Source organism: Propionibacterium cyclohexanicum, from assembly GCF_900111365.1.
Lineage (GTDB): Bacteria > Actinomycetota > Actinomycetes > Propionibacteriales > Propionibacteriaceae > Propionibacterium > Propionibacterium cyclohexanicum.
Window position 1 is genome coordinate 1 of record NZ_FOGZ01000016.1, and the last position, 56,875, is coordinate 56,875.

Below are 56,875 nucleotides of genomic sequence, written 5' to 3' on the forward strand. Positions count from 1 at the left end.
CCCTCGGCTTCCGCAACCTCACCAACTACATCGCCCGCAGCCTGCTCGAGACCGGCGGCTTCAGACCCCACCTACACCCTCATCTGTGAAGAGCCCGATTCGGCGGCGAGATGGGCGATCTTCACAGCGAGCCGGATGTGCTCGTAGGGCAACTCGGCCATGAGGGCGGCAACCCGCTCGGTGTCCTCGTTCTGCGGGAGGAAACGTCGCGAGACCCGCGCGGGATCGATCTCGTCCCCAGCGTGGGCCTGGAAACCCAGTCCGCGGCCCAGCGCCACCACATCGCGGCCGTCCTCGTCGCGGGCGAGCAAGACATTGTTGTTGAATACCTGGATTATGCGCATGGGCCTGGTTCTCGGCTGGTGGGCCTCCATCATCGTCCATGACCTGTGAGTGGTGTGCATCGCGGGTCGACGACAACTGCCGCCGACCCGCGATGCGGGCACCGTAACCCCGGGCCAGTTGATGGGTTCAGCCGACCATCATTGCCGGTGTGGAGGTGTCCGCCGACTCACTCGCCACGACCTGGACGGTGGGCAGCTTCTTCGCGTTCGTCACGACGACCATGGTGGTCGTGTCATAGCCGGCCTGCGCGATCGCCGCGAGATCGGCCTCCACAAGCACATCGCCTCGGTGCACCGCCTGGCCCATCTCCACGCGACGGGTGAAGTGGCGTCCGTTGAGCTCAACGGTGCCCAGGCCGATGTGGATGAGTAGCTCGATGCCGTTGTTGGACCGCAGGCCGATGGCGTGGGAGCTGGCCGGCGCGACGATGACAGTGGCATCGAAGGGTGCCCGGAAGACGCCCTCGCTCGGCTGGATGGCGAATCCCGGACCGAGCGCCCCAGAGCTGAACACCTTGTCGGGCACCTCTTCGAGTGGCACCCGGCGCCCTGGTGCCGGGCTCGTGATATCGAAACCGTCGAAGCCCGGGCCCGCTGCCGGTGCGGACGAGGTGGCGGTGGCGCCAGCGGTGGCCTGCCCTGCCGGTGTGTTCGCCGGTTCATTGGCCGGCGAGGTGGCTGCGGTTTCGCCGGGGGCCGTGGTTTCGCCGGGGATCGCATCCTTGAAACCGAGCGTGAGGGTGAGCACCAGGGCCAGCGCGAAGCCCACCGCTGTGCCGATCATCTCTACAGGGAAACTGCCGACGCCCACATAGGTGGGGATCGTCAATCCGCCGGGCAGGGCGAAGGTGGTGGTGCCGCCGTGGCCGGCGGCCGCGATGGCACCACCCACGCTGCCTCCAATGACGCCGTAGATGAAGGGCTTCTTGAGAGGCAGGGTGACACCGTAGATCGCAGGCTCGGTGATCCCGGCGAGCAGGCCGGTGATCGTGGCGGGGCCGGCCAGTTCCTTGGTGCGCTTGTTCTTCGTGCGCCAGAAGACACCGAGCGTTGCGCCGCACATCGCGAAGACAGCGGGCAGCAGGGGAGCCGACAGGTGGCTGAAGCCGTGCACGGCCATGTCGTTGATGATGACCGGCCACACCCCCCAGTGGATCCCGAAGACCACGAGCGGCTGCCACGCCGCCCCGAGGATCAGGCCGCCGACCACCGGCGCCTTGCCCCACAGCCACTCCAGGCCGCCGGCGAGGCCATTGGCCAGCCAGTTCGAGACCGGCCCGATGGTGAGCAGGACGAGCGGAACCATGATGAGCACGACGAGCAGTGGCGTGGTGAAGTTGCGGATATTGCTCGGCAGGTATTTGTTGAGCAAATGCTCCAGCTTGCTCGCCACATAGATTGCCAGGATCACCGGCAGCACCGAGTAGGTGTAGTTCGTGGCCGCCATCGGAATTCCGAAGAAGTGCACGGACTTCGCGCTGGCCAGGGCGACGATGCTCGGGTACACGAGGGCGCAGCCAATGGCTATCGCCAGGTACTGGTTCATCTTGAAGCGCTTGGCGCTGGTCGCTGCCAGGAAGACCGGCAGGAAGTACAAGACGCAATCGGAGGCGGCGTGCAGGATCGAGTAGGTCTGCCCGTTCTTGTCGAGCAGGCCGAGGCTGGTGAAGATGAGCAGGATCGCTGCGAGCAGCCCGGTGCCGGACAGCACCCAGATCACCGGCAGGAAGATCGACGAGATCATCTCGATGAAGCGGGCAACCGGCCCCTTCTTCCCGGTGCCCTCGTCCGATGCGGTCTCGCCGTCCGATCCGATGGGCTGCTCGCGTCCGTCGGCGGATCCTTGACCGCCCGAGAGCCTCGGCGCGATGGCCTCATAGGCGAAGGCGACATCATTGCCGATCACCACCTGGTACTGGCCGCCCGAGTTCACCGTGGTGATGACCTTGGGAACCGTCCGTAGGGCCTCCTGGTTGACGGCCGAGTCGTCCTTCAGCTGGAAGCGCAAGCGGGTAGCGCAGTGCGTGAGCCGCGCGACGTTTTCCGGGCCGCCGACGTCGTCGAGTATTTCAGAGCCGATGCTCTGCCAATTGTCTGCCATCTGTCCTCCCTGACATTCGTCGGCCAGAGGGCACAAAAAAAGACCCGGGCAGCGTACTGGACAGTACGTGCACCGAGTCTTGCTCCCTGCTGCTCCAGCGGCGGCGCTGCAGGGATGACAACCTCATGACCGATGGCCTTGCGGGCCTCGGTGCAGACCATAGCACGATCTGAGCGGGCCACTGCCTTCGCGCTCCACGAGATCTGGGGTGAGCGAAATCTGCGGCGATCATGGGTCACCTAAGCTGAGATCGTGATCACCCCAGGTCAGGATGCGGTTTCCCGCGCAGGGGCGCGGCCCCTTACTGTCGCGATCGTGGGCTCGGGGCCCGCCGGGATGCACTGCGCCGTGCAGTTGCTGGGGGAGTTCGCGCAGATTCACATCGATGTCTTCGAGCAGCGTTCGGTGCCCTATGGGCTGGTGCGGCACGGCACCGCGCCCGATCATGTCGAGGGCGAGATGCTGGCGCAGCGATTCGAGGAGATCACCGGAGATCCGCGACTTCGTCTGCTGGCCGGAGTGAAGGTCGGGAGCGACATCACCAGGGCCGAGCTGACGGCGCACTATGACGCGGTGGTCTGGGCAGTAGGGGCATCCGAGCCGAGGCATCTGGGAATCCCGGGGGAGCAGCTGCCAGGCGTGTGCACCGCCGATGACTTCTTCGGCTGGTACACCGGCCTGGCAGGTGCCCCGCAGTTCTCGCTGGCCGGGGTACGTGAGGTGGTCGTGGTCGGTTTCGGCGACGTGGGGCAGGACGTGGCGCGGATCCTCCTCAAGCCGGCGCAGTCCTTCACCGCCACGCACATGCCCCCGCAGGTGCTCGCCGAGCTCGCGGCTCACCGGGTGCGTCGCGTGAGCGTGCTCAACCGCTCGGGTGCGGCGCGGCTGAAGCTCAAGCCCAGAGTGCTGCGCGAGCTCGTCTCGCTGCCCAATGTGGCCGTCGAACTGGAGCCGCCCCAGCTGGGCCCGCTTCCCGATGACGTGGACCGCAAGACTCGCGACTCGGTGCTGGCACTCGAGGAAGCCGCTCGGCATCCCACTGCAGATCCGAGCGGCCATCTGCACATCGCGCTGTCCCGGCGCCCAGTGGCAATCCTGGGGAACGAGCGGGCTGAGGCGGTGCGAGTCGAGTCGACGGACGCGCGCGGCGACGGCTCGGGAGTGCGCGAGTATGCTGCCCAGCTCGTGGTGACGGCGGTGGGCGACGACGTGGCGCACGTGCCCGACCTGCCCTGGGATCCGGCCACCAGAACGATCCCCAGCCGAGAGACCCGACTCATCGACGACAACGGCGTGGTGCAGGTGGGTGAATACGTCACCGGCTGGGCCGCGCGCGGCAATGTCGCCGGCTTTGGGTCCACCAGGCGCGATGCCGCACAGGTGAGTGCCGCGCTGGACGGCGACCATCGGGGCGGGCTGCTCGGTGCGCCGCAACCGGGCCCCGAGCACGTCGATGCACTGCTGGCTCGCCGCGGCGTCTCGCCCATCGGCTGGGAGGGCTGGCATCGGCTGACCGCTCTCGAGGCGGTGCGGGGCACCGAGATCGGGCGTCCCAGCGCCAGGATCGTCGACCCCGAGGAGCAGGACGCCGTCGTCCGCGGAAGCTGAGGAGGCCTTGGCACGGCGGCGCGGGGGTGGACAACTGCGTTCCCTGCCTCGAAATCTTGGGGCCTCGAAATAGTGGCTCGCGGTCGCGGCTGGTGACTGTCGGTCCTATAGTGGCTCGCGGTCGCGGCCCTCAATCGATCGCCGCTGGTCGGGTGCGGCTGGTGACTGTCGGCCTTTGATATGAGAAATGAGGCACTATGAGGATGCGGCTCTGGCATGGGAGCTCCAGAAATGGCTCGGTGAACGCCGTTGAGCGTGCGGTGGCGAGGTTGCGTACGGCGGGCTTCATCGCAGCGCTGGGCAATGGCCTCACCGGTGTGGTGCTGTCGGTGACGCTTTCTCAGGCGCTGCCTGCGTCTGCTGTGGCGGGGTCACTCGGTGCGCTGAGCGTGGGAATGTTGATCTCATTTGCGGCGGGTGGCAAGCATGCCGACATGAGTGATCGCGTGTCATCGATGGTGCACAGCGATTGGGTGCGTGCCGGGATGAACCTCCTCATCGTCGCCGGGGTCCTCGTGGCAGGACCAGCCGGTATCGCTCTCGCGGTGGCGGGATGTCTGGGTAACGGGCTCATGGCTGGGTTCTTTCGTCCCGCGCAATCGTCTTTGTGGGCATCGATTGTCCCCCGCAATCGGCTCAGCGCAACACTCGCCACGAACTCATTCGTGAATCGGCTCGGGCTTGCTGCCGGAGGTGCTCTCGGAGGGGTTCTGCTCGCAGTTCGGCAGAACGTGCTCGGCTTGGCGATCGACGCGGGAACGTTTATCGCGACTGCCGTCATTGTGCATGCTCTTCGAGATCCCCGCAAAGCGGCAGCGAATCGCTCGGAAGAACCTCAGGCAGAAGCCGTTGCGAGGACATGGTCACGAGTTGTCGAAAGGCTACGCGTGGACCGCGACTGGGCCGACATCCTGGCTCTTACGCGGAAGTCCACGTGGATGCGGCTGTGGTTCATATGCAACCTCAATATGTCGTGGGCGGCGGGGCTGACATCGGTCGTCGTGCCGGTGGTCCTTGTGCGCCAATACTCGGATGGGGAAATAGGATTATTTCAGTCCATCTCGGTGATCGCGCTGCTCGCCGGGTCTCTCATCGCCCTGCTTGTACGGCGAATCCCGGGGGCGGGCGTCTTTGACGCATGGAGCAGTGTGGGCAGTGCGCTCTCGTATCTGGCTGTGGGCTTGGGGGCCAGGGCTGGTCTTGCCTCTGCTGTGCGCTTCACGAGCTATTTCTCCCAGTCGGTTGCCTCGCCGCGGCTGGGGGCCTATGTGGCGGAGCAGTTCCCAGAGCGCGAACGCGGCCGGATCTATGCCGCCCAGCAAGGTGTGAGCGGAGTGCTCGCGCCCGTGGGAATGCTCGCCGGCGGTGTGCTCCTCACGTGGAGCGATCCGCAAGGGGTTCTCGTCATATCTTCAGGCCTGTGCGTGCTGTTCGGTCTCATTCCCCTCGTGAATCCCGCTTACTGGGATCTCAAGGTCACCCAGGCCGCCACGCTTACCGAACGACACAGTGTGCCGCAGATGAATGAGCCGAAGAGCTCGGCCTGATCCTCCACGGTCCGGGCCGGGATGGACCCGCGCGGCTCCTGGTGGGAGGAGCGGGCCGGGCCCGGCCCGAACACCCGGATCAGCGCTCCACTTCACCTGCGATGAAGGCCTGCACCGAAGCCAGTGCCTCGTCGTCCGGGCGCTGCTCCAGCGGCGACTTCATGAAATAGCTCGATGCGCTGAGCAAGGGGCCGGCGATCTTGCGATCCAGTCCGATCTTGGCCGCACGGATCGCGTCGATGACCACGCCGGCCGAGTTGGGGGAGTCCCAGACCTCGAGCTTGTACTCGATGCTCACCGGCACGTCGCCGAAATTGCGTCCCTCGAGGCGCACGAAGGCGAACTTGCGGTCGTCGAGCCATGGCACGTAGTCGCTCGGACCAACGTGGATGTCGTGGGGGTCGATCTGCTGGTGGATATTGCTCGTGACTGCCTGGGTCTTGGAGATCTTCTTCGACTCGAGCCGGTCGCGTTGCAGCATGTTCTTGAAGTCCATGTTGCCGCCCACATTGAGCTGATAGGTGCGGTCCATCGGAATACCACGATCCTCGAACAGCTTCGCCAGCACGCGATGGGTGATGGTCGCCCCGATCTGGCTCTTGATGTCGTCGCCGACGATCGGCACGCCCGCCTTCGTGAACTTCTCGGCCCACTGGGGATTCGAGGCGATGAACACCGGCATGCAGTTCACCATGGCCACTCCAGCATCCAGCGCGCACTGGGCGTAGAACTTGGCGGCCTTCTCCGAGCCCACCGGAAGATAGCTGACAAGCACGTCGACCTTGTTGTCGCGCAGGACCTGCACGACATCGACCGGTGTCTGGGCGGACTCGGTGATTGTGTCGCGGTAGTAGTCGCCCAGCCCGTCGAGGGTGTGCCCGCGCTGCACGGTGACACCCGTGGGGGCGACCTCGCTGAACTTGATCGTATTGTTCTGGCCGGCCCAGATGGCGTCGGCGAGATCGAGCCCGACCTTGTCCTGGTCGACATCGAAGGCCGCAACGAACTCCACGTCACTGATGTGGTAGTCCCCGAACTGAACGTGCATGAGGCCAGGGACGGTGTCGCCCGGCTTGGCGTCGTGATAATAGGTGATGCCCTGCACCAGTGAGCAGGCGCAGTTCCCGACGCCGACAATGGCAACGCGGATCGGTTTCATGAGGTTTCTCCATCTCTCATATCCGGCGGTGGCTTTCTGATTCGATGAGGTGCTCGAGCCAGTTGAGTTCGCGCTCGACGTTGTCCAGACCGTGCTTCACCAGTTCGCGCGTGTAGTCGTCGAGATCGGTGCCGGTCTCGTCGAGCTGATGGCGCAGTTTCACCAGGGCCTCCGCAGTATGGGTGCGGCGGTTTTCCAGGATCCGCAGCCGGGTATCCGCATCGGTCGACCCGAACAGGGCGAAACGGACATCGAAATCCGTTTCGTTCCAGGCCTCGGTGTCCTCGGTGCGCAGCCATTCGTGCAGGTAGTCCCGTCCTGCGTGGGTGAGAGCGTAGACCGTCCTCTTCCGCGCCCCGGTGGCCGGCCGCTCCGGTGCCTGGGCGTGGATGAGACCGCGCAGGGTGAGAGCCTTCAGCGCTGGGTAGAGCGAGCCATAGGACAGCGATCGGAAGGGTCCGAGCATGACTGCGAGGTGCTTGCCCAACTCGTATCCGTGCACGGGACCGGCCTCGAGCCGGCCGAGGATGGCCAGCTCAAGGGTCCGCTTGCGGACCGACATGGTGTGACCTCGCGAGGGTGACGTGATGGACTCTCCTGACATCGCGGCGGTTGTCATCGATTGCTCGTGCCCGCAGTGTCCCGATCGGGCGCACGGCACACGAGGGTGCTGGCCCAGGCCGCCGAACTCACCTGAGCCGAGATCAATATATCGAGCCGATATATTTCGTCAAGACATCGTCCAGATAGTTCGGGGTCTCGCGCCGGTGATCCGCGCGGCGGGCGTGGCACCATGGCTGCACGGCCCGCCTGCGGGTACCGGCACCGGTCATCCGCCCACTGAACATCTGGAGAATGATGCCCAAGCTGCGCCTCGCCGCGCTCGTCTGCATCGCCGCCCTGGTCGGCCCGCTGGTCACCGGGTGCGGCGCCTCGTCGGGGACTCCCGCCCAACCCGCCGCGTCCAGCTCGGCGGTGCCCTCGGCTCTCGGCTCGGCTCACAGCTCGGCCAGCCAGACGCCCGCCATCTCTGCCTCGCAGTTGCTCGCGGGGGTGCAGAAGGCTGCTGCCGCCGCCGGCTCGGTGCACATGAGCGGCACCCGCACCGACACGAAGTCTCGCACCGTGAGCATTGAGGAGACCGGCACCCTCGACGGCACGAACATGCACGCCAGCTCCCGCTACGCCGACGTGGTCTATGAGGTGCTCGTCGTCGACGGGGCTGGATATGTCAAGGGGAACAAGGCCTACTGGGTCCAGGAGGGCAAGCTCAGCGACGAGCAGGCCACCCAGATCGGCGACAGATGGGTCACGGTCGATGCGGCACTGCGCGACGAGATCGTGCGGATGTCCCCTCGCCAGGTGATCCAGAACCTCTTCTCCACCCTGTCGGCCGCCGACTTCGAGGCGACGGTGAGCCGCGAGGATGCCGCCGGCATCCCGGCGTACACCGTGAGCAATGGTGGGAAGAAGACCGTCGTGGCGGCCGTGGACAGCTTGCTACCGATCCATCTCAGTACCGAGGGGATCTCGCTGAACTTCGACCGGTGGAATGCGGTGGCGCCGGTCGGGGCGCCCGCCGCTGACCAGGTGATCGACACCTCGCCCTCCCCGGCGGGGTCTCCCAGCGCCGCGTCCAGCTCAGCGCGATGATCTGGATGCGCAGGCTCGCCACGCGCATCCGGGGTGTGCACAGCGGCGCGTGTCCAATGCATAGCGCTCGTCGGGTCGAATGTGGGTACGGCGTGAGCACATGTGATTGTGAGTGAGTTTCTCCGCCAGAGGACTGCTGGAAAGCAACATAATCGGGTATGATCGATGTAAGGATCCCGGATGTCCACGACGGACAGGCACGCGGAACGGCATACGCACCCAGCGCACTGCCCCAGGCAGCCACCCTCGCAACATCGCAGTTCGCCAGGATCCCCGAGAACCCGCTCCGCGGCTGCCGCGGGGCACGACGACCAATGGAGGTGGTCCCGTGTTTCCTCTGCCACTGGGGACAACGCTGCGGCGCGGCCGTGGCAGCGCCCGCTCAACAACGACTTACCGACAGGATCGAGCGATCGAGGTGGATCAGGGATGATCGTCACCGTCACGCCCAATCCGAGCCTTGACCGCTCGGCCTCGCTGCCCGGTCCCATCGTGCGCGGGCGCGTCCACCGGCTCGAGCAGGTTTCCACCGTCGCTGCCGGCAAAGGAGTGAACATCTCCCGAGCCCTGCACGGGGCCGGCGTGCCGACTCTTGCCGTGGTGCCCGCCGCCGAGCACGATCCTTTGGTCGTGGGCATGAACCAGGCTGGCCTGGCCCACGTAGGAGTGAGCATCACCGAACCGGTGCGCATCAATCTGACCGTCACCGAGCCGGACGGTACGACAACGAAGTTCAATGCTCCTGGCCCCCGGCTTGGCCCTGCCGAGCAGCAGCGCCTGGAGAAGGCCGTGCTGGATGCTGCCAATGGTGCCGAATGGGTTGTCATGACCGGCTCGCTACCGCCTGGCCTGCCCGATGACTGGTATGCCTCGATGGTCCGGCGGCTGCGCGGCACCGGCGTCCGCATCGGCGTCGACACCTCCGACGCGCCGCTGCGAGCGCTCGGCGCTGCGCTTCCCGGGGCAGCACCCGATCTCGTGAAGCCCAACTCGGCAGAGCTGGCCCAGATCTGCGGCGGCGATGGGGAGGCACTCGAGGCCGGGGCGGCCCGTGGCGAGGTGATGCCGGTCGTCGAGCGGGCCCGCGAGCTGGTGCGGCTGGGCATCCCCACGGTGATGGTCACCCTCGGCGGGGCCGGGGCCTTGCTCGTCACGGCCGACGCTGCCTGGCACGCCGTCGCCGAGCCGGTCGAGGTGCGCTCCACGGTGGGAGCCGGCGACTCCTCCCTGGCCGGGCTGCTCATCGGCCTGACCTCCGGCGCCGAGCCGCCTGCGGCCCTGCGCTCCGCCGTCGCATGGGGCACCGCTGCCGCATCGCTGCCCGGCTCCACCATCCCCCTACCCGAACGGGCTGACGGCGTGTCAGTCCATGTCACATCGTTGTGAATCACGAGAGGACCCCCGCAATGCCTGAATCACTCATCGAGCCGAGGCTCGTCGCCCTCGACGTGGACCTCGGTGCCACGAAGCAGGACGTCATCACCGGCCTGGCGCGCATCATAGCCGACGCGGGTCGCGCAGACGCCGATGGCCTCGCCAGGGACGCCCTGGCCCGCGAGGCCAAGTTCGCAACGGGTATGCCCGGCCGCTTCGCCATCCCGCACTGCCGCTCCGCCGCCGTCAAGCAGCCCTCGCTCGGGTTTGCCCGGCTGAGCAGCCCGGTCGACTTCGGCGGCACCGACGGGCCGGCCGACATCGTCTTCCTCATCGCCGCCGACGAGCACGGCGGGCAGGAGCACATGAAACTGCTCACCAAGCTCGCCCGGGCCATGGTCAAGAAGGACTTCGTCGAGTCGCTGCGGACCGCCCCCGATGCCGATGCGATCGTCGCCCTGGTGCGCGGCGTCGTGGAGCCTGAGCAGGGCGCTCCCGCCGAGCCGCCCGTGCCCGCAGGCGCCGCGCAGCCACAGCAAGGGGCAGGGCCCGACGCGCCGGTCGGCCCGATGCGCCACATCGTGGCCGTGACCGCCTGCCCCACCGGTATCGCGCACACCTATATGGCCGCCGACTATCTCACCGAGGCGGGCAAGAAGGCCGGCGTCGACCTGCAGGCCGAGCCGCAGGGCTCCAGCGGCTACACGCCCCTGCCGCAGTCCACCATCGCGGCCGCCGATGCGGTGATCTTCGCCACTGATGTGGGAGTCAAGGGCAGGGAGCGCTTCGCCGGCAAACCGGTCATCGAGTCCGGCGTCAAGCGAGCGGTGAACGAACCCGATGTCATGGTCGAGGAGGCACTGGCAGCCATCGACGATCCGCACGCCCACCGCGTCAAGGGCACCGCCGGCGAGGCGGAGCCCGAGGAGAAGTCCCAGATCGGCTGGGGCAAGCGCATCCAGCAGTCGCTCATGACCGGCGTCTCGTACATGATCCCGTTCGTCGCAGCCGGAGGCCTGCTCATCGCGCTCGGGTTCTTGTTCGGCGGCTATGACATCGCCACCAACGGCCTGGACATCGCCCTGAAGAACAGCTTCACCAATCTGCCGCAGGCCACCGCCCATGCGCTGGGCGGATCGGCAGTGATGACCTACATCGGCGCGGTGCTCTTCGCCGTCGGCAAGGCGGCCTTCGGCTTCCTGCTGCCCGCCTTGGCCGGCTATATCGGCTTCGGCCTCGCGGAGCGTCCCGGCATCGTGCCGGGCTTCGTCGGCGGCGCGGTGGCCGGACTCACCGGCGCCGGCTTCATCGGCGCGATCGTCGGCGGCCTCCTCGGCGGCCTGGTGGCCCTCTACTTCACGAGCCTCAACCCGCCCCGCTGGCTGCGCGGCCTCATGCCCGTGGTCATCATTCCGCTCGTGGGTTCGCTCGTCACCGGCGGTCTCATGTACGTCGTCCTCGGACGCCCGATCGCGGAGCTCATGAACTGGCTGTCCAGCGGCCTGTCGAGCATGTCCGGTGGATCGGCCGTGATTCTCGGGGTGATCCTCGGCCTCATGATGTGCTTCGATCTGGGGGGCCCGATCAACAAGACGGCCTATCTGTTCGCCACCACGAACCTCAGCGTGGCCAATACCGGCTCGCTCAAGGTGATGGCAGCCGTCATGGCGGCCGGTATGGTCCCTCCGCTGGCCCTGGCCTTGTCCACTGCGCTGCGCCCCAAGCTGTACACGCCTGCCGAGCGTGAGAATGGCACGGCGGCCTGGCTGCTCGGCGCGTCCTTCATCTCCGAGGGGGCCATCCCCTTCGCCGCCGCCGATCCGCTGCGCGTCATCCCCTCGATGATGGCCGGCGGTGCCGTCACCGGCGCGATGTCGATGGGCCTGGGTGCCACGTCGATGGCTCCCCATGGCGGCATCTTCGTGTTCTTCGCCATCGGGAAGCTATGGGCCTGGGTGCTGTCGATCGTCGTCGGTGCGCTCGTCTCGGCGCTCATCGTGACCCTGCTCAAGCAGGCGGCGTACACGAAGAACCAGCAGGCCGGCCAGCCTGCGGCCCAGGAGGCCTGAGTTCGGCAGGGGGGGAATAGCAGGGCTCGGACTAAAGTTGAGTCAAGTGGACTCAGTGCCTAGATCCATCAGGAGAATGACTCAACAATGGATACCGAGAAGCTCACGACGATGAGCCGGGACGCCGTGACGGCCGCGGTGCGGCTGGCCCTCACCGGCGGTAATCCGAACGCCGAACCCTCACATCTGCTGCACGCCATGCTCATGGTGCCCCAGAACTCAGTGGGCCCGCTGCTCACTGCAGTGGGAGCCGACCCCGCGCAGATCGACGCCCAGGCGCAGCAGGCGCTGAAGGCCCTGCCGTCGAGTTCGGGATCCTCGGTCGCCCAGCCCCAGCTGTCGGGCTCCTTCGCTCGAGTGCTGGCCGATGCGCAGACCAAGGCCGAACAGCTCGGGGACCGGTTCGTGAGCACCGAGCACCTGCTCATCGCGGTGTCCGCCGTGCCGAGCGATGCCCAGAAGATCCTCGAGCGGGCCGGCGTGAGCGCCGCGAAGCTGGAGAAGGCCTTCGGCGAGGCACGCGGGGACAAGCGCATCACGAGTCCCGAGGCCGAGGGCGGTGAGTCGGCGCTGGACAAGTACTCCGTCGATCTCACCGCCCGCGCCAAGGACGGCACGCTCGACCCGGTGATCGGCCGTGATGCCGAGATCCGCCGCGTTGCCCAGGTGCTGTCGCGGCGTACCAAGAACAATCCCGTGCTCATCGGTGACCCCGGCGTCGGCAAGACCGCCGTCGTCGAGGGGCTGGCCCAGCGGATTGTCAAGGGCGACGTGCCCGACTCCCTCAAGGGCCGTCGGCTGGTCTCCCTCGACCTCGCGTCGATGGTGGCCGGTGCGAAGTACCGCGGCGAGTTCGAGGAACGCCTCAAGGCAGTGCTCAACGAGATCAAGGAGGCCCAGGGACAGGTCATCACCTTCATCGATGAGCTGCACACCGTTGTCGGGGCCGGCGCCTCCGAGGGCTCCATGGACGCGTCCAATATGCTCAAGCCGATGCTGGCCCGCGGCGAGCTGCGGCTCATCGGTGCAACGACCCTCGACGAGTATCGGGAGCACATCGAGAAGGACCCGGCCCTGGAGCGCCGTTTCCAGCAGGTCTTCGTCGGCGAGCCCTCGGTCGAGGACACCGTCGCCATCCTGCGTGGCCTGCGCGAGCGCTACGAGGCGCATCACAAGGTGCGCATCACCGACTCGGCGCTCGTCGCGGCGGCGCAGCTGTCGAACCGCTATATCCCCGGCCGACAGCTCCCCGACAAGGCCATCGATCTCGTCGATGAGGCCGCCAGCCGACTGCGGATGGAGATCGACTCGAGCCCTGAGGAGATCGACACGCTGCGGCGTCAGGTGGATCGGCTCACCATGGAGCAGTTCGCCGTCGAGAAGGAGCAGGACGCCGCGTCCAGGGCCCGGCTGGATCGCCTCAACCAGGAGCTGGCCGACACCAAGGAGCAGTTGCGCGGTCTCGAGGCTCGCTGGAAGGCCGAGAAGGAGGGCCTCAACCGCGTCGGCGAGCTGAAGACCCAGATCGACGCCCTGCGCACCGACGCCGACAAGTACACCCGCGAGGGCAATCTCGCGAAGGCCAGCGAGATCCTCTACGGCGAGATCCCCGCCCTCGAGAAGCAGATGGACGAGGCTGCCGCCGCCGAGCAGGACCACTCGCACGAGTCGATGGTTTCCGAGGAGGTCACCAGCTCCGATATAGCGGAGGTGGTGAGCGCTTGGACCGGCATCCCGGTCGGTCGGATGCTCGAGGGCGAGAGCGAGAAGCTGCTCGACATGGAGAACCGGCTCGGCGCCCGGCTGATAGGCCAGCGCGACGCCGTGAAGGCGGTCTCCGATGCGGTGCGCCGTGCCCGCGCGGGCATCTCCGACCCCAACCGGCCCACCGGCTCATTCCTCTTCCTGGGTCCCACCGGCGTCGGCAAGACCGAGTTGGCCAAGGCTCTCGCGGAGTTCCTCTTCGACGACGAGACCGCCATGGTGCGCATCGACATGAGCGAGTACATGGAGAAGCACACCGTCTCGCGGCTGGTCGGCGCCCCTCCGGGTTATGTCGGCTACGAGGAGGGCGGCCAGCTCACCGAGGCGGTGCGCCGGCGTCCCTACTCGGTGATCCTGCTCGACGAGATCGAGAAGGCCCACCCCGATGTCTTCAACATCCTGCTCCAGGTGCTCGATGACGGACGGCTCACCGACGGCCAGGGGCGCACGGTGGACTTCCGCAATGTCATCCTCATCATGACGAGCAATCTGGGCTCGCAGTTCCTCGCCGATGAGTCGCTCGACGACAAGACCAAGCGGGAGGAGGTCATGAAGGTCGTCCACCAGGCCTTCCGCCCGGAGTTCATCAACCGTCTCGATGGTCTGGTGCTCTTCGACCCCCTCACCCGCGAGGACCTCGACCAGATTGTGGACATCAATCTGGCTCGTCTCAACAAGAGACTGTCCGAGCGCCGAATCACCGTGGAGACCACGCCGGCTGCCCGCGAGTGGCTCGCCCGCGTCGGCTTCGACCCGGTCTACGGTGCCCGGCCACTACGACGGCTGATCCAGACCACGATCGAGGACCAGTTGGCGCGCGCTCTGCTCGACGGCACGGTGCACGACGACCAGAGCGTCACCTTCGACGCCGACGAGTCCGGCGAGGGCGTGCACATCGTCTGAGTCGGCACCGGCCGGTGGGCAAGTCGTCCTCGACGAGGGCATCCGCGTGCCTGTACCCCGGATCCTTGCTGGGGCGATGCAGGCCGCGCGGCACTCGGTGCTCGGTGCTTGCTAGCTGCGGGAGAATGACCGATATGGCCCATGAGCCGAACCCATCGCGCGACGCCCTGCACGTGATGCCCGACCAGCACGTGCCGGGCGCCTTCGTCGTCCATGGCGGCGGCGTCGACCACTCGTTCGTCGACCTCGATGACCCCACCCGCGTCGAGTTCCCCTATATGGAAAGGATCACCGAGCTCTTCGACGCCTGGGCGCCCCGCGGGCAGCGGCTGCGCGTCATCCATGTCGGCGGGGCAGGCATGACGCTTGCGCGCTATCTGGCCCACACGAGACCCTCGTCAGCCCAGATCGTGCTCGAGCCCGATGCCGAGCTCACCGCAGAGGTGCGTCGCGAGATCCCGCTGCCGCGGCATTCGGGCATCAAGGTGCGCCCGGTCGACGGGCGCACCGGCCTGCGTGCCATGCCCGACGACTATGCCGACATCATCGTCGTCGATGCGTTCCGTCAGTTGAGCGTGCCCGGTGAGCTGGTCACCGTGCAGGCGGCCGGCGAACTGGCCCGGGTATTGCGTCCCGACGGCGTCGTGGCGATGAATGTGACCGATCATGTGCCCTTCGGATGGACGCACCGGGTGCTCGCCGGTTTCGCGGGTCTGCTGCCCGAACTTGCCGTGAACAGCGAAACTGCCACCTTGCGTGGACGACGCGCCGGGAACCTTGTGCTGCTCGCGAGCCGCCGTGAGCTTCCCCGCGACGAACTGATGCACAGCGTGGACACCGTGGTCTTCCCCTCCCGGTGGATCTTCGGCGCAGAACTGGATTCGTGGCGGGGCAGGGCCGAGCCCTTCGATGATGCCGAGCCGCACAACAGTCCAGTTCCCTCGCGCAGCCGCACGCACTTCGAGTAGGCGCGCCATCCACGATCTTCCGGCCGGGTTGGGAGGCCCGGTGATGTGTTGGCCGGGCCGGTAGGCCTTGAAGGCGTTGGTGGGGCCGGTGGGCCCTGAAGGCGTTGGGGGGGCGCGTCCATGAGACGGCGCGGCGCCCCTAAGCTGGTGGCATGCAGGCCAGGGAACGCTCGGGGCGGCACCGTCCTTCGGCGTTCGCCATTGTCGTGGCGGCTCTCGTGGCGCTCGTGGTCATTGCTGCCGCCGTCGTGGCGTGGTCGGTGTGGGGCACGGACTGGCGCGCCCGGCGGAACAATGCCCAGGCACTCGAGGACTTCCGGATCGCCTGCGCCGCCAATGCCCAGCATCCCGGTGGCGACACGATTGCCGTCATCTCGATTCCCTCGTTGGGGCTTCAGGCCGCTGTCGTCAAGGGCGTTGGTGCCGGGTCGCTGGGCAGGGGCGTGGGCTGGTATCCCACCACCTCGCTGCCGGGCCAGCCCGGCAACTTCGCGGTGGCCGGCTACCGGATCACCCATGGTTCCCCGTTCCGCAATCTGGCTGAGCTGAGGGCCGGCGACGCGATCACGGTGCGCGACTGCACCCACACCTACCACTATCGGGTCATCACGCCGGCCAGTGAGCTGACCGTCCGCTCGCACGACAGCTGGGTGCTCGACGCCGTCCCGGGCCATCCAGAGCGGGTACCCGATGAGGCGATCATGACGATCACGACGAGTCTCGATCTGGTTCCCAGCGCCGAGCGGTCTGTGTTGTTCGCCCGGCTGGCCACCAGCTGAGCCCGTCTGCTCGAGATTGGGGCGATTCAGGTGGCATCGGCGTGCCTTCTGGCCACCAGCTGAGCCCGTCTGCTCGAGATTGGGGCGATTCAGGTGCCGTCGGCGAGCTTTTTCTGACCGGCGTTGGTCTTTGGCGCCGTCGAGACGCCGAAAACCGCAGATTTGCGTCAGAAAAAGCACGAAGCTGTCTCTCCGAATCCGCCTCCGCTGGGGTGATCGTCCCCTGACTCGCCTATCGACCGGCACATGCCTAGGCTCAGCCCCATGACCGACCGTGAAACATTGCGCAATCTCATCGCCCAGCAGGCAGTCGTGCGAGGCCAGGTGGTGCTCTCCAGCGGCAAGCAGGCCGACTACTACATCGACATGCGGCGCATCACACTGTCCGGCACCGCCGCCCCGCTGGTGGGACGCGTCATGCTCGACCTGGTGTCCGGGTGGCAGTTCGATGTCGTCGGGGGCCTGACGATGGGGGCCGATCCGGTCGCTGCCGCGATGCTCCATGCGGCCTCTGCCGCCGGACAACCGGTCGATGCCTGCGTGGTCCGCAAGGATGCCAAGACGCACGGTCTGCATCGCCGCATCGAGGGGCCGGGCGTGCAGGGACGGCGGGTGCTCGTCGTCGAGGACACCTCGACCACCGGGAACTCGGCACTCACCGCTGTGGAGGCGCTTCGGCAGGAGGGTGCACAGGTGATCGGCGTGGCCGACATCGTCGATCGCTCAGGAGGCGCTGTCGAGCAGGCCATCCGAGCGGCTGGCCTGGCCTATCTGTACGCCTACGACGCCGCCGACCTGGGGCTGTGAAGCCATCTGGGCTCGGTGATTGTCGGTCGGGCCGGTAGCCATCTGGGCTCGGGTGCGGTCGGGCGGTGTGCTGTGCCACTAGGGTTGAACGCAACGACGGTGCACCGCCGTCGCACTGTGTGGTCATCGGCGCCCGCAAGGGCGAAGGAGGCGAAGTCATGTCAGCGTTCCTGATCGTCCTGGTCATCCTTGTCGTCCTCGTCGGCGTCGTCGCGGGCCTGTTCATCGGGCCCTACAACGCGCTCGTGAGGCTGCGCAACACCCTCCAGGAGGCCTGGCGCCAGGTCGACGTGGAGCTCAATCGCCGCTACGACCTCATCCCGAATCTCGTCGAAACCGTCAAGGGCTATGCCACGCACGAGCACAACACGCTCTCCGACATCGTGGCGCTGCGCAACCAAGCCCGCCAGATGGACGCCGGCGCGGTGCCCACCCAGGAGCGCGGTGCCGTGGAGAGCCAGCTGACCGGTGCCGTCGGCAACCTCATCGCGGTCGCCGAGGCCTATCCGGAGCTCAAGGCCGACGCAGGCTTCCGCCAGCTGGCCAGTCAGCTCTCCGAGACCGAGGACCGGATCGCGAATTCCCGGCGCTACTACAACGCGGTGGTCGGCGATTACAACACGAAGGTCGAGTCCTTCCCCTCCAATGTCAGTGCCACCATGTTCCACTTCGAGAAGGCGGCCTATTTCCAGGTCGACGACCCGACGATGCGCCAGACGCCCGCCGTCGATTTCGGCGAGCTGGGTTACGGCTCCGGGGTGCAGCGTCCCGGTGCCGCCCAGACTCCCCAGATCGAGTCCGGGCAGTTCACCAATCCAGTGACACCACCGCAGACCACGGCGACGCCCCAGCCCGATCCCGGCCAGATCAAGCGCCGCGAACCCGGCGAGGGGGCCGGCACCTCGGCCTCGTGAAAAGCGTCCTCAGCGCACGTTCTCGATTCCGCCGACGCCTGCCTGCTCGACGCCGGGCTTGCGCCGCCCGCGCCACCACTCGATGACCATCGGCACGACCGAGATGAGCACGATGAGAACCAGAACGGCGTCGATGTTGTCGCCGATGAACGAGACATTGCCCAGCAGATAGCCCAGCAGGGTGACGCCCCACACCCAGATCACCCCGCCGACGGCCGTCCATACGATGAAATGCCGGAACGACATGCCCACCGCCCCGGCGACCATCGTGACGAAGGTGCGGACGAAGGGCACGAAGCGCCCCAGTACCAAGGCCTTCGATCCGTAGCGTTCGAAGAAGTCATGGGTATCGGCGAGATGTTTGGGGCTGAAGATCTTTCCGAACCAGGAATCCCTGGGCTTGAAGAGCCATCCGGAGACATACTTGCCCACGTAGTAGCCGGCGACATTGCCGCCCACTGCGAACACCGAGAGGATGAGGCAGGCCAGCACATAGACCAGCGGTGTGCGAAGATCCCCGAAGGTGATCGAGGGCGGCACCATGGCGATGAACATGCCCACCGTGAACAGCAGCGAGTCGCCCGGCAGCACCGGAAAGATCGCGCATTCGATGAACAGGATCAGTGCCACGCCCCACAGTGCGCCGTTCCCGAGACTGTGAATGATCGTCGCCGGATCGAGCCAGCTCGGCATCATGGGCACCCAGATCGGCAGCTGCATGAGAAGATCCACCCCTCAAGGGTAGCGTGTGACACCGTGCATCCCGCCTGCCCTGAATTCTCGCCGGCCGATGAGGAGGACATCGCGCTGTCTTCCGAGGAGGTCTATCCACGCGATCCGACGGCGGTCAACGTCGGTGTGGGCCCGGCACCCGAACCATGGCCGGACGACCCACGGCTGGATCCGGCGCTTCTCGCCGGGGGTGACCACCGCAATGTCTTGGACCGCTATCGCTACTGGAGCGTCGAGGCGATCGTGGCGGACCTGGACACCCGGCGCCAGCCTGTGCACATCGCCATCCAGAACTGGGAGCACGATTTCAATATCGGCTCGATCGTGCGCACCGGCAATGCCTTCAATGTCGCCGGGGTGCACATTCTCGGCCGCCACCGCTGGAACCGGCGCGGCGCGCTGGTCACCGATCGCTATCTTCACGTCCACCACCATCCCGATGTGGCCTCCTTCGCCCAGTTCTGCCGTGAGGCGCAGCTGGACGTCATCGGGGTGGACAATCTGCCTGGTTCGGTGCCCTTGGAGACCGTGGAGCTCCCGCTGCACAGCTGCCTCGTGTTCGGCAGCGAGGGCAGCGGCCTGACCGAGGAGCTGGTCGGAGCCTGCTCGCGGCTGGTCTCCATCACCCAGTACGGCTCCACCAGGTCGATGAATGCCGGCGCCGCGGCGGCGATCGCGATGTACCACTGGGCCCTCAGCCATGCCTCGGGGCAGGCGGCGGGCGGGGTGAGCTCGCCGGCGGGCCGGACCCGCGACGGTGCCGACACCCAGCACTCCTCGTTAGGATGAGCCCATGGCGCAGGCCGTGACGAGACGAGGGTTTGGTGTGGGGGTCGAGTCCCGAACGCTGGCGCAGCGTGCCAAGAGACTGCGGGCCCGGCTCGTCCAGCAGGCGATCAGCGCGGTGCTGGGCACCATCGTCTCCGTGATCCTCTATGTGGGCTTCGGCGGGGGTGGGGGAGCTGGGTCGCCGCTGTCGGTGCTGGTGATCGCCGCGCCGGCCCTCTACGGCTGGATCCGGCTCGTCGCCGAACTCGTCCGACGTCACGACATGAATCGGGCCCTGCGCCTCATCGAGCCCGGTCCGGTGCTGCGCGTCGAGCGGCCCGGATTGGTTCTGCGCAACGGCGACCGGCTCGAATACCTGCGGTGGGAGCAGATCTCGTCGATCAGGGGAGTTCGCCGCTTCGACCTGCCGGGCCCGCTGCTGCAGGTGGAGCGCGCCGACCACACGGTGTGGAGCGTGCCCTTCGCGCTGCTCGACGCCAAACCCGGCGGTATCGACGCTGCCGTGAGGGCCTACGCTGGGGGACGGTTCGGCCTCGACATGGCCGCGTGTGACGACATTTGGTGACCGCGTTCACTTACCCGAGCCGATTTGAGAGGATGGGCAGGGCTGCCACCGGTGACCTGCAGGTTGCCGGGAACCCACCCAAGATGGCGACGAGCTAAAAGGAAGAACATATGCCTATTGCAACTCCCGATGTCTACGCTGACATGATTGATCGCGCCAAGAAGGGTGGCTTTGCCTACCCGGCGATCAATGTGACGTCTTCCATGACTCTGAACGCCGCACTGCAGGGCTTCGCCGAGGCCGAGTCCGATGGCATCGTGCAGATCTCCACCGGTGGTGCCGAATATGCCTCCGGCCAGCGGGTGAAGGACATGGTGACCGGGGCCGTGGCGCTCGCCGAGTACGCGCGCATCGTGGCCAAGACCTACCCGGTGAACATCGCCCTGCACACCGACCACTGCCAGAAGGAGAAGCTCGACAAGTACGTCAACCCGCTCATCAAGATCAGCCAGGAGCGCGTTGACCGCGGCGAGGATCCGTTGTTCAACTCCCACATGTGGGACGGCTCGGCCATCCCGGTGGAGGAGAACCTGCAGATCGCCGACGAGCTGCTCTCGCGCACCAGCAAGGCCCACATCATCCTCGAGATCGAGGTCGGTGCGGTCGGTGGCGAGGAGGACGGCGTGACCGGCGAGATCAACGACAAGCTCTACACCACCGTCGACGACGGCCTGCGGACCCTCGAGGTTCTGGGCACCGGGGAGAAGGGCCGCTACATCACCGCTCTGACCTTCGGCAATGTGCACGGCGCGTACAAGCCCGGGCATGTCAAGCTGCGTCCTGAGATCCTCAAGGAGATCCAGGACGCCACGGGCAAGAAGTACGGCAAGGACAAGCCCTTCGACCTGGTCTTCCATGGCGGTTCGGGCTCGACTCCCCAGGAGATCGCCGACGCGGTGTCCTACGGTGTCATCAAGATGAACATCGACACCGACACCCAGTACGCGTTCACCCGTCCGGTCGCCGATCACATCTTCAAGAACTACGACGGCGTCCTGAAGATCGACGGCGAGGTCGGCAACAAGAAGACCTATGACCCGCGCTCGTGGGGCAAGAAGGGTGAGGCAGGCATGGCGGCTCGTATCGTCGAGGCTGCCAAGCAGCTCGGCTCGCTGGGCACCCACCAGGCCTGATCTCCTGGCGGCTTGCTGAGCGTCACCATCGCACGATAGGGGCCGGTCCAGAAGGACCGGCCCCTATCGTCGTGGGCTGATCTGCGGTCGCGCCGCGCTGGCCCACCTGCGCTGTTCAGGAGTACTGCTTCTGGAAGCTCAGCTCCAGTTCCTCGAGGCTGCGGTTCTTCGTCTCCGGAACGATCTTGAGGTAGAACAGCAGCGTCGCCACATTGAAGGCGGCGAAGATGAGATAGGTCAGCGAGCCGCCCAGGCCCTCCATCATGATCGGGAAGACGACCGCGACGAGGGCGTTGGCGATCCACAGGGCACCCACCGCCAGCCCCAGGGCCGTGCCGCGAATCTTCGCCGGGAAGATCTCGGAGAACAGCACCCAGTTGACTGTGCCGGACTGCTTGGCGAACACGAACAGGCACACCAGGACCAGGACGAGTACGGGCGCGAAGGCCGGGGCGCCGGTGATCTCGCCCTCGCCGTTCTGGAAGGGCTGGATGAAGAAGTGGAAAACGCCGGCCAGCGCCGTGAGGAAGAAGACGATCGTCGCGGCCTGGTAGATACCGACGTGACGGCGCGCGAACTTGGCGATGAGCCAGAAACCGACGGCCGAGCCGATGAAGGAGACCGCACCGGAGACCACGTTGAGGCTGATCGAATCGGTCATCGAGAAGCCGGCGGCGTTGAGCACCTTCGGCAGGTAGTACATGGCGGTGTTGATGCCCGTCAGCTGGTCGGCCACGCCCAGGCCGACGCCGATGAGCAGCAGCCTGCGTGTCCACGCGGTACGCCAGATCTGTGAGAGCCGCCAGTGTTCCTGGTGGGCCTCGGCGCGCTGAACATCGATCATCTCGTCGAGCTCGGCGGCGATGTCGTCGGACTGCTCGTCGCGTACCCGCTTGAGCGAACCGATCGCTTGCGGGACGTGGAGGTGCGAGGCATACCAGCGGGCGGATTCGGGCATCCGGCGGATGCCGAATCCCAGGGCGATTGCCGGAATGGTCGCCAGGACGAGCATGTATCGCCAGGTGTCGCCGTTGCCACCGGTCACGGTGAGCCCGATCGCGTGCTCCAGCTGCTCCCAGGGGTGGGTGCTGCCCGCGGCGAAGGTGCCGCTCGGGTCGTCACCGACGACGGCCCGCGGACCACCCCGGTACTGGGCCAGCACGGCGTTCATGCTGTAGGCCAGCAGCTGGCCGCCGACGATCATGAACTGGTCGACGGCCACCACGACGCCGCGGACATTCTTGGGGGCCGCCTCTGACAGGTAGACCGGCACGGTCGCCGATGCCCCACCCACAGCAGTGCCGAGGATGAAGCGGAAGACGTAGAGCATCGCGATGTTCACCGACAGGGTGCAGCCCAGTGCGCCGACGATGAAGACCGCTGCAAGGAGCGTCAGATTGTGACGTCGCCCATAGCGGTCGGAGAGCCGGCCCCCGAAGGTGGCGCCGAATGCCGCGCCCAGACACAGCAGACCACCCACCCATCCCTCTTCGAGGGTGCTCATGCCCAGGCCGCCGGCGGCTCGGGGCAGGTACATATAGGGCAGTGCGCCGGCGATGACGCCGGTGTCGTAGCCGAAGAGCAGCGAGCCCAGGGTGGCGACCGCGGCCAGCACCCACAGGGCGCGCTTCTTGCCCGATGGCGGCGTCTGGGCCACCAGCTGCTCGATCTTGTCCGGTGTGTAGTCCTCCACCGACAGTTCTGTCGTACTCATCTATGTCCTTGCCACTGGCGCCCACCCCGTCGGCGAGTCCTCGCGAGCGGCGGGCAGGCGTGTTCGGGGCCGATGACTGGAGTGTCCGGCCACCGGAGATTGTCGCACAGGCCGGATGTGACGGCTCGCCGATCCGCCCCGGGCGCGGTGCCCGGTGGAGCCGGATGGAGCCAGATGGAGCCGGGGCACGGTGCCGATTTGCAGCTAATCACGTCAATCGGACATCAATAAGTGACGACCAGCGCCCGATAGGCCGGAATCAGCGTACCCTCCAGAGGGGCTAGATAAACGGAAAAATGACCGCAACAGCAGAACAGGGCACATCGACATGGATGATCGGACCACTCATTTCGCTGTCGATGTCAAAATCGATCGGACCAGCCCGGTGCCGCTCTACTTCCAAATCAGCGAGCCGATCAGCAAGCTGATCGCCGATGGCACGCTGCCCCCCGGCACCCGTCTGGAGGATGAGCTGTCCATGGCCAGCCGGCTCAATGTCTCGCGCCCGACGGCCCGCAAGGCCCTGCAGCGCCTTGTCGATGGCGGCCTGGTGATCCGTCGCCGTGGTGTGGGCACCCAGGTTGCCCCGGCGCAGATCCATCGTCCCGAGTTGCTCATGAGCCTCGATGCCGAACTCACCCGCGCAGGGCATGAGACCGCCACCCAGGTTCTCGAGTATCTCGTCCGGCCGGCCGATGATGCGGAGTCGCAGGAACTGGGACTGCCCATCGACACCCCTGTCGTCTTCGTCAAGCGCCTGCGGTTCAGCGACGGTTCGCCGATCGCGCTGCTCAACAACCTCATACCGGCGAGCCTGGCGCCCCGGCGCGCCGAGCTGGAGAGCTATGGGCTCTATGACATCCTGCGCGAGCACGACGTTCACTTGGCGACGGCACACCAGTCCATCGGCGCCAAGGCGGTCGGCCGCGTGGAGGCCGAGCAGCTGGGCGAGCAGCCCGGGGCGGCGGTGCTCACCCTGGTCCGCACCACCTACGACGACAGGGGCGGGGTCGTGGAGTTCGGGCACCACGTCTACCGGGCGTCGCGCTACACCTTCGATTCCACGCTGTTCACCCGATGAGGTCCGCCAGGGTCTGGCCATCCCGGCCCCCTGGGGAGATACTTGTCGGACAAGTCTCGTCGACGAGAGGAGTGCCTATGGATATCGATGTGTGCAAGCCCAAGGCAACGGAAGCCCTCAATTCGAGATAGCGCAGCGTTGCCCTCATCAGCGCCTGTCGGGCAACTGGCAGTGCGCCCATAAGGAATCAATCGTGGAAAGGTATCGCCCCGGCGTCAGTCGGGGCGATACCTGATCAATCGTGGGATGGTATCGCCCCGGCGTCAGTCGGGGCGATACCTGATCAATCGTGGGATGGTATCGCCCCGGCGTCAGTCGGGGCGTTACCTGATCAATCGTGGAATGGTGCCGCCTCGGCGTTAGTCGGGGCGGCACTTGCGCGTCGCGGCTCATCATCGCCCAGCTGGGCTGAGGTTGGCGTACCGGCGGTATCGCCCTGCTGCGGGACTCAGAGCTTACGGCGGGACGCGCCCTTGTCGGCACTTTGCGCGAGCATTCCGTACACCTTCAGCGCATTGCTGACCTTGCGCTCACGATGCTCGGGATGCCATCCGAGGGCGTCGCGCTTGCTGCGGCGCTGGGCGAGCTGTTCGTCGCTCAGCTCGACATCGAGAGTGCGGTGGGGGATGTCGATGGCGATGATGTCACCGTCCTCGACGAGCCCGATCGCCCCGCCTGCCGCCGCCTCCGGGCTGATATGGCCCAGGCACAGGCCCGAGCTACCGCCCGAGAATCGGCCGTCGGTGATGAGTGCGCACTTCGGGCCGAGGCCGGTGCCCTTGAGATAGCTCGTCGGGTAGAGCATCTCCTGCATACCCGGGCCGCCCTGGGGGCCCTCGTAGCGGATCACGACGACATCGCCCGGCTCGATCCGCTTGTTGAGGATGGCGTCGACGGCTTCTTCCTGGCTCTCGGTCACCTTCGCCGGTCCCCGGAACACGAGCTGGTGCTCGGGCACTCCGGCCGTCTTGACGACACAGCCGTCGACCGCGAGGTTACCGTGCAGCACCGCCAGGCCTCCGTCGGCGGTGTAGGCGTTCGCCACCGAGTGGATGCAGCCGTGGACGTCGTCGGTGTCGAGGGACGAGTAGGTGTTCGTCGAGCTGAACATCTCGGTGGTGCGCACCCCGCCGGGGGCGGCCTTGAAGAGCTCGAAGGATTCGGGCGTGGCCTTGCCGCCGCGGATGTCCCAGTCGTCGAGGAAGGCCTGCAGCGAGTCGTGGTGCACCGAATGGACGCCGGAGTCCAGCAGGCCCGCCCGGTTGAGCTCGCCGAGGATGGCCGGGATACCGCCGGCTCGATGCACATCTTCGAGGAAGAACTCGGAGCTGTTGGGCGCCACCTTGCACAGGCACGGCACCTTGCGCGAGAGGGCGTCGATGTCGTCCTCGTCGAAGTCGACGCCGGCCTCCTGGGCGGCGGCCAGCAGGTGGAGGATCGTATTGGTCGAACCGCCCATCGCAATGTCCATCGTCATGGCGTTGGAGAAGGCCTCGCGGGTGGCGATGGAGCGCGGCAGCACCGATTCGTCGCCCTCGTCGTAGTAGCGCTTCGCAAGCTGCACGACGAGCTGCCCGGCCTGCCTGAACAGCTCCCTGCGAGCCGAATAGGTGGCCAGGGTGGTGCCATTGCCCGGCAGCGCCAGCCCCAGCGCCTCGGTGAGGCAGTTCATCGAGTTGGCGGTGAACATGCCCGAGCAGGAGCCGCAGGTCGGGCAGGCGGACATCTCGATGCGCGCCAGTTCGCCGTCCGAGACGGAGGGGTCGACCGAGGCGGTCATCGCATCGATGAGATCGAGGCGGGGTGTCACCGTGCCGTCGTCCATGGTGACCGGGCGGCCCGATTCCATGCCGCCACCCGACACGAAGACGGTGGGGATGTTCAGGCGCAGTGCCGCATTGAGCATGCCAGGGGTGATCTTGTCGCAGTTGCTGATGCACACCAGTGCGTCGGCCTGGTGGCCATTGCACATGTACTCGATGGAGTCGGCGATGATCTCGCGGCTGGGAAGTGAATAGAGCATGCCGCCGTGTCCCATGGCGATGCCGTCGTCGATGGCGATCGTGCTGAACTCGCGTGCGATGCCGCCGGCAGCGGTGACCGCATCGCCGACGATCTTGCCGACGTCGCGAAGACCCACGTGACCAGGGACGAAACCGGTGAAGCTGTTGGCAATGGCCACGATTGGGCGCCCGAAGTCGGATTCGGTCATCCCGGTGGCGCGCCACAGCGCGCGCGCACCGGCCATCAGGCGTCCGCTGTAGGTGACGCTGGAGCGCAGCTTTGGCATGCAAATCCCTTCCTGTGTTCTGATCCAGGGTAGTTCGCGCCGGGCAGCTCCCCTGGCTGCGTCCAGCGACGCCCTGACCTTGCCCAGGCGGCGTCGTGTGCCGGCGAGCCCCGGGCTCAGAGCCGCAGGGGATAGTGCGGGTGCGGAACCTCGGGGACGATCGTGCCGGCGACGAAGATGTCGTACCAGAGCATGAAGACCAGCACCGTCCAGATCCGCCGCGAGTGATCGGCCACCCCGGCCCGGTGCTCGTCCAGCAGCTTGAGCACGGCCTTCGGGTCGATGAACTCCTCGGTGGGCGAGGAGGTGATGATGTCGCGGGCCCAGGGATAGGAGTCGCCGCGCAGGTACACCCGGGTGGGGACCGGGAAGCCGAGCTTGCGCCGGTGTAGTACGTGTGCCGGAACGACCTTCTCGAGGGCTTTGCGCATGGCGTACTTCGTGGTGTTCTGGGCCAGTTTCTCGCCCACCGGAATGTGGCGCGCCACCTCGAAGACCTCCTTGTCGAGGAAGGGCACCCGCAGCTCCAGGGAGTTGGCCATCGTCATCTTGTCGGCCTTCACCAGGATGTCGCCACGCAGCCAGGTGAACAGGTCGACGTGCTGCATCCGCTGCACCGGATCCCAGCTGCGCGACTGGGCATAGAGCGGGTCGGTGACATCGTGGAAGGTCACCGAGGGGTCATAGGTCTTCAGCAGGCCCGGCAGCTGCTCCTCGCGGAAGATCCGCGCATTGCCGTAGTAGCGATCCTCCAGATCGATACTGCCGCGGCGCAGCAGGTCCTTGCCGCGCATGCCGTCGGGCAGCGCGCGGCCCACGGCGGCCAGCCCGCGGCGCAGCGGGTTGGGCAGCGAGACGAGCGGGCCAAGGCTGCGCGGCTCGTGATAGATCGTGTACCCGCCGAACAGCTCGTCGGCACCCTCGCCCGAGAGCACCACCTTGACCCTCTTGCGGGCCTCGTTGGCGACGAAATACAGCGGCACCAGCGCCGGATCGGCGACCGGGTCGTCGAGGTACCACACGATGAGCGGCAACGTGGAGGTCAGCTCCTCCTCGCTCACCCAGCGCGTGATGTGTTCCACCCCGATCGCCTTCGCCGAGTCGTCCGCGACGTCGACCTCGGAATAGCCGTCCACCCGGAAGCCGGTGGTGAAGGTGAGCAGATCGGGGTTGTAGCGCTTGGCGAGCGCCGCGATGGCGGTGGAATCGATACCTCCGGACAGGAACGCGCCGACTGTCACGTCGGCACGCATGTGCTTGGCCACCGAGTCGTCGAGCACCTTGAGGATGCGGTCGTAGAGCTCCTCCTGCTCGTCGGGCGTGCGCACCGGGGTGGACGCAAAGCGGGGCGTGAAGTAGCGGTGCTGCTCGAGTGCGCCGTCCCTGACGGTGAAGCTGGTGCCCGATTCGATCTTCGAGATGGCGGTGTCCATCGTGTCGGGCTCTGGCACGTACTGCAGCACCAGATAGTGCTGCAGGGCAGTGGTGTCGACGATCGGCTGCCCCGTGAGCACCCGCACGCTCTTGGCCTCGGAGCCGAAGACGAAGCCGTCGGGGGTGCGGCCCGCGTAGAGCGGCTTGATGCCGAAGGGATCGCGTGCCCCGAAAGCCAGCTTCTCCTGGGAGTCCCAGATGACGAAGGAGAACATGCCGCGCAATTGCTCCACCCATGCCGCGCCGTGGAAGTGATAGCCGGCGACGATGGCCTCGCCGTCACCCTCGGTATGGAAGACTGCCCCGTCGTCGCGGGCCAGCGCTGCGCGCAACTCCAGATAGTTGTAGATCTCTCCGTTGAAGACCATCCAGTAGCGCTGCGGCGACTCCGGGGGTCCCCATTTGAGTGGCTGCCCCGAGTTCTCGATGTCGATGATCGACAGCCGGTTGAAGCCGAAGCAGGTCCGCTCGTCGTGCCAGACGTTCGTGTCGTCCGGTCCGCGGTGACGGGCCTGGGCCATTCCTTCGCGCACCTGCTCGACCCGTTCGTCCCGCAGGCTGTCGGTGGAGATGAAGCTCATGAAACCGCACACGTCGGACTCACTTCCTGATCTTGGCCTGGACTGCGCTACCGGTTCAGTATGGCCGATCGCGGTGGACGCTCGCCCTGGGCACTTCGGGACTGCTGTTCGCGCAAGTCCCCGGGTTAGCATTCTGCGGTGCACATCCACGTGGTTGGCGTCGATCACGAGTCCGCGTCGCTGTCGGCGCTGGCCTCGGTGGGGCCCGCCGACGCCTTGGCGGCCCGCGTCATGGCCCGCGAGCCGGCGATCGCCGGGGCAGTGCTGCTGAGCACCTGCAATCGCTTCGAGCTCGTGACCGATGTCTGCGACGGGACGGACGCGGACACGGTGCTGGCCTTGGTGCGCCGGGAGCTGGAAGCCCTGTGTCCCCAGGTCGATCCGCTCATGCTGGCTGGGCTGTCGGTGACGAGCGATGAGGCGGCCGTGCGCCATCTGTTCACAGTGGGTGCCGGTCTGCTCTCGGCCGTCATCGGCGACAAGCAGGTGGCCGGCCAGCTGCGCCGCGCCTATGAGAGCGCCTCCGAGCGGGGCCAGTGCACGGCCCGGCTGCACCGCCTCTTCCACTCCTGTCTGCATACCTCGCGGACGGTGGCCTCGACGACCTCGCTGGGTGCCGTAGGGCGTTCCGCCGCGGGAGTGGGACTGGACCTTGCCACGCGGGGCCGCGCAGATCTGCGCGGTACCCGCGTTCTGCTTGTCGGCACCGGTTCCTTCGCCAGGGTGGTGGTGGCCGAGCTCGTCTCGCGCCGCGCCAAGGAGATCATGTGCTGGTCGGCGAGCGGGCGTGCACCCGAGTTCGCGGCCCACCACCAGGTGCGCCCGGTGCCCGGCGGCAGTCTGGTCGCCGCGCTGCGGGAGGCCCAGCTGGTGGTCACCTGCTCCGGCAATGGCGTGGTGCTCGACGAGCAGACCGTGCTGGCTGCCCGCCCCGAGCTCGCGGCCCCGGCTGTCGCCGATTTCCCGGTCGTCGATCTCTCGCTGGCCGGTGACGTCGCCGCGTCGGTCGCACAACTTCCCGGCGTGCGAGTGGTAAGTCTCGCCGAGGTGGTCGCCAAGGCCAATGGGACACAGGCAGAGGTGATCGAGGAGGCGCAGCGGGTCGTCGAGCACGGAGTGCGCGAGTACCTGGCCAAGGAGCGCTCGCGAGCCGCCGATCCGCTGGTGGCGGCACTTCGCCAGCATGTCGCGATGCTCGTGGACGCCGAGATCGCTCGCTGTCACGCCAAGGAGTCCGAGGAGGTGGCGGCGGCGGTCGAGCGCTCACTGCGCCATGCCGCCGGCGCGCTGCTGCACACACCGATGGTGCGGGTCTCCCAGCTGGTGGAGCAGGGTCGGCTCGAGGAATGCACCGAAGCGCTCGCCACCCTGTTCGGGATCGAGGTGGAGCAATGAGGGGACGCACGCTGCTCATCGGTACGAGGGCTTCGGCGCTGGCGATGGCGCAGTCCGGCCTGGTGGCCGCGATGATCGAGAAGGCCACCGGCCTGGCTACCGAACTCGTGAGCGTGCGCACCGAGGGCGACGATGTGCGCATTCCGCTCTCGTCGCCGCCGCGCCCGGGCGCCTTCGCAGCACGGCTGCGCGATGTGCTGGTGGCCGGTGAGGTGGACGTCGCCGTGCACTCCTTCAAGGACCTGCCCTTCGCGCCCGTCGAGGGTCTCTCGGTGGTGGCGATCCCGCCACGCGCCGTGGCACGCGATGCCCTGGTGAGCCGCGCCGGTATCGGTCTCGACGCGCTGGCGGAGGGCTCGCGGGTGGGTACCTCCAGCCCGCGGCGTGCGGCCGCGCTGACTCGCCGGCGCCCTGACCTGCGCATCGTTCCCATCCGGGGCAATGTCGACACCCGGGTCCGGAAGGTCCGAGATGGCGTGGTCGATGCCGCCGTGCTTGCGGCGGCGGGACTCAACCGGCTGGGAAGAGGCGCCGAGATCACCGAGCTCATCGATCCCGCTGTTCTCGTGCCTGCGCCGGCGCAGGGCGCGCTGGCCGTCGAGATGCGATGCGACCACCCATGGGCTGCGGCGGTGGCCCACCTCGACGACCCCGACAGCAGGCTGAGGGTCGTTGCCGAGCGCCAGGTGTTGTCCGGGGTCCAGGCCACCTGCACGACGGCGATCGGGGCCTACTGCCAGTTCACCGGTTCGTCGCTGGGCCTCATCGCCGAGCTCAGCGACCATCGGGGGGTCGAGCACGCCCACGTCGAGCTGCGCACCACCCTCGGCGACGACCGGCTGGGCGACGCGACCCGGCTCGGGGAGCGCGTGGCGGCGAAGCTCATGGGGCGGGCATGAGCGCCGTCGGGCAGGACGCGCTCAGCGGCACCGAGGCGTGGCCGCCTCCAGTGCTGCTGGTCCGTCCCGACGCCAACGAGCGCGATGCCGAGCAGCTGGACGCCTGGGGCATCGAGACGACGATCGATCCCTGGCTGGAGGTGAGCACGGCGGCGGACCCGGCACCGGCGCACCGGCTGGTGGGCATGCTTGCCGCCTGCGCCACGGGCACCGTGCTCGTCGTCACCTCCCCGCGTACCTGGGGGCATCTGGGCCAGCTGGTGGGAGACAAGGCGCTCGAGCGGGCCGTCAGCGCGGCGCTGGGCAATGGCGCACTCGTCTGGTGCACCGGACGAGGCACCGCCGCCAGCCTGCCCGAGGGCCTGGCAGCCGCCATTCACACCGCGCCCACCGGTGAGGCGCTGGCCCAGGCGCTCAACTCCCAGGTGCTGCCCGGTTTCGGCCACCTCATCGCCGGGGTGCCGCTCGTCCTGCTTCCTGGCAGCGAGATCGCCCGGCCGCAGCTTCCGGCAGCGCTGGCGGCTGGTGGCTGGCGGGTGGTGACGGCACCCGTCTACACCACCCGTGCGCGCAGTGAGCGTCCCGACAGCGCCGCCCCGCTGGCGTCCGGCCAGTTCTCTGCGGTCGTCGTCCGCTCTCCCAGCGCCGTGCAGGCCCTGCGCCAGGGGCTGGGCGAACAGTTCTGGCCGGAGGGCACGCCGATGGTTGCCGCCGGGCCTACCACCGCCGCTGCGGCACGCGAGCTGGGGATTGACCCGGTGGAATGCGCCGGCCCCGAGCCAGCGCGGGTTGCCGCTACGGTGGCGACCACGCTGGGGGTGCCCGAGAAGTGCGCGGCAGGCACGGCGCAGATGCTGCCGCCCTCGCACCCCAGCCGTACCGGTGTGCTGGCAGCCAGCCCCTTCCTGAGTGCCTGCCGCGGAGTTCGCCCAGCCGTCACCCCGGTGTGGTTCATGCGCCAGGCCGGACGCTCGCTGCCCGAGTACCGCGCCGCCCGGAGGGGCAGCACCATGCTCGATTCCTGCCTCGACCCTGAGCTGGCCAGCGAGCTGACCCTCCAGCCGGTGCGCCGCTACGGCGTCGATGCCGCCATCTTCTATTCCGACATCATGGTGCCGCTGCGGCTGGCCGGGCTCGACGTCGACATCGAGCCCGGGGTGGGCCCGGTGATCGCCAACCCTATCCGCCACCCGGAGCAGATCGAGGCGCTGCCCACTCTCGAGGACGATGCCCTCGCCCCGATCCGCGCGGCGGTCGGCCGGGCCGTCGCCGAGCTCGGCCCCGTGCCGCTCATCGGCTTCGCGGGCGCGCCGTACACCGTCGCGTCCTATCTCGTGGAAGGCCGGCCCGATCGCACCCATCCCCGTACCCGCACCCTCATGCGCGAACACCCTCATGCCTTCGCCGCCCTGCTGCGCTGGGTGGCGGGCATCAGCCTCGACTTCCTCCGGGCCCAGGTGATGGCGGGGGCCAGCGCCGTCCAGCTGTTCGACTCGTGGGCCGGCGAACTCGACCCGGCCGATTACCTGGTCCACGTCCAGCCGGCTTCCGCGCTCGTGCTGCGGGGCATCGGGCGCCTGGGCGTACCTCGCATCCATTTCGGCACGCGCTCGGCGCGCCTGCTGGTGGCCATGCGCGACGCGGGTGCCGATGTCATGGGGGTCGCCTCGGACCTGAGCCTCGACGAGGCGAACCGACTGCTCGGTGGCCGGACCGTCCTGCAGGGCAATGTCGATCCAGATCTGCTCACCGCCACGCCCGCCCGGCTCGACGAGCACCTGCGGACTGTCCTTGCGAGCGGTGCCGCCGCGCCCGCCCACATCGTCAATCTTGCGCACGGTGTCCCCAAGGACACCGATCCGCGGACGCTGGCGCACATCGTCGATCTTGTGCACACCAGCGCCTCCACCTCTGCGAAAGGACATTGATCATGCCTCGTCCGGCTGGGATCGGTTCTGTCAAGCCCGTCAACTGGGCCTACGATCGCGCACCCATGATCATCTACTGGGAGCTGACCACTGCGTGCGCGCTGGCCTGCCGACACTGTCGTGCCACCGCCCAGCCCGAGCCCGCGCCCGGCGAGCTGAGCACCTCTGAGGCGCTGGCTCTCCTCGATGACATCACCCGCTTCGGCACCCCGGCGCCCCACGTCATCATGACCGGTGGCGACCCGATGCGCCGCGGCGATCTCGACGAGCTGATCCGGGGCGCGAACGATCGGGGCCTGGGCGTCTCCCTGGCGCCGGCCGTCACGCCGCTGCTGAGCAAGCAGCGGATGGCCGAGATGAAGGCCCTCAACGTGCAGGCCATGTCGCTGAGCCTCGACGGCTCGGTGGCCGAGCACCACGATGGGGTGCGACAGGTGCCCGGCACCTTCGACGCCACCCTTGCCGCGCTGGCACAGGCCAATGAGGTGGGCATTCCCGTGCAGATCAATACCCTCATCACCGATCAGACGGTGCACGACCTCGACGCCATGTACGAGCTCCTCACCCACTACGAGATCATGCAGTGGAGCCTGTTCTTCCTCATCTCGGTCGGCCGGGGCGCCCAGCTGACCGAGATGAGCCCGGGGGACGCCGAGCGCACCCTCATCGAGTGGGGCCAGCGGGCACACGATGCGCCTTTCCGGATCAAGACCACCGAGGCCATGCAGTACCGGCGCATCACCGCCCAGCGCCTGCTGCGCGCCGGGAAGACGCGCGAGGAGATCGAGAACAGCAAGGCCTCGCGCGGCTTCGGCATTCGCGATGGCAACGGCATCGTCTTCGTCTCCCATCTGGGCGAGGTGATGCCCTCGGGTTTCCTGCCGACCAGCGTCGGCAATGTTCGCGAGCGTAGCCTCGTCGAGCTCTACCGCGACACCGAGCTCATGAAGGCGCTGCGCCGTCCCGAGGAGTTCAAGGGCTCCTGCGGGGTCTGCGAGTTCAACCGCTGGTGCGGAGGCTCACGGGCCCGGGCCGCTGCCTGGACCGGAGATCCGCTGGAATCGGATCCGCTGTGCCCCTATGTGCCACGGAGCATGCGCGGGCACGACCGTCGCGAGCCGAGCCTGGTCTGACAGCCATGGACACCGTCACCACCCAGCCCTCGCGCCACTCGACACCGCCGGCGGACCAGGACCTGCACCTGGTGGTCGTTGGCGGGGGCATCACCGGGCTGGCTGCCGCATGGCAGGGCGTGCGCCGCGGAGCCCGCGTCAGCCTCTTCGAGGCCGGCCCCCGCCTGGGAGGCAAGCTGCACACCGTGCACCGGGACGGTTTCGTCGTCGAGGCCGGGCCCGACTCGTTCGTCCGGTACCGGCCGGCCGCGCTGCAGCTCATCGACGAGCTCGGCCTGTCCGGCGAGGTCATCGGTGCCGGCGGCGGGCGCCGGGTGAGCCTGCTCTCGCGCGGCAAGCTGCGTCCGATGCCAGCCGGAATGGGCATGGTGCTTCCCACCAGGATGTGGCCGTTCGTCACCACCTCGGTGCTTTCCTGGCCCGACAAGCTGCGAGCCGGGCTGGACCTGTTCATCCCGCGTCAGCTCGGCGAGGGGGACATCGCGATCGGGGACTTCCTGCGCAAGCGGCTGGGCGACGGCATCGTGCGCCGCTTCGCCGATCCGATGGTCGGTGGCATCTACGGTGCCGGGGTCGACGAGCTCAGCCTGGACGCGGTGCTGCCGAGCCTGCGAGCCAGCGAACAGGAGTACCGCTCGCTCATGGTGGCCTCGCTTGCCCAGGGACGCGAGCGGCGCCGGAAGGCCGCCGGCGCCACATCGACGGGCGGCCCGAGCGCGTCGATGTTCGCCACCGTGCGCGGTGGTCTTGGCCAGCTGGTCGACGCCCTGGATCGGGCCCTGCGGGCCGCTGGGGCACAGATCCGCACCGGCGTCGCGGTGAGCGGCCTCGACGACCAGGGCATCGCGCTCGACAATGGCGAGCGGGTCGATGCCGATGCGGTGATCCTGGCAGGCGGGGTCGCCAGCTCCCGGCTGCTGCTGTCGCGGACCGTGCCGGGCGCCGCACAGGCCCTCGCCGAGGTGCCGCTGGCGTCCACCACCATCGTCTCGCTCGGCTGGAAGAGCAGCGACTTCGATACGGTGCCCGAGTCCCAGGGCTGGCTCGAGGCCGACGAGGGCTCCTTCAGCGGGCTCACCGTCAGCTCGGTGAAGTTTGCCGGCCGTGCACCCGAGGACAGTGTGCTCGTGCGGGTCTTCGTCCCGGACAAGCGCGGACCGCTGTGCGCGGCTCCCGATGACGAGCTGGTCGCCGCCACGCTCGTCCACGTGGGCCCGCTCCTCGGAGTGCGTGCCCGGCCCCGGCTGGTGGAGATCTCCCGGTGGCCCGGTCTCATGCCGAAGTACACAGTCGGTCACCTCGGGCGGGCCGCGACCGTCGATGCCGCACTGCGCGACGGGCATCCGCACTGGGCCGTCGCCGGAAGCGCCCTGCACGGTGTGGGCATCCCCGACTGCATCGCCGATGCCCGTTCCAGGACTGATGCCGTTCTCGACGCTGCCCGCGATGCCCATCGTGGTGGCACCGGCCCTCGTACTCGCGTCGAGCAGGCCGGCAGATGAGCCCCGCCTTCGACGCAGTGGTGGTGCTGGGTTTCGGGGGACCCGAGTCCATGGACGAGGTCCCCGACTTCCTGCGCCGGGTCAGCGGGGGACACATCCCCCAGGAGCGTCTCGACGAGGTGGCCGGGCACTACGCCCACTTCGGCGGGGTGAGCCCGGTCAACGCGCAGCATCGGGCACTGGCCCGTGCTCTCGAGCAGCGGCTTGGGGCGCGTGGCCTCGCGCTGCCCGTCGTCACGGCGAACCGCCATTCGGCACCTCTCATGGCGCCGGTCCTGGCTCAGCTGGCCGAGCAGGGCGCCCGGCGGGTGCTCGCGCTGGCCGCCGCGCCCTTCTCGTCGTATTCCGGGTGCCGTGCCTATCGCGAGGAACTGTTCACTGCCCTGCCACGGGGACGCACGCTCGGTGTCGTGAAGATCGGCTGCTATCCCCAGCTGGGCGCGCTGGCGAGCTGCCAGGTGGAGCTCTTGGAGCAGGCCTTCCGTGAGGCTCCCGACGCGCACCTTGTGTTCACCACGCATTCCATCCCTACGGCCATGGCCGCGAGCTCCGGCCCGCACGGCGGCGCCTATGTCGCCCAGCACCGCCGGCTCATCGACACGGTGATGGCGGCCCTGGCCGACCGGGGCCTGGCACCAAGCTGGGAGCTGGCCTACCAGTCGCGCAGCGGTTCGCCGCGGACACCCTGGCTCGAGCCTGACATCAACGATGTCTTGCATCGGCTCGCCAGGCAGGGCGTACGTCATGTCGTCTGCTCGCCGATCGGCTTCCTCACCGACCACATGGAGGTCGTGTGGGACCTCGACACCGAGGCGAGCGCCACGGCGGGTAACCTCGGGCTCGGATTCACGCGGGTGGCGACTGTGGGTGCCCAGCCCGCCTTCCTGGACGAACTCGCTCGCCTCGTCGCCGGCTTCCTCACCGGTGAGGCGCGTACCTGCTCGGGCGGGTGGTGCGGTGCCGGCTGTTGCCCCAACCCCCGTGGTTCACGTCCAGCCGTCGAAGGAGTCACCCCATGACCATTGCCCAAAGTCCTCTTGAGCAGACCGGACAGCTGAGCGCCGAGCGGATCGTCCAGCGTCCTCGCCGGCTGCGCCGCACAGCGGCAATCCGCGCGATGGTGGCGGAGACCCGGCTGGACCCCGCCGACTTCGTCTTGCCGCTGTTCGCCGTCGAGGGCCTGGACGAGCCCCGCGAGCTGGCCGCGATGCCCGGCGTGCGCCAGCACACCAAGGCATCGCTGCAGCGCGCGGTGCACGAGGCGGCCCAGGCGGGGGTCGGCGCGGTGATGCTCTTCGCGACCCCGGCGCATCGTGACCCGCAGGGCAGCGAGGCCTGGAACCCCGAGGGGATCCTCGCGAATGCCGTTCGCTGGGCGGTCGAGGCCGAGCCCGGCCTGCCGGTCGTGGCCGATGTCTGCCTCGACGAGTTCACCGATCACGGGCACTGTGGCGTCCTGGCCCCCGACGGCAGCGTCGACAACGACGCCACACTGCCGCTCTACGCCAAGATGAGCTGCACCCTTGCCGACGCCGGTGCGGCCATGCTGGGCCCCTCGGGCATGATGGACGGCCAGATCGGCGTCATCCGTGAGGCACTCGACCGGGCCGGTCACTGCGACACCGTGCTCATGGCCTACTCCGCGAAGTACGCCTCCGGTTTCTTCGGTCCCTTCCGCGAGGCGGTGGACTGCCAACTGACCGGCGATCGGCGCGCCTACCAGCAGGATCCCGCCAATGTCATCGAGGGCCTGCGCGAGGTCGAGCTCGATCTGGCCCAGGGCGCCGACATCGTCATGGTCAAACCCGCGCTGGCCTATCTGGACGTGCTCACCAAGGCGCGCGAGATCTCGAACGTACCGGTTGCTGCCTATGTGGTGTCGGGGGAGTACGCCATGATCGAGTTCGCGGCGAGAGCCGGCGCGATCGACCGCAAGCGCTGCATCCTCGAGGCGCTCACCGCTGTCAAGCGCGCCGGCGCCTCGCTCATCGTCAACTACTGGGCTACTGAGGTGGCCGGATGGCTGCGTTCCCAGGGCCGCTCATGAGGCTGGCCGGTCTGCCCGCTGGGCCCGTCATCACCCTTTCGACAAGGAGATCCATCCATGTCCCGAAGCGATGAACTGTTCGCCCGCGCCCTCGAGGCGATGCCAGGGGGTGTCTCGTCTCCAGTGCGTGCCTATCCCTCGGTGGGCGGCACTCCGAGGTTCGTGCGCGAGGCGCACGGTAGCCACATCACCGATGTGGACGGCAGGCGCTATGTCGATCTGGTGTGCAGCTGGGGGCCGATGATCGCCGGGCACGCCCACCCGGCGGTCGTGGAGGCCGTGCAGCAGGCAGTGGCCGGATCCACCTCGTTCGGCGCGCCGTGCGAGGTGGAGCTGAGGCTGGCCGAGGCCGTGGTGGCCCGGATGGCCGGTGCGGTGGAGCGGGTGAGGTTCACCTGCTCCGGCACTGAGGCGGTGATGACCGCTGCGCGGCTGGCTCGCGGGGTGACCGGGCGCCCGCTCATCGTGAAGTTCATCGGCTGCTACCACGGGCACGCCGACAGCTTCCTGGTCGCCGCCGGCTCGGGGGTCGCCAGCCTCGGGCTGCCCGACTCGCCCGGGGTTCCCCAGGCCATCGCCTCCGACACCGTGGCGCTGCCCTACGGACGCCTCGATCTCGTGGCGGAACTGTTCGCAACACGAGGTGAGCAGATCGCGGCGATCGTCACCGAGGGCGTCCCGGCCAATATGGGCGTCATCGTGCCGCCGCCGGACTTCAACCGTCGGCTCGCCGAGATCGCCCACGCCCACGGCGCGCTGCTGGTCCAGGACGAGGTGCTGACCGGTTTCCGGGTCTCGGCAACCGGCGCCTGGGGCCTGACCGGGCAGCGCGATGGCTGGACACCCGATCTGTTCACCTTCGGCAAGGTGATCGGTGGCGGCATGCCACTTGCCGCAGTGGCCGGCCGTGCCGAGCTGCTCGACCAGCTCGCCCCGCTGGGATCCATCTACCAGGCCGGTACGCTCTCGGGCAATCCGGCGGCCTGCGCGGCGGGGCTGGCGACTCTGGGTCTCATGGATTCCGATGCCTATGCGCGCCTCGACTCGATCGCCGAGCAGGTGGCCGGCATCGTCGACCGGGCACTGGACGCGGTCGGGGTAGCCCACCGGCTCAACAAGGTGTCCAACCTGTTCAGTGTCTTCCTCGCCGACGAGCCGGTGGTCGATTTCGCGTCGGCCTCGCGCCAGGATCGCGCGGCCTTCTCGCGCTTCTTCCACGCCGCCCTGGACGCCGGGCTGTGGCTGGCACCGAGCGGTTTCGAGGCCTGGTTCTGCTCCACTGCCATCGACGACGACGATCTGGAGGTCATCGAGAAGGCCGTCGCCGCAGGGGCACGGGCAGCAGCTCAGGCTCAGCAGGATTGAGTTCTCCGCCGGGGTCCGATGCGGCACTCACCGAACTGAACAGTGTTCACTCTTTGAGACTCTCATTCCACACCCACCCTGCCATCGCCTGGCCTGCCCCGCGTGGGAGGATGGCGCCATGAGTCCGCGAGAAATTGAGGTTTCCGAGCCGCGGGAGATCGGTATCACCGAACTCGTGCTGCGCGATGCCCATCAGAGCCTGTTTGCCACCCGAATGGCCATGGAGGACATGGTCGATGCATGCGCCGACATCGACGCGGCCGGTTACTGGTCGGTCGAATGTTGGGGCGGTGCCACCTATGACAGCTGTATTCGCTTCCTCAATGAAGATCCCTGGGAGCGGCTGCGCACCTTCCGCAAGCTGATGCCCAACAGCCGCCTGCAGATGCTGCTGCGTGGCCAGAACCTGCTTGGCTACCGCCACTACAACGATGAGGTTGTTGACCGTTTCGTCGACAAGTCCGCCGAGAACGGCATGGACGTCTTCCGCGTGTTCGATGCGATGAACGATCCCCGCAATATGGAGCACGCGATGGCCGCCGTGAAGAAGGCGGGCAAGCACGCCCAGGGCACCATCTGCTACACGATCAGTCCCGCACACACCACCGAGGGCTATGTCAAGCTCGCCGGCCAGCTGCTCGACATGGGCGCTGACTCCATCGCGTTCAAGGACATGGCGGCACTGCTCAAGCCGCAGCCCGCCTATGACATCGTCAAGGGCATCAAGGACACCTACGGCAAGGACGTGCAGATCAACGTGCACTGCCACTCCACCACCGGTGTCACCCTGGTCTCGCTCATGAAGGCCATCGAGGCCGGCGCGGATGTCGTCGACTCGGCCATCTCGTCCATGTCGCTCGGCCCCGGTCACAACCCCACTGAGTCGGTCGTCGAGATGCTCGAGGGTACCGGCTACACCACCGGTCTCGACATGGACCGCCTCATCAAGATCCGTGACCACTTCAAGGCGGTCCGCCCGAAGTACAAGAAGTTCGAGTCGAAGACCTTGGTCAATACGAACATCTTCGCCTCCCAGATCCCCGGCGGCATGCTCTCCAATATGGAATCTCAGCTGCGTGCCCAGGGCGCCGAGGCGCGGATGGACGAGGTGATGGCCGAGGTCCCGGTCGTCAAGAAGGACGCCGGCTACCCGCCGCTGGTGACGCCATCCAGCCAGATCGTGGGCACCCAGGCCGTGTTCAATGTGCTGATGGGCCGTTACAAGAGGATGACCGGCGAGTTCGCCGATCTCATGCTCGGTTACTACGGCGCCAGCCCCGCCGAGCGCAACCCCGAGGTCATCGCGCTGGCCGAGAAGCAGGCCGGCAAGAAGCCGATCACCCAGCGTCCCGCCGATCTGCTGGAGCCCGAATGGGACAAGCAGGTCGCAGAGGCCAGCAAGCTGTCGGGTTTCAACGGCTCCGACGAGGACGTGCTCACCTACGCTCTGTTCCCGGGAGTCGCCCCGACCTTCTTCGAGCACCGCGCCGAGGGGCCCAAGAGCGTCGGGCTCACCGAGGCCCAGCTCAAGGCCGAGGCGGAAGGGGCGAAGTCCACGGCCCTTGCCGGACCGATCAGCTACAACGTGACGGTCGGGGGAACCAGCCACGCCGTCACCGTCGAGCCTGCGTGAGGATGATTGCCAATCATGGCTGACAAGAACGTGATCAAGCTCGCCGAGACGATGGATGCCCGAGTGAGCCAGCTCGCCGAGCAGCACCACATCATCGAGTTGGGGGGTGGGCAGGCCCGGCTGGACAAGCAGCACGAGAAGGGCAAGGAGACGGCGCGCGAGCGCATCGACAATCTTCTCGACCCCCACTCCTTCGAGGAGGTCGGAGCTTTCCGCAAGCACCGCACCACCCTGTTCGGCATGGACAAGGCAGTCGTCCCCGCCGACGGCGTGGTGACCGGCTCGGGGACCATCTTCGGACGTCCGGTGCATGTCGCCTCTCAGGACTTCTCCGTGATGGGCGGCTCCGCTGGCGAGACGCAGTCCACCAAGGTCGTCGAGACGATGGAGCAGTCACTGCTTACCGGAACGCCCTTCCTGTTCTTCTACGATTCCGGCGGCGCCCGCATCCAGGAGGGCATCGATTCGCTGTCCGGCTACGGCAAGATGTTCTTCGCCAATGTGAAGCTGTCGGGGGTCGTGCCGCAGATCGCCATCATCGCCGGGCCGTGCGCCGGCGGCGCGTCCTATTCGCCCGCTCTCACCGATTTCATCATCATGACCAAGCAGGCCCACATGTTCATCACGGGCCCCCAGGTGATCAAGTCGGTGACCGGTGAGCAGGTGAGCGCCGATGAGCTCGGCGGCGCCGTTGCTCATATGACCACCTCCGGCAACATTCACTTCGTTGCCGAGGACGACGATGCAGCCATCCTCATCGCCAAGAAGCTGCTGAGCTTCCTGCCGCAGAACAACACCGAGGACGCCGAGTTCGTCAATCCGAACAATGACGTCTCACCGTGCGAGGAGCTGCGCGAGATAGTCCCGCTGGACGGCAAGAAGGGCTACGACATCCGCGATGTCATTGCCAAGATCGTCGACTGGGGTGACTATCTGGAGGTGAAGGCCGGCTACGCGACCAATATCGTCACGGCCTTCGCGCGGATCAATGGCCGTACCGTGGGCATCGTCGCGAACCAGCCGAAAGTGATGTCGGGCTGCCTCGACATCAATGCATCGGACAAGGCGGCCGAGTTCATCGGTTTCTGCGATGCCTTCAACATCCCGCTCGTCCAGCTGGTCGACGTGCCCGGCTTCCTGCCGGGCGTCCAGCAGGAGTACGGCGGCATCATCCGGCACGGCGCCAAGATGCTCTACGCCTACTCGGAGGCAACTGTTCCCAAGATCACGGTCGTCCTGCGCAAGGCCTACGGTGGTTCATATCTGGCGATGTGCAACAAGGATCTCGGGGCGGACGCCGCGTATGCCTGGCCCAGCGCCGAGATCGCCGTGATGGGTGCAGAGGGTGCCGCCAATGTGATTTTCCGCAAGGAGATCAAGGCCTCCGAGGACCCGGCTGCGACGCGCGCCGAGAAGATCGAGGAATACTCGAACGCCTTCAACACGCCCTATGTGGCCGCCGCGCGCGGCCAGGTCGACGATGTCATCGACCCGGCAGACACCCGTCGCAAGATCGCCGCCGCACTGGAGATGTACGCCACGAAGCGTCAGCCCCGTCCGGCCAAGAAGCACGGGAATATGCCGTGCTGATCGGAGGGAACAGATAGATGTCCGATACAGACAAGGACTTGTTGATCACGACCTTGGCCACGAGGCTGGCCGCGCTGGAATCCGAGGTGGGTGCGCTCAAGGCGGCCAGTCCCGGTATTCCTGAGGACGTCGTGGTGGCCATCTCGGCTGCGGTGTCCGCCTATCTCGGCAACGACGGATCGGTGCAGGCCATTCGTTTCGCCCCGAGCCCCAATTGGATCCGGCAGGGTCGCAGGGCTCTTCAGAACCATTCCATTCGTTGATCGGGAGAAACTGACATGAAGCTGAAGGTAACCGTCAACGGCGTCGCCTATGACGTCGATGTGGATGTCGACAAGACCCAGAACAATCCGCTCGGCACCATCGTGTTCGGGGGCGGGGCAGGCGGGCCGGCCCCCGTCGCCTCCGCCGGCGCCAGTACGGGCGCCAGCGCCGGCGAGGGAGAGATCCCTGCGCCGTTGGCCGGCACCGTCTCGAAGATCTTGGTGGCCGAGGGTGACCAGGTGAAGGCGGGGCAGGTGGTACTCACCTTGGAGGCCATGAAGATGGAGACCGAGATCACTGCTCCGCGCGATGGTGTGGTCGAGAAGGTTCTCGTCGAGGCCCGCCAGCCCGTCCAGGGTGGTCAGGGGCTTGTCAAGATCGGCTGAATCTCTGGTTGCAGTGCCGAGGTGGCCGGCCCGCGTACGCGGGCCGGCCATGTCATTCTCTGGGTCTGGAGCCGCTGCCGCTCAGCCGCGGTGGACCGTGAAATTGTTCACCTGGGCGCGTGGCCGCACGATCATCCGGTCGATGTTCACATGGGCCGGGCGTGTGACGGCCCATCCGATGCAGTCGGCGATGTCCTGCGCCACGAGTGGCTCGGCCACGCCCTCGTAGACGGCGTCGGCTGCCGCCTGGTCGCCCCCGAACCGGACCTTGCTGAACTCCTCGGTCTTCACCATGCCCGGACAGATCTCCAGGACGCGGATCGGGCGCCCGCCCAGCTCCAGTCGCAGTGCCCCGGCGATATTGCGCTCGGCGGCCTTGGCTCCGCAGTACCCGGCCGCGCCGGGATAGGGGTACTCGGCTGCGGTGGAGGTGACGAACATGATGGTGCCCTCGGCCCGCTCGAGGGCCCCGATGAGTGCCTTTGTCACGCGGACGGTGCCGAGCACGTTGATCTCGTACATGGCGCGCCACTTGTCCAGGTCGGTGTCTTCGACCCGGTCCTGGCCGAAGGCCCCGCCGGCATTGTTCACCAGCACGTCGAGGCGCTGGCCGATCCGCTCGGCCAGCGCCGCCACCTCGGCGTCGCTGGTGAGATCGCAGGCGAGCGCGGTACCGCCGATCTCCTCGGCGAGGGCGTGCAGGCGGTCGGCGCGGCGGGCGGCCACGAAGGTGTGGAAGCCCAGCTTGCTCAGCTGCCGGGCTGTGGCGGCGCCGATGCCACTCGAGGCGCCGGTGACGAGGGCGGTTGGGGTTGAGGTGGTCATGTCCGCAGTATTGCACCGCGGCAGGCCCCTCGGTGGCTCCGGTCGGGTGGGCGGAGTCGTCTGAGGGCAGGGGCGGCTCGATAGACTCGCCCCATGACCTACAGGCTGATCCTGCTCCGCCATGGCGAGAGCGAATGGAACTCCAAGAACTTGTTTACGGGCTGGGTTGACGTCGATCTCAACGAGAAGGGCGTCAAGGAGGCGACCCGCGGCGGAGAGCTGCTCGCCGAGCAGCAGCTGCTCCCTGACATCGTCCACACCTCGCTGCTGCGCCGCGCCATCCATACGGCCTATCTCGCGCTGGACAAGGCCGATCGCCACTGGATCCCGGTGAGGCGCAGCTGGCGGCTCAACGAGCGCCACTACGGCGCTCTGCAGGGGCTCAACAAGACCGAGATCCGCGAGAAGTACGGCGAGGAGCAGTTCATGGCGTGGCGGCGTAGCTACGATGTGCCGCCGCCCCCCATTGATCGCGACGGCGAGTGGAGCCAGTTCAACGACCCGCGCTATGGCGACATCCCCGAGGGCGAGCGCCCGCTGGCGGAGTGCCTCAAGGACGTCGTGGGACGCATGCTGCCCTACTGGGAGTCGGACATCATTCCTGACCTCAAGGCCGGTAAGACCGTTCTCGTGGCCGCGCACGGTAACTCGCTGCGCGCCCTCGTGAAGCATCTCGACGAGATCGACGACAAGACGATCTCCGGGCTGAACATCCCCACCGGCATCCCGCTGTACTACGAGCTCGACGAGAACTTCAAGCCGCTCGTGAAGGGCGGACGCTATCTCGACCCCGAGGCCGCGGAGGCGGGCCAGAAGGCCGTCGCCAGCCAGGGCAAGAAGTAGAGCTGCGCTATAGCCAGTGGGGCGCCGTCACCGGCCGGTGACGGCGCCCCACTGGCTGGTGCCCGGCCCGGCGTCCGATCGGGTCTGGCACCAGTGCGAATCAGGTGGTGGGCCAGTCCTCGCCCTCCGGGGAGTTCCCGGTGATGATGTAGATGATGCGGCGACCCATGGCTACTGCGTGGTCGGCGATCCGCTCGTAGTAGCGACCGAGGAGAGCCGCGTCGACGGCCGCCTCCACGCTGTCCTTCCAGTTCGGGGAGGCGAGCATCCGGAACTGCTCGTTGCGCAGGTTGTCCATCTCCTCGTCGTCCTCGGGAAGGGTGTGGGCCTCTTCGAGGTCGCGCTCGGCGAGCGTGCGCCCCGCCTTGCTGATCATCGCCTCGGCAACCACCGACATCCGGTGGAAGGTCGCCACCAGCACATCGGGCACCGCCTTCTCGGGGTACCGGCGCCGAGCGGTCTCGGCGATGTGCGCCGCCAGATCGCCGGTGCGTCCCAGATCCGCGATCACCTGCATCGCGGCGACGATGATCCGCAGCTCGCCCGCAACGGGGGCCTGGCGGGCCAACAGGGTGAAGCAACGGGTCTCCAGCTGATCGTGCATGGCGTCGATCCGCACATCGCCACTGATGACATGCTCTGCGGCCGCGAGATTGGCGTCCAGGAGGGCGGTGGTGGCATCGCGGACCGCCACCTGGACGGAATCAGACATGGTGACGAGCTGGTTGACGACCTCATCGAGTTCGGAGTGGTAATACTCGCGCATTACTCACCTTCCTGCAGGGGCGCCGAGGCGCCGTGCCGACGTGGACCGGTGTGTCCGGCGAGGCCCCGATCCGGGTCCGCGACAAGCCTCTCACAACATCTGCTGCGGCCGGCGATGGAGCCATCGGTCCATGACGCTAGTCGTTCGAGCATGTGCGACGCCCTCGATTGGGCGAAGAGAACGTGAACGGAGGATGAACCTTCCTTGTCGCATACTCCTGATATGACGGTTGAAGCCACCGGGGCGGCGGGCCGTAGAATTCTTGCGTGAGTCTCCTCGCCTCGGTGCTGCTCAGCTTCGGGCTCGGAGCCGTCGTCGGGGGCTCGATCGCCGGGGTCATTGCGTGGGGTCGATTCGCGCGCCTGAGGATGGCTCAGGAGCCGCCCGCCGTCGATCCCGAGGTGCCCACCGTCATCGACTCCTTGCGCCAGCCGGCCATGGTTGTCGGGCCCCATGACGAGGTGCTGCATTCGAGCATCCAGGCTCGCACCATCGGCTTGGCTCGTGGCACCCGGATCGGGATGGGCGAGGTTCTCGACGAGGTGCGCAGCGTGCGCCGTGAACAGCGCCCCACGATCCGCGAGGTGCAGGTGCGCAGCGCCGAGGGCAGTCCGGCTCGTCAGCTTCTCGTGAGAGTACGGCCGCTGGAACGCGGTGCCGTGCTCGTGGTCTCGGAGGATCACAGTGCGGTGGTTCGCGCCGATGAGTCCAAACGCGATCTGGTGGCCAATGTCAGCCATGAGCTGAAGACCCCGGTGGGGGCCCTCCAGGTGCTCGCCGAGACCGTTCAGGAGGCGGCGGACGATCCTGAGGCCGTGCGCCGCTTCGCGGCCCGGATGGCGATCGAGAGCCAGCGCCTCGGTGAGCTGGTCCGCCAGATCATCGAGCTGTCGCGGCTGCAGTCCGACGATCCGCTGCTGGAGGCCGAGGTCGTCGAGGTCGACGACATCGTCTCCGAGGCCGCCTCGCGCACCCGCGACGCTGCCCGCAGCCACCAGGTGGAGTTCGGCGTGGCCGGACAAACCGGTCTTCAGGTGGTCGGCGACGAAGGCCAATTGACCAATGCGCTGACCAATCTCATCCAGAACGCGGTGGCCTATTCTGACCCGGGTGCGCGGGTCTCGGTGACTACCTCGCGCGTGGCGGAGTCCGATGATCACTGGGTGGAAATAGCTGTCACCGACAATGGAATCGGTATCCGGCCGGAGGACCAGGAGCGCATTTTCGAGCGTTTCTACCGGGTTGACTATGCCAGGAGTCGTGAGAATGGTGGCACTGGTCTGGGGCTGTCGATTGTGAAACACATCGTGGCGGGCCACGGCGGCACGATCAGCGTGTGGAGCAGATTGGGGCGAGGGTCGACCTTCACCATTCGCCTTCCGGAGAACATCGATGCCGATGAAACGGGATTGCCATGGGATGTCGAATCGATTGGCATCGTCGATGAGAGGAGCCAGGCGAAGTGACGCGAGTCCTGATTATCGAGGATGAGGAATCCTATCGCGAGGCGACGGCATACATGCTTGCCCGGGAGGGTTTCGACGTATCCCAGGCGCCAGATGGCGAGAAGGGTCTGGCCGAGTACGAGCGCGACGGCGCAGACCTCGTCCTGCTCGACCTCATGCTGCCGGGGCTGCCGGGCACCGAGGTGTGCAAGGCGCTGCGCCAGCGCAGCGATGTGCCGATCATCATGGTGACCGCTCGCGATGCCGAGATCGACAAAGTTGTGGGCCTAGAGCTGGGCGCCGACGACTATGTCACCAAGCCGTTCAGCCATCGTGAGCTGGTGGCCCGTATTCGTGCGGTGTTGCGCCGCGGGCGCGACGAGGAATTGTTCCCGGACGTGGTCGAGAGCAGTAGCGTGCGGATGGACGTGGAACGCCACGAGGTGACCGTGCGCGGCAACCCGGTGCGGCTAGCCCTCAAGGAATTCGAACTGCTGGAATTGTTGTTGAGGAATGCTGGCAGGGTGATGACCAGGGGCCAGCTGATCGACCGTATCTGGGGTGCCGATTATGTTGGGGACACGAAAACCCTCGATGTCCATATCAAGCGGCTGCGAGCAAAGATCGAACAGGACCCCTCTCATCCGGTCCAGCTGGTCACGGTGCGCGGGCTTGGCTACAAGTTCGAAGGGTGATTGGCGGCTGGCAAGGGAAAACACCCGCACCGCTGGCGCCGGCGAGGGTGATCTCGCGGGTTTGCGGATAACTTCTCGAATTCTGCCGGGTCATCTCGGGCGCTGCTGTGGTAGAATCGATAAGGAGAGGGGTTGCACATATGACTTTTGCAGTCGGTGAGACGGTCGTTTACCCGAACCATGGGGCGGCTGTCATCGAAGAGATCGAGACCCGCAAGATCAAAGGTGAAGACAAGCTCTACTTCGTGCTCCGGATCATCGGCCAGAACGATTTGGTCGTGCGGGTTCCTGCCTGCAACCTCGATCTGGTGGGGGTTCGGGACGTGGTCGACGAGGCAGGTCTCGAGAAGGTTTTCACCGTGCTGCGCACCCCGCACGCGGAGGAGCCCACGAACTGGTCGCGTCGCTACAAGGCCAATCTCGAGAAGCTGCACTCGGGCAATGTGCTCAAGGTTGCCGAGGTCGTTCGCGATCTGTGGCGCCGTGAGAAGGACCGGGGACTATCGGCCGGCGAGAAGCGGATGCTCGCCAAGGCCCGTCAGATCCTCGTAAGCGAGCTCGCCTTGGCCGAGAAGGTCGAGGAGGATCGTGCCGAGGTCATGCTCGACGAGGTGCTGGCTTCCTGAGTCGCGGTCCTTGCGCCGCGTCCTCACCAGCGAGCTTCCTGACCTTTGATGAGCCAGGAGATGTCATCCCCGGAGCCGGTCGTTGCCATTGTGGCGGCGGCCGGCTCCGGTCTGCGCCTGGGCCGTTCTTCTGCCGGAGGCCCGGGTCCGAAGGCCCTGCGCACCCTGGCCGGCATCCCCTTGGTGCGGCGCAGCGTCGATCAACTCATCGCCGGAGGTGTCGGGCTGTGCGTCGTCGTGTGCCGCCGCGAGCATCGGGAGGCGATTGCCGCCAGCCTTGATGGCGCCCCCGCGCCCTGGTTGTTCGCGGAGGGGGGCCGGACCCGCCAGCGCTCAGTCGCCAATGGCCTGCAGATGCTGCCGGCGGGCACCCGCGTCGTGCTCGTGCATGATGCGGCCCGTCCGCTGGTACCGGCCGAGGTGGTGGCGCGCGTCATCGCTGCGGTGCGGGCCGGCGCGCCGGTCGTCGTCCCGGCCATCGGGGTCGCCGACAGCGTCCGCATCCTCACCCCCGCAGCGAGCCGCGTAGTGGATCGTTCCCAGCTGCGTGCCGTGCAGACCCCCCAGGGATTCGACGCCGAACTGCTTGTGCAGGCGCATCGCGATGCGCACCGCGATGACTACACCGATGATGCCGCAGTCTGCGAGGCGGCCGGCGCTCCGGTCCTTCTCGTCGAGGGCTCTGCCATGGCGATGAAGATCACCCAGCCCCTCGACTTCGCCATTGCGGAGACACTCATGGCGGGGGGCTTCTCGTGATGCGCACCGGGCTCGGGGTCGACGTGCACCGGCTCGCCGAGGGCGTGGCCATGCACTGCGCCGGGCTGTCCTTCCCGGACGAGCCGCGTGGCCTGGCCGGCCATTCGGACGGGGATGTCGCCGCGCACGCCATCTGCGATGCCCTGCTCAGTGCTGGTGGGCTGGGCGATCTCGGTTCGAACTTCGGAACCAGCGAGCCGGCCTGGGCCGGTGCCGATGGCATCGCATTCATCGCCGAGACGGTCCGTCGGCTGCGCGCGGCGGGGTGGTCGCCGGTCAATGTGAGCGTCCAGGTGATCGGCGAAAGGCCCCGGATGGCGGCCCGGAGGGCCGAGGCCGAGCAGGTGCTCGGAGAGGCGGTGGGCGCGCCGGTGAGCGTGAGCGCCACGACGACGGATGGCCTGGGCCTGACCGGCCGTGGCGAGGGTGTCGCCGCCATCGCCAGCTGCCTGATCGACGACCGGGGGACAGCGGTGCGCTGAGTCTCGCACCTGCCAGGGCGGTGCGGTGAGCCTCGCACCCGTCGGGGCGGTGCGGTGAGCCTCGCACCCGTCGGGCCGGGTGCGGTGAGCCTCGCACCTGCCTGGGCCGTGCGGTGGCTCGGCGGCGGGCACCATGGAGACAGTGATCGACGCGCCGCATGGTGGCGGCGGCACAGCGGAAGGGGCACCATGGGCGATCTCATCGACCTATCGGATTGGACGCGGGAGGATCTCACAGCGCTGTTCGCCAGCGCCGATGGCTACGCGCAGGGCCGGGCAGCCCGCCATGAGGGCGCGGTGGGATTCGTGGGCCTGGGCGGCGTGGAGGCGGTCGCCTTCGAGCGGGCGGCAGTGCTGCTGGGGCTTCAACCGATCCACTGCGGCCCGGCCATGGTTCACTCCACGCCCCTGGGACTCGTCGATTTCGCGACGCAGATCGCCGACTGGCTCGATGTCCTCGTCGTGTGCGAACCCGAGCAGGGCGACATCGAGCAGGCGGCAGCCGCGGTGGCGGTTCCGGTTGTGAACGCGGGATGTGCACAGGCCAGGCCGTGCGAGCTGCTCGGGGAGCTCCATGCGCTGCATCGGATGGGACGCGACCCGTTCACTCAGCGGATCGTCCTCGTCGGTCCGAACGGCCCCGCGGTGCGCAGCTGGGCGCAGGCAGCGAGGGCCTTCGGGCTTGACCTCGTGCAATCGTGCCCCGACGAACTCGCCGATCCGGGGCTGGTGCACGATCCCAATCTGTTTGCCGCGCTGCGCGGCGCGGACCTCGTGATCACGGTGGAGCCGGGGGAGTATGCGGAGCAGATGGCGCCCTATCGGGTGGAACCCGAATACCTCGTCGTAGGCGCTCCGGACTGCCGGGTCAGCCCCCAGGTGCCCTTCGAATGGGGTCGTGAGCTGGCGACCCAGCTGCGCGAGGATCCGCACAGCTGGGTGGGGCCGCATTTTCGCGCTCAGCTCGTCGCGCTGGACCAGGCCATCTTGGCCCGCAGTCTTGCGACGAGCTGAGCGCGGGGCTCACAGCTCCAGGCCCGGGTAGAGCGGGTTCGCGTCGAGCAGCTCATGGGCCTCGTCGTGAACGCGTGAGGTCAGCCCTTCGGCCATCTCGTACTTGGCCTTGCCAGGCTTGCCGTTCGATGCCGTGGCAGCCGTCGTGGCGTTCAGCGTCTCGCAGATCAAGTCGGCCACGCGGTCGAAAGCGTCGGCATCGAAGCCCCGGCTGGTCAGTGCCGGGGTGCCGAGCCGGATGCCCGAGGTGTACCAGGCGCCATTGGGGTCGCCCGGAATCGAATTGCGGTTGGTGACGATGCCGGCGTCCAGCAGGGCGGACTCGGCCTGGCGGCCGGTGAGCCCGAAGCTGGTGGCGACATCGACGAGCACGATGTGGTTGTCGGTGCCGCCGGTGACCAGGGTGGCCCCGCGGCGCAGGAAGCCCTCGGCCAGCGCCTTGGCGTTGCTGGCGATCGCGCGAGCATAGGCCTGGAAATCCGGCGTCTTGGCCTGGGCCAGCGCCACGGCCTTGGCGCTCATCATATTGGCCAGCGGGCCACCGAGCACCATAGGACAGCCCCGATCGACGTCGGCCGCGAACTCGTCGTCCACGAGCACCATGCCACCGCGAGGCCCGCGCAGCGATTTGTGCGTCGTGGTGGTGACCACCTGGGCGTTGCCCACCGGGTTCTCGTCTCCGGTGAACACCTTGCCTGCGACCAGTCCGGCGAAATGTGCCATGTCGACCATGAGGGTGGCGCCCACCTCGTCGGCGATCTCGCGCATCGTGGCGAAGTTCACCCGGCGTGGATAGGCGGAGTAGCCGGCCACGAGAATGAGCGGCTTGAACTCACGCACCTGGGCTCGCACCGCGTCGTAGTCGATGAAGCCCGTCGCCGGGTCGGTGCCATAGGAGCGCTGGTGGAACATCTTGCCCGAGATATTGGGACGGAAGCCGTGCGTGAGGTGGCCGCCGGCGTCGAGGCTCATGCCCATCAGCCGCTGGTCGCCCAGTCGATGGCGCAGCGTCTCCCAATCCTGTTCGGACAGGTCATTGGCGCTCTTGACGCCCAGCTCCTCCAGCGCGGGAAGCTCGATGCGGTGCGAGAGAATCGTCCAGTAGGCCACCAGATTGGCATCGATGCCCGAATGCGGCTGCACATAGGCATGCTGGGCGCCGAAGAGCTCCTCGGCATGGCGGGCCGCAGTGGCCTCGATGGTGTCCACATTGGCGCATCCGGCGTAGAAGCGGTGGCCGACAGTTCCCTCGGCGTATTTGTCGGAGAACCAGGTGCCCATTGCCAACAGGGTCGGCAGCGTTGCGTAATTCTCGGACGCGATGAGCTTGAGGGAGCCGCGCTGATCGGCGAGCTCTTTGCGGATCGCCTCCGCGACGGTCGGTTCGGCAGTCGCAATGACTTCGAGCATTGCCTGATAGGCGATGGTGGCCTTCGCCGTGACGTCGGTGGTGGGCAAGGGAACTCCTCTGGAAACGGGCAGGGAACGGCTCAAATCTAGCGTGGTGGCCTGTCTCCCATCGAGTGGACGGGCGCAGTGTGGACCGATGAGGCCGACCGGCGGGAGGCGGATCGCTGCCGGGCCGAGGGGTGCGACGGGCTCAGGCTGCCCGGCAGCGGTATGCCCGCACCCGCTGGGGCACGCTGAATTGCTGGCGTCCCGCGGTGTGCGGATCATTGCCGAGGAAGCGCAGGGCATTCTCGGACCAGCGCTCGCGCATTGCGGCGGTGGCGAGAATCCATGTCGAATGGGTGGCCAGCTCGGCGAGCAGCTGCGCCGGTGTCATCGTCCGAGACCAGCGGAACGACATCTCCTCCATCGGGCCGAAGCCGTGTCCGGGATGTTCAGGCTCCTGCGTGCGGATGAGTGGACGTGAACTCTCGCTGTCATCGCGATGGCCCGCGTACAAGGCAGCGATCCAGTCGACGCTGCGGTCCGGGCCGTTCCAGGAGAGCCCGAGGCGCCCGCCGGGCCGAAGCACCCGTGCCAGCTCCGCTCCGGTGCTGGCGGGATCCATCCACTGCCAGGCGGAGCCAACGACGACTGCGTCCACGCTGTCATCCGGCAGCGGTATCGACTCACCGGTGCCCACCAGGCAGGGCACGCCGGGGTGCTTGCGCGACAGCTCGGCGAGCATGGTGGCCGAGGGGTCGACGGCGCTGACCTGGCGGCCCAGCCGCAGCAGCGAGTCGGTGAGCTTCCCGGTGCCCGCCGCCAGATCGAGAACATGGTGGGCCTCGCCGACCATCCAGGCCGTTGCCTCATCGGGCTGGTCGGGACGGTATCGCTCGTAGTCGGCGCCGATCTGCTCAAAGGAGGCCGCGCGACGGGCACGTTCCGCGGCCTGTTGCGGGGTGTCGTGGCGGGAATCTGCATCGCACGTCATGGGCACAGTCTGGCAGCCCTTGCCATGAGCCGGCGGCCGCTGCGCCGCCTGGCTGGTGGGTGGCCCCCACATGCTGGCTGGTGGCGGCCCCCGCGGGCGATGAGCCGGCGCTCGGCTCGCGGGCGATCAGCCGGCGCTCAGCTCACCGGCGATGTCCACCGCCATCTGTGCTGCCAGCTCGGCGCCGCCCAGTCCCTGGCTCAGCAGGAAGATGACCTTGGCGTAGACCGCCTCGGCGGTCATGTCGCCGGCCGAGATCGCCCCGGCCCGGGCCAGGGCATCGCTGGCCTCGTAGTGGCCCAGCCGCACATTCGCCTGCAGGCACTGGGAGGCAATGACCACAGGCGTGCCGCTGTCGATCAGGGTGGTGAACAGCTCGGTGAAACCGGGCTGCTCACTGGGGAGATTGCCCACCCCATAGGCTCGCAGCACGACTGCTGCCGGTGCCGGGCGCAGGGCTGCCGCGAGCCGGGCCGTGCCGACACCCGGCGCCAGGTCGAGCACCACCACGTCCTGCGCACGGTAGGGCAGCGGATCAGGCCAGCCGGAGCCACGGGCCCGCGCAGCACCCCACTGCCAGGGAGCGCCGGTGAGCGCCAGCGGAGCGACAGCGGGGGAGTCGAAGCCACGAAAGGACCAGGAAGACACCTTCGTCGCGCGATTGCCTGACAGCAGGCGATCCCCGAAGAACAGGCTGACCCCCGGTGCCCGCCCACTCGTGGCGGCCTGCAGCGCCCCGAGCACATTCGTGGCGGCATCCGAGCCGATGACCCCGAGGGGGTACTGCGCGCCGGTGAGCACCACCGGTGCCGGGAATTCGGTCAGCGCGTAGCTCAGCGCCGACGACGTGTAGGCCATCGAATCGGTGCCCTGCAGCACGACGAAGGCATCTGCGAACTCGCGCCGGGCATGCAGCTCGTCGACGACCGCCTGCCAGTCGTCCGGCGTGGCATTCGAGGAGTCGATGAGATGGTCCCGCGCGCTGAAGAATGTGCATCCGGCCAGCTCAGTGCCGGCCAGCAGGGTGTGCAGCCAGCCCTCGACATCTGCGCCGGGCGCCAGCCCGTGCGGGCCCTCCACCATGCCAAGGGTGCCACCGGTGTAGACGATGTGAACGCGCATCCGTTTCCCTCCCCGCTGCCCCTGGCGCCTGCCCCAGCCAGCTCGGCCAGGCCGGTGAACCTGATCGACAGGTGGCGAGCGGCTCGCGGCGCTGTGGTCCCTGAGGCGGCTTTCAGCCGCGCGAGCGCGCCACCTCGTGCAGCGCAATCGCCGTTGCCACCGAGGCATTGAGGCTCTCGACGGTGTTCGTGATGGCGATGCGCACGAGGGTATCGCAGTGCTCACGCACCATCCGGCTGAGCCCCTCGCCCTCCGAGCCGACCACCAGCACGACGGGGCCGTCGGTGCCAAGGATCGCCTCATCGCCGTCGCCGGCCAGCCCGTTGATCGTGAAACCGGCCGCCGACAGCTTCTCCAGCGCCCGGTTGAGATTCGTCACCCGAGCCACCGGGATCCGCGCTGCCGCCCCGGCCGAGGCCTTCCAGGCGCTGGCGGTCAGGGAGGCGGAGCGGCGTTCGGGAATGACCACAGCGTCGGCGCCGAAGGCCGCCGATGAGCGGATGATGGCACCGAGATTGTGCGGGTCGGTGATCTGGTCGCAGACCACGATGAGCCCGTGATCGTCGTCGCGGGTCAGCGCCGAGGCCATCACCTCGTCGAGCTCGGCATAGTCGTACGGCGGGATCTGCAAGGCGACTCCCTGGTGCACCGCGCCCGAGGTGAGGGAGTCGAGTTCCTGGCGCGGCACCTGGAGCAGCGTCAGGGAGTGCTCTGCCGCGAACTTGAAGATCTCGCGCAGCCGGTCGTCGCGCTCGGAGCCCTCGGCAACGAAGGCTCGCCGCACCGGCAGCCCGGCCTGCATCGCCTCGAGCACGGGGTTGCGTCCCACGATCCAGTCCGCGCCGGCCCCCCTGCCAAGGCTCGAGGGCTTGGTCGCGCGGGTGGGCCGTCCGGCGGCGGGACGGGCGTCCTTGGGCTTGTAGGCCTTGTGGTAGCTGCGGTCCTCGGCCTTCGGGGTGGGTCCCCGCCCGGCCAGCTTGCGCCGCCCGTGCCCGCCTGTGCCCTTCGTGGGTCGCGTCATGAGTGGCTCACGCTCCATCGCGCGCCCCGCGGGGTGTCCTCGATGCGGACGCCGAGTGAGTTGAGGTGGTCGCGGATCCGGTCGGAGGCCGCGAAGTCCCTTCGCGCCCGGGCCTGCTCCCTCTCGGAGAGGACGAGCTCGATGAGCCCGTTGGTGACCTCGGGCGTGGTGCCGGCAGCCTGGTCGGCCCACTGGGGGTCATAGGGGTCGAGCCCCAGCACGTGCAGCATCGCCCGCACCTGCCTGAGGGCCAGCGCCCCGGACTGCTCGTCGGCAGCGTCGAAGGCCTTGTTGCCTGCCTTGATCGTGTCAAAGATCACCGCCACTGCGGAGGGCGTGCCCAGATCGTCGTCCATGGCCGTCACAAAGCCTTGCGGCAGATCGTCGAAATGGAAGTCGAGCGGCCCGGCCGCTTCGCCCCGCTCCAGAAAACTGTCGATGCGCTCCAGCTGGGCGGTGGCCTCGGCCAGCGAGGTGGGTGAGTACTCGATCGTGGAGCGGTAATGGGGCTGTGCCAGGTAGAGCCGCACTGCCCGCGGCGGGTACTGGCGGGTGACCTCGGTGACGATGGTGCCATTGCCCAGGGACTTGCTCATCTTCTCCCCGGCCATCGTGACGAAGGCATTGTGCATCCAGTACTTCGCGAAGCCATAGCCGGCAGCGCGGCTCTGGGCCTGCTCGTTCTCGTGGTGGGGGAAGCGCAGATCCATGCCGCCGCCATGGATGTCGAAGCGTTCGCCCAGATACTTCAAGCTCATCGCCGAGCATTCCAGATGCCAGCCGGGACGCCCCCGGCCCCACGGGCTGGGCCAGCTTGCGGTCGGCGGCTCGTCCGGCTTGCTGCCCTTCCACAGGGCGAAATCGCGCGGGTCGTGCTTGCCGCGCGGGTCGGCGTCCTCGGCAGTCACCATGTCGTCGATGTCCTGGTGCGACAAGGAGCCGTACTCCGGCCAGCTGCGCACGTCGAAGTAGACGTCACCCGAGCCGTCGGGAGCCACATAGGCGTGTCCGCGTTCGATGAGCCTCACGGTGAGCTCGATCATCTCGGTGATATGGCCGGTGGCGCGGGGCTCGTAGTTGGGGGGCAGGCAGCCCAGTGCCGCGTAGGCGCGGTGCAATTCGAGTTCCACCTGGTAGGCGAGCTCGTACCAGGCCATCCCCGCCTGCTCGGCCTTCTGCCAGATCTTCTCGTTGATGTCGGTGACATTCGCCACCACCTTGACGCGGTAACCGCTGGCGGTCAGCCAGCGTCGCAGGACGTCGAAGACCACCTCTTTGCGGATGTGGCCCAGATGCGGAGAGCTCTGCACGGTGAGTCCACAGTGGTAGATCGACACCTGTCCCGGGACGAGGGGGATGAAAGGCACGACTGAGCCTGTGGATTCGTCGTAGAGCTGGAATGACACGCCGTCAGTCTATATAGGACTGGCCCGGCGACGGCGGTCCTGGCAGGGTGCGGGCTGGCCCGCCGCCCGCGCATCACGTGGTCTGTCCGGCACCCGGTGTTCGGTTCACACAGGTGTTGTGAGATGAGCTCGCTGTCCGAGGTATTCGGCGGAGCCGGCTCTGGCGCTGGGCAGCAGGATGTCGTAGGCGTGGCGGATGTGGGCCTCGGCGAGCTGTCCCGCCAGGGCCCCGTCGCCGCGCTCGATGGCATCGAAGATGGCCCGGTGCTCGCGCACCAGGCCCTCGCGGAAGGTGGGCCAGTCGTCCAACTGCTGTTCGGCGAGCCGGATCGGGCGGGCAAGGGTGTGGCGGATCGCCGTGCAGATCATCGTGAGCATGTGGTTGCCGCTCGCCTCGACCAGGGCCACGTGGAAGGCGGTGTCCAGGCCGTTGAAGTCCTCGGTGCCGATGTGCGTCTCCATGCGTTCCAGCAGCACCTTGGCCCGGGTCAGGGCGCTGCACGGCACATGATTCACCGCATCCTCGCAGGCCGCCTTTTCCAGCACCACGCGGGTCTCGGTGAGATCCGGCACGGTCGTGGAGTCCAGGGCCAGATGCAGCCGCAGCATCCGCGCCAGGGCGTCGCCGGGAGTCACGCGGATCCGGGTGCCATTGCCGGGCCCGGTGCCCGACACCACGATGCCCTGGGCCTGCAGGACGCGGATCGCCTCGCGCACCGCACCGCGGCCGACCGACAGTGTGGCCGCCAGCTCGCGTTCGGTGGGCAATTGCATGCCCGAGACGTATTCGCCCGACTGGATCGCCGACTCGATGTGGTGCAGGGCGACGTCGAACCCGGACATTCCCTTGGCCCGCATGATCGCGCAATCCTGGCATCTCTCGATGGTCTCGGGATCGGTGATGGAGTCTGTCGCCCGCATGAAGTCATTGTCGCCGACGCGTCAAGGGTGACAAGGACGAGGCTGACAGGGCTGCGTTGCCCCGGGTCGGGGCCACGCTGAGGGCTCACAGGTCGAGGCACCGTGGCGGCTCA

The 56,875-nt window shown here is 67.5% G+C and carries 49 protein-coding genes; 33 read left to right on the forward strand and 16 right to left on the reverse strand.

All coding sequences use genetic code 11. The annotated features are described in order from the left end of the window. Nucleotides 1-71 precede the first annotated feature (71 nt). Nucleotides 72-344 carry a CAT RNA binding domain-containing protein gene (locus tag BMX93_RS08290; RefSeq protein WP_177170138.1) on the reverse strand — a complete coding sequence of 91 codons (273 nt, stop codon included), beginning with the start codon at nt 342-344 and terminating at the stop codon, nt 72-74. A gap of 127 nt (nt 345-471) precedes the next feature. Beyond that, nucleotides 472-2,445 carry a beta-glucoside-specific PTS transporter subunit IIABC gene (locus BMX93_RS08295; RefSeq protein WP_091969971.1) on the reverse strand — a complete coding sequence of 658 codons (1,974 nt, stop codon included), beginning with the start codon at nt 2,443-2,445 and terminating at the stop codon, nt 472-474. Nucleotides 2,446-2,697: 252 nt separating this feature from the next. Between BMX93_RS08295 and BMX93_RS08300 the strand changes: the two genes are divergently transcribed. Together BMX93_RS08300 and BMX93_RS08305 are read left to right on the forward strand one after the other, a co-directional pair. Further along, nucleotides 2,698-4,053 (forward strand): FAD-dependent oxidoreductase, encoded by a 1,356-nt coding sequence (locus tag BMX93_RS08300; RefSeq protein WP_143052860.1) that lies wholly within the window; start codon nt 2,698-2,700, stop codon nt 4,051-4,053. 239 nt (nt 4,054-4,292) lie between these two features. Further along, nucleotides 4,293-5,600: an MFS transporter gene (locus BMX93_RS08305; protein WP_143052861.1), complete on the forward strand. Its 1,308-nt coding sequence runs from the start codon at nt 4,293-4,295 to the stop codon at nt 5,598-5,600. Nucleotides 5,601-5,679: 79 nt separating this feature from the next. Here BMX93_RS08305 and BMX93_RS08310 read toward each other — a convergent pair whose 3' ends face one another. Both BMX93_RS08310 and BMX93_RS08315 read right to left on the reverse strand, forming a co-directional pair. Further along, entirely contained in the window at nt 5,680-6,759 is a 1,080-nt protein-coding gene (locus BMX93_RS08310) for an inositol-3-phosphate synthase (RefSeq protein ID WP_091969977.1), read from the reverse strand. 16 nt (nt 6,760-6,775) lie between these two features. Next, complete coding sequence (locus tag BMX93_RS08315) at nt 6,776-7,378, reverse strand: PadR family transcriptional regulator (RefSeq protein WP_218139278.1); 603 nt, start codon at nt 7,376-7,378, stop codon at nt 6,776-6,778. Between the two features lie 236 nt (nt 7,379-7,614). On the opposite strand from BMX93_RS08315, the gene BMX93_RS08320 reads away from it, so the two are divergent. The 8 genes from BMX93_RS08320 to BMX93_RS08355 all read left to right on the forward strand — a co-directional run bounded on the left by BMX93_RS08320 (nt 7,615) and on the right by BMX93_RS08355 (nt 17,990). Next, nucleotides 7,615-8,412: a hypothetical protein gene (locus tag BMX93_RS08320; protein ID WP_091969980.1), complete on the forward strand. Its 798-nt coding sequence runs from the start codon at nt 7,615-7,617 to the stop codon at nt 8,410-8,412. A gap of 429 nt (nt 8,413-8,841) precedes the next feature. Next, a complete protein-coding gene (locus BMX93_RS08325) occupies nt 8,842-9,798 on the forward strand; it encodes a 1-phosphofructokinase family hexose kinase (protein ID WP_091969982.1) in 957 nt (318 codons plus the stop codon). A 20-nt stretch (nt 9,799-9,818) separates the two neighbouring features. Then, entirely contained in the window at nt 9,819-11,855 is a 2,037-nt protein-coding gene (locus BMX93_RS08330; protein WP_091969984.1) for a PTS fructose transporter subunit IIABC, read from the forward strand. An 87-nt stretch (nt 11,856-11,942) separates the two neighbouring features. Beyond that, entirely contained in the window at nt 11,943-14,522 is a 2,580-nt protein-coding gene (gene clpB / locus BMX93_RS08335) for an ATP-dependent chaperone ClpB (RefSeq protein WP_091969986.1), read from the forward strand. Nucleotides 14,523-14,656: 134 nt separating this feature from the next. After that, the gene (locus tag BMX93_RS08340) at nt 14,657-15,490 is read left to right on the forward strand and encodes a spermidine synthase (protein WP_177170140.1); all 834 of its coding nucleotides are present in this window, start codon (nt 14,657-14,659) and stop codon (nt 15,488-15,490) included. Between the two features lie 152 nt (nt 15,491-15,642). Beyond that, complete coding sequence (locus BMX93_RS08345; RefSeq protein WP_091969988.1) at nt 15,643-16,269, forward strand: sortase domain-containing protein; 627 nt, start codon at nt 15,643-15,645, stop codon at nt 16,267-16,269. A gap of 264 nt (nt 16,270-16,533) precedes the next feature. Continuing rightward, a complete protein-coding gene (gene pyrE / locus BMX93_RS08350) occupies nt 16,534-17,076 on the forward strand; it encodes an orotate phosphoribosyltransferase (protein ID WP_091969990.1) in 543 nt (180 codons plus the stop codon). A gap of 158 nt (nt 17,077-17,234) precedes the next feature. Further along, nucleotides 17,235-17,990: a LemA family protein gene (locus tag BMX93_RS08355; RefSeq protein ID WP_091970088.1), complete on the forward strand. Its 756-nt coding sequence runs from the start codon at nt 17,235-17,237 to the stop codon at nt 17,988-17,990. Between the two features lie 9 nt (nt 17,991-17,999). Here BMX93_RS08355 and BMX93_RS08360 read toward each other — a convergent pair whose 3' ends face one another. Beyond that, nucleotides 18,000-18,686 carry a DedA family protein gene (locus BMX93_RS08360; protein WP_091970090.1) on the reverse strand — a complete coding sequence of 229 codons (687 nt, stop codon included), beginning with the start codon at nt 18,684-18,686 and terminating at the stop codon, nt 18,000-18,002. Between the two features lie 162 nt (nt 18,687-18,848). On the opposite strand from BMX93_RS08360, the gene BMX93_RS08365 reads away from it, so the two are divergent. The 3 genes from BMX93_RS08365 to fbaA all read left to right on the forward strand — a co-directional run bounded on the left by BMX93_RS08365 (nt 18,849) and on the right by fbaA (nt 21,209). Next, complete coding sequence (locus BMX93_RS08365; RefSeq protein WP_425438776.1) at nt 18,849-19,511, forward strand: TrmH family RNA methyltransferase; 663 nt, start codon at nt 18,849-18,851, stop codon at nt 19,509-19,511. Between the two features lie 4 nt (nt 19,512-19,515). Then, nucleotides 19,516-20,076: a hypothetical protein gene (locus tag BMX93_RS08370; RefSeq protein ID WP_143052862.1), complete on the forward strand. Its 561-nt coding sequence runs from the start codon at nt 19,516-19,518 to the stop codon at nt 20,074-20,076. 110 nt (nt 20,077-20,186) lie between these two features. After that, nucleotides 20,187-21,209, forward strand: a complete 1,023-nt coding sequence (gene fbaA / locus BMX93_RS08375; RefSeq protein WP_091969996.1) for a class II fructose-bisphosphate aldolase — start codon at nt 20,187-20,189, stop codon at nt 21,207-21,209. 115 nt (nt 21,210-21,324) lie between these two features. Here the strand turns inward: fbaA and BMX93_RS08380 are convergent, their stop codons facing one another. Next, nucleotides 21,325-22,869 (reverse strand): MFS transporter, encoded by a 1,545-nt coding sequence (locus tag BMX93_RS08380; protein ID WP_218139282.1) that lies wholly within the window; start codon nt 22,867-22,869, stop codon nt 21,325-21,327. Nucleotides 22,870-23,251: 382 nt separating this feature from the next. Between BMX93_RS08380 and BMX93_RS08385 the strand changes: the two genes are divergently transcribed. Beyond that, nucleotides 23,252-24,004, forward strand: a complete 753-nt coding sequence (locus BMX93_RS08385) for a GntR family transcriptional regulator (protein ID WP_091970010.1) — start codon at nt 23,252-23,254, stop codon at nt 24,002-24,004. A gap of 448 nt (nt 24,005-24,452) precedes the next feature. On the opposite strand, the gene ilvD is transcribed toward BMX93_RS08385, so the two are convergent. Both ilvD and asnB read right to left on the reverse strand, forming a co-directional pair. Next, on the reverse strand, nt 24,453-26,294 hold the full coding sequence (ilvD, locus tag BMX93_RS08390; protein WP_091970012.1) for a dihydroxy-acid dehydratase: 1,842 nt from the start codon (nt 26,292-26,294) through the stop codon (nt 24,453-24,455). A 116-nt stretch (nt 26,295-26,410) separates the two neighbouring features. Then, a complete protein-coding gene (asnB, locus tag BMX93_RS08395) occupies nt 26,411-28,321 on the reverse strand; it encodes an asparagine synthase (glutamine-hydrolyzing) (protein WP_218139280.1) in 1,911 nt (636 codons plus the stop codon). Nucleotides 28,322-28,447: 126 nt separating this feature from the next. Between asnB and BMX93_RS08400 the strand changes: the two genes are divergently transcribed. The 12 genes from BMX93_RS08400 to BMX93_RS08455 all read left to right on the forward strand — a co-directional run bounded on the left by BMX93_RS08400 (nt 28,448) and on the right by BMX93_RS08455 (nt 42,451). Then, nucleotides 28,448-29,704 carry a glutamyl-tRNA reductase gene (locus BMX93_RS08400; RefSeq protein WP_091970014.1) on the forward strand — a complete coding sequence of 419 codons (1,257 nt, stop codon included), beginning with the start codon at nt 28,448-28,450 and terminating at the stop codon, nt 29,702-29,704. Continuing rightward, on the forward strand, nt 29,701-30,603 hold the full coding sequence (gene hemC / locus BMX93_RS08405; protein ID WP_091970016.1) for a hydroxymethylbilane synthase: 903 nt from the start codon (nt 29,701-29,703) through the stop codon (nt 30,601-30,603). The genes BMX93_RS08400 and hemC overlap by 4 nt, the downstream gene beginning before the upstream one ends. Next, a complete protein-coding gene (hemE, locus tag BMX93_RS08410; RefSeq protein ID WP_091970017.1) occupies nt 30,600-32,531 on the forward strand; it encodes a uroporphyrinogen decarboxylase in 1,932 nt (643 codons plus the stop codon). The genes hemC and hemE overlap by 4 nt, the downstream gene beginning before the upstream one ends. Nucleotides 32,532-32,533: 2 nt before the next feature. After that, nucleotides 32,534-33,664, forward strand: coding sequence for a TIGR04053 family radical SAM/SPASM domain-containing protein (locus tag BMX93_RS08415; protein ID WP_091970019.1), 1,131 nt, complete (start codon nt 32,534-32,536; stop codon nt 33,662-33,664). Between the two features lie 5 nt (nt 33,665-33,669). Beyond that, the gene (hemG, locus tag BMX93_RS08420) at nt 33,670-35,166 is read left to right on the forward strand and encodes a protoporphyrinogen oxidase (RefSeq protein ID WP_091970021.1); all 1,497 of its coding nucleotides are present in this window, start codon (nt 33,670-33,672) and stop codon (nt 35,164-35,166) included. Next, nucleotides 35,163-36,185: a ferrochelatase gene (gene hemH, locus BMX93_RS08425; protein WP_091970023.1), complete on the forward strand. Its 1,023-nt coding sequence runs from the start codon at nt 35,163-35,165 to the stop codon at nt 36,183-36,185. Before hemG ends, hemH begins: the two co-directional genes overlap by 4 nt. After that, the gene (gene hemB, locus BMX93_RS08430) at nt 36,182-37,213 is read left to right on the forward strand and encodes a porphobilinogen synthase (RefSeq protein ID WP_091970025.1); all 1,032 of its coding nucleotides are present in this window, start codon (nt 36,182-36,184) and stop codon (nt 37,211-37,213) included. The genes hemH and hemB overlap by 4 nt, the downstream gene beginning before the upstream one ends. Nucleotides 37,214-37,270: 57 nt before the next feature. Further along, on the forward strand, nt 37,271-38,578 hold the full coding sequence (gene hemL, locus BMX93_RS08435; protein ID WP_091970027.1) for a glutamate-1-semialdehyde 2,1-aminomutase: 1,308 nt from the start codon (nt 37,271-37,273) through the stop codon (nt 38,576-38,578). 118 nt (nt 38,579-38,696) lie between these two features. Then, nucleotides 38,697-40,211, forward strand: a complete 1,515-nt coding sequence (locus BMX93_RS08440) for a methylmalonyl-CoA carboxytransferase subunit 5S (RefSeq protein WP_091970029.1) — start codon at nt 38,697-38,699, stop codon at nt 40,209-40,211. Between the two features lie 15 nt (nt 40,212-40,226). Then, nucleotides 40,227-41,801 (forward strand): acyl-CoA carboxylase subunit beta, encoded by a 1,575-nt coding sequence (locus BMX93_RS08445; RefSeq protein ID WP_091970031.1) that lies wholly within the window; start codon nt 40,227-40,229, stop codon nt 41,799-41,801. Nucleotides 41,802-41,818: 17 nt separating this feature from the next. After that, nucleotides 41,819-42,064 (forward strand): hypothetical protein, encoded by a 246-nt coding sequence (locus tag BMX93_RS08450; protein ID WP_091970032.1) that lies wholly within the window; start codon nt 41,819-41,821, stop codon nt 42,062-42,064. Nucleotides 42,065-42,079: 15 nt separating this feature from the next. After that, entirely contained in the window at nt 42,080-42,451 is a 372-nt protein-coding gene (locus BMX93_RS08455; RefSeq protein WP_091970033.1) for a biotin/lipoyl-containing protein, read from the forward strand. Nucleotides 42,452-42,532: 81 nt separating this feature from the next. On the opposite strand, the gene BMX93_RS08460 is transcribed toward BMX93_RS08455, so the two are convergent. Continuing rightward, nucleotides 42,533-43,276 (reverse strand): SDR family oxidoreductase, encoded by a 744-nt coding sequence (locus BMX93_RS08460; RefSeq protein ID WP_091970035.1) that lies wholly within the window; start codon nt 43,274-43,276, stop codon nt 42,533-42,535. A 93-nt stretch (nt 43,277-43,369) separates the two neighbouring features. Between BMX93_RS08460 and BMX93_RS08465 the strand changes: the two genes are divergently transcribed. Next, the gene (locus BMX93_RS08465) at nt 43,370-44,119 is read left to right on the forward strand and encodes a phosphoglyceromutase (RefSeq protein WP_091970037.1); all 750 of its coding nucleotides are present in this window, start codon (nt 43,370-43,372) and stop codon (nt 44,117-44,119) included. Nucleotides 44,120-44,219: 100 nt separating this feature from the next. Here BMX93_RS08465 and phoU read toward each other — a convergent pair whose 3' ends face one another. Beyond that, nucleotides 44,220-44,885, reverse strand: coding sequence for a phosphate signaling complex protein PhoU (gene phoU / locus BMX93_RS08470; protein WP_091970038.1), 666 nt, complete (start codon nt 44,883-44,885; stop codon nt 44,220-44,222). Nucleotides 44,886-45,151: 266 nt separating this feature from the next. On the opposite strand from phoU, the gene BMX93_RS08475 reads away from it, so the two are divergent. The 6 genes from BMX93_RS08475 to BMX93_RS08500 all read left to right on the forward strand — a co-directional run bounded on the left by BMX93_RS08475 (nt 45,152) and on the right by BMX93_RS08500 (nt 49,906). Next, nucleotides 45,152-46,351 carry a sensor histidine kinase gene (locus BMX93_RS08475; protein WP_091970040.1) on the forward strand — a complete coding sequence of 400 codons (1,200 nt, stop codon included), beginning with the start codon at nt 45,152-45,154 and terminating at the stop codon, nt 46,349-46,351. Continuing rightward, complete coding sequence (locus BMX93_RS08480) at nt 46,348-47,025, forward strand: response regulator transcription factor (protein ID WP_091970042.1); 678 nt, start codon at nt 46,348-46,350, stop codon at nt 47,023-47,025. Before BMX93_RS08475 ends, BMX93_RS08480 begins: the two co-directional genes overlap by 4 nt. 140 nt (nt 47,026-47,165) lie before the next feature. Continuing rightward, nucleotides 47,166-47,651 (forward strand): CarD family transcriptional regulator, encoded by a 486-nt coding sequence (locus tag BMX93_RS08485; RefSeq protein ID WP_091970044.1) that lies wholly within the window; start codon nt 47,166-47,168, stop codon nt 47,649-47,651. A gap of 60 nt (nt 47,652-47,711) precedes the next feature. Beyond that, entirely contained in the window at nt 47,712-48,410 is a 699-nt protein-coding gene (gene ispD / locus BMX93_RS08490) for a 2-C-methyl-D-erythritol 4-phosphate cytidylyltransferase (protein ID WP_218139281.1), read from the forward strand. Further along, the gene (ispF, locus tag BMX93_RS08495) at nt 48,410-48,892 is read left to right on the forward strand and encodes a 2-C-methyl-D-erythritol 2,4-cyclodiphosphate synthase (protein ID WP_091970049.1); all 483 of its coding nucleotides are present in this window, start codon (nt 48,410-48,412) and stop codon (nt 48,890-48,892) included. Before ispD ends, ispF begins: the two co-directional genes overlap by 1 nt. A gap of 189 nt (nt 48,893-49,081) precedes the next feature. Beyond that, entirely contained in the window at nt 49,082-49,906 is an 825-nt protein-coding gene (locus BMX93_RS08500; RefSeq protein ID WP_091970052.1) for a Rossmann-fold NAD(P)-binding domain-containing protein, read from the forward strand. 9 nt (nt 49,907-49,915) lie between these two features. Here BMX93_RS08500 and BMX93_RS08505 read toward each other — a convergent pair whose 3' ends face one another. The 6 genes from BMX93_RS08505 to BMX93_RS08530 form a co-directional block, all read right to left on the reverse strand. Then, a complete protein-coding gene (locus BMX93_RS08505; RefSeq protein WP_281245657.1) occupies nt 49,916-51,364 on the reverse strand; it encodes a glycine hydroxymethyltransferase in 1,449 nt (482 codons plus the stop codon). Between the two features lie 142 nt (nt 51,365-51,506). Beyond that, the gene (locus tag BMX93_RS08510) at nt 51,507-52,292 is read right to left on the reverse strand and encodes a class I SAM-dependent methyltransferase (protein WP_177170141.1); all 786 of its coding nucleotides are present in this window, start codon (nt 52,290-52,292) and stop codon (nt 51,507-51,509) included. 126 nt (nt 52,293-52,418) lie between these two features. Further along, nucleotides 52,419-53,414, reverse strand: coding sequence for an asparaginase (locus BMX93_RS08515; protein WP_091970059.1), 996 nt, complete (start codon nt 53,412-53,414; stop codon nt 52,419-52,421). Nucleotides 53,415-53,526: 112 nt separating this feature from the next. Then, nucleotides 53,527-54,435, reverse strand: a complete 909-nt coding sequence (gene rlmB / locus BMX93_RS08520) for a 23S rRNA (guanosine(2251)-2'-O)-methyltransferase RlmB (RefSeq protein WP_091970061.1) — start codon at nt 54,433-54,435, stop codon at nt 53,527-53,529. Further along, nucleotides 54,432-55,841 carry a cysteine--tRNA ligase gene (gene cysS / locus BMX93_RS08525; protein WP_091970063.1) on the reverse strand — a complete coding sequence of 470 codons (1,410 nt, stop codon included), beginning with the start codon at nt 55,839-55,841 and terminating at the stop codon, nt 54,432-54,434. The genes rlmB and cysS overlap by 4 nt, the downstream gene beginning before the upstream one ends. Nucleotides 55,842-55,946: 105 nt before the next feature. Further along, nucleotides 55,947-56,762 carry a FadR/GntR family transcriptional regulator gene (locus BMX93_RS08530; protein WP_245725802.1) on the reverse strand — a complete coding sequence of 272 codons (816 nt, stop codon included), beginning with the start codon at nt 56,760-56,762 and terminating at the stop codon, nt 55,947-55,949. Nucleotides 56,763-56,875: the final 113 nt, after the last annotated feature.

What these genes read in the sequence shown, in the direction of transcription:
- clpB (WP_091969986.1), top strand. Translation starts at nt 11,943, where the DNA reads ATGGATACCGAGAAGCTCACGACGATGAGCCGGGACGCCGTGACGGCC.
- BMX93_RS08370 (WP_143052862.1), top strand. Translation starts at nt 19,516, where the DNA reads ATGGCGCAGGCCGTGACGAGACGAGGGTTTGGTGTGGGGGTCGAGTCC.
- BMX93_RS08440 (WP_091970029.1), top strand. Translation starts at nt 38,697, where the DNA reads ATGAGTCCGCGAGAAATTGAGGTTTCCGAGCCGCGGGAGATCGGTATC.
- BMX93_RS08485 (WP_091970044.1), top strand. Translation starts at nt 47,166, where the DNA reads ATGACTTTTGCAGTCGGTGAGACGGTCGTTTACCCGAACCATGGGGCG.
- BMX93_RS08360 (WP_091970090.1), bottom strand. Translation starts at nt 18,686, where the DNA reads ATGATGCCGAGCTGGCTCGATCCGGCGACGATCATTCACAGTCTCGGG.
- BMX93_RS08500 (WP_091970052.1), top strand. Translation starts at nt 49,082, where the DNA reads ATGGGCGATCTCATCGACCTATCGGATTGGACGCGGGAGGATCTCACA.
- BMX93_RS08325 (WP_091969982.1), top strand. Translation starts at nt 8,842, where the DNA reads ATGATCGTCACCGTCACGCCCAATCCGAGCCTTGACCGCTCGGCCTCG.
- ilvD (WP_091970012.1), bottom strand. Translation starts at nt 26,294, where the DNA reads ATGCCAAAGCTGCGCTCCAGCGTCACCTACAGCGGACGCCTGATGGCC.
- hemG (WP_091970021.1), top strand. Translation starts at nt 33,670, where the DNA reads ATGGACACCGTCACCACCCAGCCCTCGCGCCACTCGACACCGCCGGCG.
- BMX93_RS08310 (WP_091969977.1), bottom strand. Translation starts at nt 6,759, where the DNA reads ATGAAACCGATCCGCGTTGCCATTGTCGGCGTCGGGAACTGCGCCTGC.
- ispF (WP_091970049.1), top strand. Translation starts at nt 48,410, where the DNA reads ATGCGCACCGGGCTCGGGGTCGACGTGCACCGGCTCGCCGAGGGCGTG.
- BMX93_RS08345 (WP_091969988.1), top strand. Translation starts at nt 15,643, where the DNA reads ATGCAGGCCAGGGAACGCTCGGGGCGGCACCGTCCTTCGGCGTTCGCC.
- BMX93_RS08510 (WP_177170141.1), bottom strand. Translation starts at nt 52,292, where the DNA reads ATGACGTGCGATGCAGATTCCCGCCACGACACCCCGCAACAGGCCGCG.
- hemH (WP_091970023.1), top strand. Translation starts at nt 35,163, where the DNA reads ATGAGCCCCGCCTTCGACGCAGTGGTGGTGCTGGGTTTCGGGGGACCC.
- hemE (WP_091970017.1), top strand. Translation starts at nt 30,600, where the DNA reads ATGAGCGCCGTCGGGCAGGACGCGCTCAGCGGCACCGAGGCGTGGCCG.
- BMX93_RS08355 (WP_091970088.1), top strand. Translation starts at nt 17,235, where the DNA reads ATGTCAGCGTTCCTGATCGTCCTGGTCATCCTTGTCGTCCTCGTCGGC.
- BMX93_RS08465 (WP_091970037.1), top strand. Translation starts at nt 43,370, where the DNA reads ATGACCTACAGGCTGATCCTGCTCCGCCATGGCGAGAGCGAATGGAAC.
- hemL (WP_091970027.1), top strand. Translation starts at nt 37,271, where the DNA reads ATGTCCCGAAGCGATGAACTGTTCGCCCGCGCCCTCGAGGCGATGCCA.
- BMX93_RS08530 (WP_245725802.1), bottom strand. Translation starts at nt 56,762, where the DNA reads ATGCGGGCGACAGACTCCATCACCGATCCCGAGACCATCGAGAGATGC.
- BMX93_RS08455 (WP_091970033.1), top strand. Translation starts at nt 42,080, where the DNA reads ATGAAGCTGAAGGTAACCGTCAACGGCGTCGCCTATGACGTCGATGTG.
- ispD (WP_218139281.1), top strand. Translation starts at nt 47,712, where the DNA reads ATGTCATCCCCGGAGCCGGTCGTTGCCATTGTGGCGGCGGCCGGCTCC.
- BMX93_RS08445 (WP_091970031.1), top strand. Translation starts at nt 40,227, where the DNA reads ATGGCTGACAAGAACGTGATCAAGCTCGCCGAGACGATGGATGCCCGA.
- BMX93_RS08515 (WP_091970059.1), bottom strand. Translation starts at nt 53,414, where the DNA reads ATGCGCGTTCACATCGTCTACACCGGTGGCACCCTTGGCATGGTGGAG.
- BMX93_RS08340 (WP_177170140.1), top strand. Translation starts at nt 14,657, where the DNA reads ATGGCCCATGAGCCGAACCCATCGCGCGACGCCCTGCACGTGATGCCC.
- BMX93_RS08385 (WP_091970010.1), top strand. Translation starts at nt 23,252, where the DNA reads ATGGATGATCGGACCACTCATTTCGCTGTCGATGTCAAAATCGATCGG.
- pyrE (WP_091969990.1), top strand. Translation starts at nt 16,534, where the DNA reads ATGACCGACCGTGAAACATTGCGCAATCTCATCGCCCAGCAGGCAGTC.
- BMX93_RS08330 (WP_091969984.1), top strand. Translation starts at nt 9,819, where the DNA reads ATGCCTGAATCACTCATCGAGCCGAGGCTCGTCGCCCTCGACGTGGAC.
- BMX93_RS08315 (WP_218139278.1), bottom strand. Translation starts at nt 7,378, where the DNA reads ATGACAACCGCCGCGATGTCAGGAGAGTCCATCACGTCACCCTCGCGA.
- rlmB (WP_091970061.1), bottom strand. Translation starts at nt 54,435, where the DNA reads ATGACGCGACCCACGAAGGGCACAGGCGGGCACGGGCGGCGCAAGCTG.
- phoU (WP_091970038.1), bottom strand. Translation starts at nt 44,885, where the DNA reads ATGCGCGAGTATTACCACTCCGAACTCGATGAGGTCGTCAACCAGCTC.
- BMX93_RS08460 (WP_091970035.1), bottom strand. Translation starts at nt 43,276, where the DNA reads ATGACCACCTCAACCCCAACCGCCCTCGTCACCGGCGCCTCGAGTGGC.
- BMX93_RS08320 (WP_091969980.1), top strand. Translation starts at nt 7,615, where the DNA reads ATGATGCCCAAGCTGCGCCTCGCCGCGCTCGTCTGCATCGCCGCCCTG.
- BMX93_RS08295 (WP_091969971.1), bottom strand. Translation starts at nt 2,445, where the DNA reads ATGGCAGACAATTGGCAGAGCATCGGCTCTGAAATACTCGACGACGTC.
- BMX93_RS08290 (WP_177170138.1), bottom strand. Translation starts at nt 344, where the DNA reads ATGCGCATAATCCAGGTATTCAACAACAATGTCTTGCTCGCCCGCGAC.
- hemB (WP_091970025.1), top strand. Translation starts at nt 36,182, where the DNA reads ATGACCATTGCCCAAAGTCCTCTTGAGCAGACCGGACAGCTGAGCGCC.
- hemC (WP_091970016.1), top strand. Translation starts at nt 29,701, where the DNA reads ATGAGGGGACGCACGCTGCTCATCGGTACGAGGGCTTCGGCGCTGGCG.
- fbaA (WP_091969996.1), top strand. Translation starts at nt 20,187, where the DNA reads ATGCCTATTGCAACTCCCGATGTCTACGCTGACATGATTGATCGCGCC.
- BMX93_RS08450 (WP_091970032.1), top strand. Translation starts at nt 41,819, where the DNA reads ATGTCCGATACAGACAAGGACTTGTTGATCACGACCTTGGCCACGAGG.
- BMX93_RS08415 (WP_091970019.1), top strand. Translation starts at nt 32,534, where the DNA reads ATGCCTCGTCCGGCTGGGATCGGTTCTGTCAAGCCCGTCAACTGGGCC.